This window comes from Gilvimarinus sp. 1_MG-2023, assembly GCF_030548285.1.
Map to the genome: position 1 here is coordinate 1 of NZ_JAUOSC010000009.1, position 57,671 is coordinate 57,671.

Consider the following 57,671-nt stretch of genomic DNA (forward strand, 5'->3'; position numbering starts at 1 on the left):
AGCGTCCAGCGTCCAGCGTCCAGCGTCCAGCGTCCAGCGTCCAGCGTCCAGCGTCCAGCGTCCAGCGTCCAGCGTCCCTAAAGATTTCCCACCACAGGCCGATAGCTATTAACGTCTACAATAAAGTGAGATAGATGGCATCAGGGACTTGATATAGTGAATAGACAAGGGCTAATGGATTAATATAGCAAATTACTTAGTTAAGAAGCGTCATTGAGCTCGATATTCGGGAATGGCGCATTATAATACATATACAGAACCCAAATCGGGTGTTGTGAATCAGTGATCTCTCCCCTATAACTTTTTAGTGGGGCCTGATAAACGCACCAAATAGCTATAAAAGAGGACGCTGTGAATAATTTATCTCTCAAGTGGAAAATCCTACTCAGTGTCACCCTAACCTGCATTGCTGCGGTCATTGTGACGACTTTCGTTACGGTTAATTCTGGTATCACACGGGTGGAAGAAACCATCGTCGAAGACTCGCGCTCTTTGGCCGAGGTGCTCGGTGAGGCCAGTGTTGGCGCCATTATGTTTGAAGACGATATGACTGTTACCGCCTCGCTGGGTGCACTAAAAGCGAGCGAGCGCGTGCTAGGTGCGGTAATTTACAGCGACGGTAAACCCTTCGCTTGGTACTCAGGCACCGGTGGCGACCAAATGCCCACTAGCCTGCCTTCGCGCCCTAATAGCCCGGGTATCGTTGAGCTGGACAACGCAATTATTGTCACCGAAGCCATTAAGTCCGATGGTAGCTCGGTGGGTACTATATCTTTCCATGTTGATTTAGCTGAACTGGATGAGGTTATTTCCGATTCGGTATTTGACGCTACCGTGGTGGTAATTGTTATCAGCATTATTGCGGCAGGTTTAGCGTTTTTACTACAGGCCAGCATTATCAAGCCAGTGAACAATGTTGTTCGTGCGCTGCGGGACATTTCTGAAGGGGAAGGTGATCTAACGCGCCGCTTGCCGGTAGAAGGCTCAGATGAAATCAGTGAGCTGGCGGTTTGCTTTAATAAGTTTGTCGAGCGACTGCACGATATTATCTCCAGCGTGGCAGAAACGGCCGAGGAAGTCGACGAAAGTGCCAATATACTGTCTAACTTGTCGCAAGAGAACGAGCGATCGATTACCTCTCAGCAGGCAGATATTCAGCAAATTGTAACTGCCATTAAAGAAATGGCCGGTGTGGTTGCCGATGTGACCCAACGCGTCGCTGAAACGGCAGAAAACTCTCATCAGGCCGATCAAGTGGCCATGAGTGGTAAGCAAACCGTAGAAAGCACCATGAACCAGATCCAAAGTCTCTCGGCGGATATTAAAACCGCCTCTGAGGTGATTGATCGGTTGCGGCAAGAAACCGTGGCCATTGGTACTGTTCTGGATGTTATTCGCGGCATTGCCGAGCAAACTAACCTGCTGGCACTTAACGCGGCTATTGAGGCGGCGCGCGCCGGTGAACAGGGCCGAGGCTTTGCCGTAGTCGCCGACGAGGTGCGAACCCTAGCTTCCCGTACCCAGAGCTCTACCACTGAAATTCAAGAGATGATCGAGCGTTTGCAAACCGGTTCCGCGGAAGCGGTAGAAATGATGACAGCGGGCACTACCCAGGCGGATGCCTCGGTGACTAAGGCCGGTGAGGCAACCGACGCACTGGAAGAAATTACCAACTACGTGGGTGAAATCCGCGACCGTACTAACCAAATAGCTGCGGCCTCAGAGCAGCAGTCTGCCGCTACACAGCAAATTGAGATGAACATTGACAGTGTATCGGGTGTTGCTCAAAGTACTGCAGAGAGCTCGGGTCGTATTACTTCAAACAGTGTAAACCTCGCCAAAATGGCAAAACAGATGTCAGAAATGGTTGGAAGGTTTAAGATATAAGTATAAACGCGAAAAATAGAGAGCGGAAAATGAAGAAAACACTAACTACTTGTTTACTGACGCTAGTAATGACTGCCCCGGCTGTTTCGTGGGCTTGTAGCGAGCCGGCAAAGCCAGGTGAATTTCCAGACCCGGCCACCGCCGTAACCGCACAAATGGTCAAAGCCAATAATGAGGTAAAGGCTTACGTAAAAGCCATGCAAGAGTATCTAGGCTGTTCGGGTATGTCGCGTAGTCAACAAAAGGCGGCGATCAAAGAGCTTGAAGATTACGCCGAAAGCTTCAATAAGCTAATACGTGAGTTTAAAGCGCGTTAAGCGATTGTGTTAAATCTGGCGAAGGAATGCCAGCGCTCCTATTTCGTGTATCCCTCGCTGCCCCCTGACAATTCAACTTCCCTTAAATCCGAGACATGTACCACCCGGCATGCCAATGTCATCGTCTTGTCATGCATTGCGGTTAAAGTTGAAGATCATGACAAATCCCTTGGGCCATTGGGGGCCACAATTAGCTCGTTTCATCATTACCGGTTCAGTGCTCAGCTGTGCTGATTTAACACTATTCTTTTCGTTAGTCGCGTTGGGTGCCGCTTATGAATGGGCAAACGTTGCCGGTTTGATGTTGGGCTATTCACTGGGTTTTGTTTTGCATCATTGCTTTACTTTTCAATGCAACCGTTCCATCGAGCGTCGCTCGGCCCAGAAATATCTGCTTATTTTTCTGTTCAGTTTGACCTTAGGTACGGGTGTTTTACAACTGGTGTTGGCAGTGTCCGCCATACCTTTACTGGCAAAAGTTGCATCCATGGCCACCGTAGGCTTGAGTAATTTTATCTTGAGCCGTCGATTTGTATTCAGTTCATAGTACCTTATTCAAACCGTCTTCCTTACTCCTGTATATAACGTATTAACCCGAGAAAATTCCCTCTTGTTACTGACCCCTGTTTACCTTTATTCTTAAAATCACTATATCAATAATAAGGTAAAAACATGAGCCACACCTCTACTAGTAATCGTAACAGTACCGGATTCATAGTCTTTATTAGCTGTATCGCCACCATAGGTGGGTTTTTGTTCGGCTACGATAGCGGCGTTATTAATGGCACAGTGAAAGGCTTACAGCTGGCCTTTGACTCAAATTCGGCAGGTACAGGCTTTAGTGTGTCGTCAATGCTGCTCGGTTGTGCGGCAGGCGCTCTGTTTGCTGGCCGCTTGGCGGACAAATACGGTCGCAAAGCTCTACTTATTGTGGCGGCTTTGCTGTTTATCGTCTCGGCTTGGGGCTCCGGCATCGCGACCACAAGCTTTGAATTTGTGATCTATCGAATTTTAGGTGGTATGGCTGTAGGTTCTGCGTCAGTGATGGCGCCGGCCTATATCAGCGAGGTAGCGCCGGCACGCTACCGAGGTATGCTGATATCAATTCAGCAAATTGCCATTATCTCGGGCTTAACGGCGTCCTTCTTCTCCAACTATTTTTTAGCGGAAAATGCCGGCGGTTCCACCGTTGAATTTTGGGGTGGTTATGAAACCTGGCGTTGGATGTTTTGGGTTGAGCTAATTCCAGCGGGAATCTTTTTTATCGCGCTATTGGCTATTCCAGAAAGCCCTCGCTTTTTGGTGGCGAAGGGAAAAGAGCAAAAAGCCAAGGCGGTATTATCACGCCTATACGGTACTACTGAAGGCAGCGCTAAATACACGGAGATAGCCGAATCTCTATCTGCAGATCACAAGCCCAGTTTTTCTGATTTGATTGATAAGGGAAAAGTAAGACCGATAGTTTGGATCGGCATTGGTTTGGCCGTCTTACAGCAATTTGTCGGTATTAATGTGGTGTTTTATTACGGCGCTGTCTTGTGGGAAGCGGCGGGCTTTAGCGAAAGCGAAGCACTACAGACCAATATATTATCCGGTAGCATCAGTATCATCGCCTGTCTGATAACCTTCTTTTTAGTGGATAAAATCGGCCGCAAACCCTTACTTTGGTTTGGTTCTGCAGGGATGGCCATTAGTTTAGCCATTGTCGCGTACGCTTTTTGGGGTGCTCCGGTAGATGTGAATGGCAATTTAGCCTTATCCCAAGAATCTGGTTTATTGGCGCTGTACGGCGCTAACATTTATGTATTCTTGTTTAATATGTCGTGGGGCCCGGTTATGTGGGTTATGTTGGGTGAGATGTTTCCCAATCAAATACGTGGCTCAGGTCTTGCGGTTGCAGGGCTGGCGCAGTGGTTGGCTAACTTCTTAGTGACTTGGAGTTTCCCTATTATGCTGGCGGGTATTGGCTTGTCTGCGGCTTATGGTATTTACGCGTTTTTTGCAGCACTTTCGGTGCTTTTTGTACTGATCATGGTCAAGGAGACCAAGGGGTTAGAGTTGGAGCAGATGCAAGGCTAAATGGCTGAAACTAATGGAATATAGCCACCTTCGGGTGGCTTTTTTTTGCCTGTACCAACAGCGATTTCTAGGCTGCACTGAATAGTAGGCACTGATTCTGCATTAGTTACCGTTCTTACTAAAAAATAGGGGCTTGCCGTGAGTTTTCATCTATTTTTTACATATAGTGATGTAAAAACTGCAAGGGGGCGGATAGGTGACAGAACTAAAAGTACTGACCGTAAATATACACAAAGGGTTTTCCAGTTTTAACCAACGCTTTGTATTGCATGAGTTGCGCGAAGCGGCCCGTGAAGTGTCTGCCGACCTTGTTTTTTTACAAGAGGTTATCGGCCAACACGATAACTGGGCAAAACGACACAGTGGTAAGTGGCCAACTGAAACCCAATATGAATTTTTAGCGGATACGTTGTGGCCTAGTTATGCATACGGTCGCAATGCCGTGTATCAGCAAGGTCATCATGGCAATGCATTGTTGAGTAAATACTCGATTGTACATTGGGAAAACTACGATGCGACGGTAGGTAAGCTCGAAGAAAGAGGCTTGTTACACTGCCATATAGATTTACCGGATAATAAGCGTCTACACGCAATTTGTGTGCATTTAAGTCTGAGAGAAAATGACAGACAGATTCAACTGGCACAAATTAACGAACTGGTGAGTCGTATACCGAAAGAAGAGTCAGTAATTGTGGCTGGTGATTTTAACGATTGGCGTCAGAAATCTCAGAAAATACTGAGTACAGAAGCAGGATTTGAAGAGGTGTATATAAGTGGTTTAGGCGCGCCCCCGAAAACCTTTCCTGCCTTTTTCCCTATGCTTAGGCTGGACCGGATTTACGTACGTTCGGTACAGGAGCACCACCCTATTACAATGCCCAAAGCTCCCTGGAATAAGCTTTCAGATCATACGCCATTACTGGCAAATATTAAAATTTAAGGGGGCAATATGTTTGGTTATTTTAAAAGGCAGGGGGCTTTTGTAGAGGGTAACAGTATTCACCTTATGGAAAATGGTGAAAAGTTTTTCCCACAGCTTATTAGGCGTATAAAACACGCCAAGTGCGAAGTTTTTCTGGAAACGTTTATTTTGGAAAATGATCGTATCGGTCGAGCCATAAAACGTGCCATCTTACTGGCAAGAAAACGAGGTGCATGGGTAAGTTTAACGGTTGATAGTTGGGGTAGTCATTACCTTGATCCTGAATTTATTGAGGAATTAACAGCAGCCGGTGTGGTGTTTCAAATTTATGATCCACAGCCTAGTTGGTATAAAGGTCGGCCTAAATTATTTAGGCGCCTACATCGAAAGTTAGTTTGTGTGGATGGTAAGTATGCAATGATAGGCGGTATTAATTATTGCAACGATCATATGGTGACATCAGGCCCAGGAGCTAAACAAGACTATGCTGTAGAGCTGCAAGGGCCGATAATCGCGTCAATAAGACAGTTGTGTAAAAGCTATGTTCGAGATGCACGCGATGAACGATTGAAAGAAGTAGAAGTTTGGCCACCTGAACGGCAAGATAGAGGGCATAAAATTAGCTTTATCTCACGAGATAATAGACATAATCGTCGTCGTATAGAAAAAGCATATTTAACCGCTATCGCACAAGCAAAAACTCGTATATGGATTGCTAACGCGTATTTTTTTCCAAGCTATCGATTTGTAAGAGCGTTAATAAAAGCTCAACAGCGAGGCGTGGATGTTCGGTTAGTTATTCAGGGTGATCCCGATATACCATTTTCACTTTCAGTCGCACGGGCGTTATATGATTTAATATTGCGCAATAAAATTAAACTCTATGAATTTCGCGAGAGACCTCTGCATGCAAAAATCGCGGTAGTTGATGATCATTGGTCCACAATCGGTTCCAGTAACCTTGATCCACTCAGTTTAGCTTTTAATCTTGAAGCAAACATATTAGTTAAAAGTAAAGAGTTCAATAAAGAATTAGCTAGAAAAATAGATAACCTAGTGTCGAGAAGTGTTCCAATTGAGCAATCTTGGGTTAAGCATAGACGCTGGTACTGGCTGGTTAAAGACTTCTTTACCTTTCATGTTTTGCGTTGGTTTCCCACTATATCGGGTTTGTTTCCGGCACATACACCATTAATAAGAGAGTTAAAACGAGATCACGATACGGGCAATGGTCGATCGAAAGATTCAGAGCTGGATCGAAAATTTCCTGAATCAAAAGGGGCAAAGCGCGTGGTGAATACTACGGAGTATTTAAGTAAAGAGGAAATTGAATTATGAGCATCGAACAACAAGTTACTAAACCTGTTAAAACGATAGCTTCCTCTTCAGGAGTAAAAAAATATTGGCCGATGATTAAAAAAGTCGTTACCTATAGTTTTTTTGTTCTTATAGCCTATTTGATCATTAAACAGGCCATGACGATTGAATGGGAAAAAGTACTTACTGCATTTCGGGAAACCCCCTTACATATATTTGCATTTGCGAGTGTTATCGCAATTGCTTGTTTTAGTGTTTATGCAAGTTATGACTTAATTGGTAGATATTTTACCAAAATTAAATTATCGATCTCTAAGACATGGCTTGTAGCAATATTAAGTTATGCATTTAATCTCAACTTAAGTTCTTTAGTCGGCGGTGTGGCATTTCGATATAGGTTGTACTCTCGTTTTGGTGTGGGCGCCAAAGATGTGACCAAAATAATTGGTATTAGCGTAGCAACTAACTGGTTTGGTTATATTTTTCTTGCTGGATTGTTATTTGTGTCAGGTCAGATTGATGTTCCCCAATCTTGGAAAGTGTCAAATTTAACCTTACAGTGGATTGGTGCAGGTTTTTTATGTGTTGTGGCGGGCTATTTTTTATTATGTGCTTATAAGCAAGGGCAAGAATATAAATTTAAATCTGTTAGTCTCACAATTCCTGGCTTTAAAGTGGCCACTTTTCAGCTGTTACTAGCCTGTTGTCACTGGTGTTTGATGGCCAGCGTTATCTATCTATTCTTTTATGAGCAGGTATCGTTCTTTCTGGTGTTTGCGGTGTTGTTGGTGAGTGCCGTGGCAGGCGCAGTTACTCATATTCCGGGTGGTTTGGGTGTTTTAGAGGCGGTATTTGTGGCGTTGCTGGCTGCAAAAATTGATAAGTCTCAAATTCTAGCAGGATTGTTTGCTTACAGGTGTGTCTTTTACTTATTACCACTTGCGCTGGCCACCCCTGTTTATCTGAGCTTAGAAGCAATGGTAAAAGGTAACGGAAACGAAACAGTAGCAACGGAAAATTAGTTAGTGTCAGTAAGTGTAAACACCCTTTAATCATGATGGTGGCCGGCTGATATCTGTGCCAAAATACCGGCTCTCTATTAAAACAATAATTTATTCAACCGCCTGATAGTGATACCCAAACGGATAAACGATGCCATTGATCATCGAATAATATAAATATTGGGAATAACTATGCTGAAAAAAACTTTTGTTTGGGCTTTAAGCCTTATTTTTATACTCAATGCATCGACTGCAATTGCCGAAAACTCACAATCTAGTTTAATCGGTACATGGCAGTTAGTGGATGGCTGGGTAATAACTGACGATGGCGAGATACAGTACGATCTGCAAGCTATCACCTCACGCAAAATATTAAATCGCAATGATTTTGCGTTTGTATCGCGTAAAAACGGACAGTTTTGGGCCGCGAGCACTGGGCAATACCGTGTTGAGGGCAATCAGTACAGTGAGATTCCGCAACTGCTTTCGTACCCCATAGAAGACGGTACCATCTACGTTTTTACGTTCCGTTTGCAAGGGGATGACTGGTTTACCGAGCGTTATGCCAATGGCAAGCTGGTTGAACGCGAGCACTGGCGCCGTCTGCGTTAACGTCCGTGGTGAGCCTGTGCCAAAAGCTGATCGAGATCGCGCTCTAGCGCTTCGGCTAACTGAGGCAGTTTCTGAAGTCTTGCCAGCTCAGTCACAGTCTCTAACGTACAAAGCCCACCTGCTACCTGATTGCGTCGTAAGGTAAAGCGCGAAGGTGTGTCTGTGTTCAGTGAGTAGGCAGGCAGTGATTGTAAATATGGGCTGTGGTTAACTATCTTGCGCGCTTGTTGCCAGGTGCTATCAATCAATACAAGGTGCTCTGGTAATTCTAGAGCGCTGTGATTGGTAAGCGGTATGGCAGTAGGCGATGGATAGAGTAAGCCACTAGATAGAGCACCGAGGCGTTGCAAAAGCGCAGGGTCTGGTTGTTTTCGTTGCCAGATGACGCGATGGCACTGAGCCTCCGGGAAGTTCGACAGGCGCCGATGGGTAATAACGCCGGTATTGCTGGGTTTGTGTAGTTCGGTGGCGTGAGTAAGCAGGGTGATAATCATAAGAGCCGGTACTCGGCCTAGAGATAAGAGAATAAGGTGACTGCCATTATACACTGGTGGCGCTATACGCGGCTTAGCCTATGGCGCCGGGCAGATTTTTTCCAATTTTTATATACCTATTCGCTAATACTAAAATCGTAATACGACGACGCTTGTACAATGATCGAGGTCACCACCGAGGGGTGGCAGTTGGTATGTTCCTAATATCCATTCCAATTTTTGTTGTGGTCAACCAAAAGGTACTATTTATTGCATAAAATCAAAAGCATTTTAGCGCTTATTGATAGCCATCACCACAGGTAATGGCTATTGTGGTTGAGCGGGTAAGTTATAATCGCCATGCCAAGGTTAAAGCACCAAATTCATCCCGTGACGTATCGGCTTTATCCACCGAGTCGCCGGAGCGAAAAGATAGAGTCAAGCTGATATCCTCCCAACCATAACTGATACCCGCAGTGGCCATTAGCTGTTCATGTTTTAAGTCCCCATCCGGGCTATTTCGATACGTATTACCATCTACCAGGATGTTATTAAAGACATAATCCGCTTCGAATCCAGCGTAAACATACCAGCCTCCGTCAATAGAAGCCGGTGCACTAATTTCACCTCGGTGCAGGGCCGTTGACGGGAAGCTTTTGTCGAGTCGTGTACCTAAGCGCAATAATGCTCCGCCGCCGACGGCACTTTGCATGGTGCCAAGCTCTCCTTGAGCCATTATTACCGTGTCCATATAGTGGGCCAGTTCATAGCGCCATACGGCCGTTCGGCTAAAAGCAAAGATCGGCTCATTTTTTAATTGATAATCCCAGCCCTTGGGTTCGGTAGAGCCGGTAATTTTGTGTACGAACTTTTGTGATTCTTCAGCCATAGAGGCGGGACCAACCATACCTACCGTAACACTGACTAAATCGGCAAAGTTTTCTTCTACAATGGCATGACTTGCTCGGTAAAATAGCAGCCCGGCATAGGGCACGTCGTTGGGGTCGGGAACTTCTTGGCTAATATCCAAAGGCGTTACCATTGCCTGGCCAATGGTTTGTTCGCTAAAGTTGAGTGCATCTGAGTTTTGATCAAGCATCCAGCTTAACGATTTCGTTAGCCACGGCTGACGATAGCCCTCACCTTCAGTGGTTAAGTCGTACCATGATAAAAACAACCCATTGGTGTAGCCACCGCCATCAACATTTACAAATACATCGTTTTGCCATACCACTGATGCCCAGTCAGCCTCTGCTTGTGTGTGTGGAGCTATTATTCCACTTGCGGTTATTAAGGCTGTTACTAATACGTGTTTCATCAATTGTTCCTGTTGCTGCAAATGTTTTGTAAGGTTTGCAAAAATTTAAGACAGATACTTAACGGTTAAGTGAGGTCGTTACTAATACAAAGAAGTGAGTAACGATGCTCGTTAATTGCTTATGGTTGACAGCACGAATAAAGAGTCGGATAATTTGCTTAGGGCTTATTGGGCGCCCACCTCGCAAAAGTGAACTCACCAATTCAACCACACATTCGACAAGCCTAGCTTGTATATCATCTCTGGCCTCAAGCGAGCGGGTCTACTTTGGAGGCGATATGCATATACCATCTCAACTGTCTGACACAAGCGCATCGATTATTGACTCCGTCTTGCGAGACGCTAAAAAGTTGCATCGCACGGCACAGTCAAAATCCTATTCAAGTTCCTTGCCAATACTGCGTCGATTGCTGCATCAAGAAGTTTTTAGGGGACTCAGTCTGCCAGCGCTGCGAAGCCAATCGCATTTGATACAGCGCAAACATATCTTGCAATTATTAGCCCTTGAAGCGAATTACACCAGTTGGGCTCAATATCGTCAGGCGATCATTAACCAGCCCGACCAGATTCGCGGTTTTGAACAGACCTCTTTTGCTCAGCTGGGTTATCCCAATCATTGGTTTTCATCCTTGACAGAAGCACAGGCTTTTGCCAAACAGCATGGTGGCCAGGTGTTCGCTTATGCCAATCAAGGTGTTGTTGTGCCGAGCTAAGATTGCAGTGACGATCAAAATCCAAACATTTAATGTGGCTTACGCGCTATAAAGAAATGAGCGATAGCTTTGGGCGGCAACCAAGAGTACTCAATCGTAAACCCTGCTCGTGTTATAGCGGCTTCTAACTGAGTTGAGGTAAAAAAGTACACGCTGGGCCAAAAACCCAGCCATTTCATTGGTTTGGCAATGAGTTTAAGCCAGTTCATTTTGTTACCGAGACAGGCGGTACTGCTAACCAATACTCCACCGGGTTTAAGTGAGGCATACATAGCGCGTAAGTTTGCTTCTTTGTCTTCAATCAAATGCAACACGCTGTGTGCCATGGCCAGGTCATATTCTTGCTCGGGTAACGCAATCGAATTGGCCTCTCCGCAGTGAAAACTTACGTTGGAAATATGTTGCTGCACTTGTTTGCGCCGGGCTATCTCCAGCATTTTGGGCGAGATATCCCAGGCATCGATGTGATTGGCGTAAGGCGCGTGGTTAAGTGCGGTTGTACCTGTGCCGCAACCGAGCTCTAGAACTTTACTGTGAGGGTTTAAATACTCTCGGGTTTTAACGAGTTTTTGTTCATAAACCTGCTCATTAGGGATTGGGGCCTTGGCATACTTAGCGGCGGAACGATCCCAAAAAGACGCGCTGTTCATAATGCTCTCCATACAACATTCACTAAGGTGGTCTCTGTCTAGGGTGCTTTAGGGCAAAAAGTGATGGGTTAGTATATAGATACAAAAATGAATAGGAATTGCGTATTATTGCCTAACAGATAAACAAATATGCATGGGTTGGTCTAAGTCGCCCACCCGCAAAAGCTCAGAAGCATTGAGGTTACATGGATTGGCGCAGTGTTAATTTTGACTGGAATCATGCTCGGGCGTTTTTAGTCACAGCTCAAGAGGGATCACTATCGGCCGCGGCAAGAGTCTTAGGGGTGGCTCAACCCACATTGGGTCGGCAAGTAGCCGCACTTGAGCGCGAGCTGGAGGTGGCTCTGTTTGAACGCTATGGGCGAGGATTGGAGCTAACCCCTACCGGGTCGAGTTTATTGGCACATGTGCGCAGTATGGCGGATGCCGCCAACCAGTTGTCGCTGCAGGCGGCAGGCCAGAGTGAAGCTGTTGAAGGGCGCGTTTGTGTGTCGGCCACCGACTCAATGGCAGCGTATTCACTGCCTCCTATTCTGTGTGATTTACGCCAGGCTTACCCCAAAATCACGGTAGAGCTGCTGGCCACCAATACACTCAGTGATTTGCGTCGTCGCGAAGCGGACATTGCGCTGCGAGTGGCTGAGCCCACTCAGCCTGATTTAATCGCCCGTCGTTTAAAAGATTTTGAGGCGTATTTATACGCAACACCCGATTATCTACATCAACATTGTGCCGGTAATCGTCTAACCGATTTAGCCAGTTGCGCTTTTATCGGCTTTGAAGATAATACTGAGCTTATTAAAGAGTTCAATTCACGTGGATTAAAAGTCAGTATCGACAACTTTTGTTTGATTACCGCCAATCATATTGTGCACTGGGAACTGGTTAAGGCCGGTATGGGTGTGGGTATTATGATGAGTGATATTGGTGATGCTGAGCCGGGCGTTGTCCGAGCTTGCGACGATTTTCAGCCCTATGTGGGCGCCGTGTGGTTGGTATCGCACCGAGAGTTAAGGCATACGCGCCGGGTTAAGTCGGTGTTTGATTTTTTGGCGGATCGATTTAAGCCTTAAATTTTAATCGTATGAGAAAGATAAAATCTCGCGCTTTCTGCCGGCAAACGTTGTAAACAAGGCGCGGTGGGCGCGATAAGAAAACACATCTGTTCGTTGGCTATAATTCTTTATCCAATCAATAAGCATGGCAAGGTTAGCATTTTGCGCAGCGGGGCTGCTGTATTTGTGAGGCTCCCAAGGGCGTTTTTTAGCATTGGCAATACACGTTTCAGTGCCTGGGTTTAAGAAAATAATATCGTCGGCAGCTTGCATGGCAATATCCAGTAAATCCGAATAACAACCCTCGATCACCCAGTGTGTATAAGAACGGACAAAAGCGTGTATATCCTTGGCGCTCTGGTCAAGATCACGCCTTTGCGGGCTATCAGCATTCGGTTGCCATGCAATGGTATCAAGGTCCAGGTGAGCGTAACTCGATTGCATGGCAATTTTTTGCGCTAGGGTGGATTTACCTGAGCCCGAGTTACCAAAGATAACCGTACGCGGCATTACAACCTCCTATCAGGCCTTTTTAACAAATTTGGCGGTGATAAACATTTCGCCTGCGCCGTCCACCTTACAGTCCAGCTGATGATCTTTTGTATCTCGAATGCGTTTTATACGTGCTTTGGTGCCGATTTTAATCGGCTGTGAACTGCCTTTTACTTTTAAATCTTTTACACACGTCACGCTATCGCCTTCGGTCAGTGCGTTGCCATTGGCATCTTGCACCGTAAAGACATCCAGATCATCAGGTGCCGTTGGGTTCCATTCAAAGCCACATTCTGGGCATATCATCATATGCTGATCTTGATAGCTGAATTGCGATTGACACTGAGGGCAAGCAGGCAGGTTCATAAATATACTGTCATTAAGAGTGAATCCATTCACCGCACTGGGTTAAGTGCAGCGAATAGTAGCGGAGATTTGAAGATCGCGCGAGTCTTGACCAAACAAAACGAAAAGCCCAATGGCAAGTACCATTGGGCTTTGGTCTATCACTGGCAAGTTAAAAGGCCTGCGGTTTTATAAACTGGTTGCCCATTCGGGCAGCCAAATCAGGGCCCAGGTTTCCAGCTGTTTATCTAATCCGGTTAACGTCAACACGCCTAATAAAACCAAAATAGCACCGAGCAAGATCTTGCCAAAGCCTGCACTACTGGCCATACCGCCGGTGATTTTTTTCAGTGCTTTGCCCGATAGCAACCCGGCTATCAGTAATACCAAAGCCGTGCCTACGCCGAAGGCGAGCATAATAATAAAAGCCGACAACATTTGTTGGCCCTGAGAGGCCAGTGCAATCGCCGCCCCCAGCGTTGGCCCTACGCAGGGCAGCCAGACAATACCGAGCAAAAAACCGACCCCAAACTGCCCGCCCCACTGATTATCCGCGAGGCTATTAAAACGGCTGCTGAGCATGGATAAACGCAAGCTCAGCCAATCGTTTAGCGGTTTAATCAATAGTATTAAGCCCACTAACAGCAGTAGCACGGCGGCAAAGTAACGGAACAACTCCGGGTCTAGCCCAAGATTGACCAGCACAAAGCTCAGCAGGGTTCCTGCCAGCGCAAACGAGAGGCTTAGCCCCAAGGCCAAAGCATAGGGGCCAAAGCGATTATTGCTGGCCGCCGACCCCATCACAATTGGTACAAGCGGCCAAACACAGGGCGATAATACACCCAACACACCGGCTAAAAAGGCCAGCGGTAGTGCGGTTAATTCGAGAGTCATTCGGCCGTCTCGGTCACTTTGTTCAAAGCTGCATAGAGTTTTTCTTCGCGCGTCTCAGCCACGCTGAACCAGACTTGTTCGCCATTATTGAATAATACCAAGGTTGATTGGCGCGGCGCTTTAAAGTGTGTGACCCACTGTTTTTGATCATCGAAGTCGACTTCTAAAATCACCAAGTCAGTGTCTGGATTTTGCGTTTGATAGGCCTCTAATAACTTTCGCTGTTTGGCGCAGGTGGGGCACCAGGTCGCGTAGATATCGACCAAAATGGGTGTGCCCTCTGCTTGCAATGAATCAAAGCGCTCTTTGGTAAACGGCTCGGCATCAACCGCCAGAACCCCGGCACTAAACCATAGTAATAAGCTGGCACAGGCTAAACGGGTAAAACTCAACATATACGATCTCCAAAGGTTATTAGTTATTAATAGACTATTGTGAAAGCGCTATGTTACAGGTGGGAGTAAAAGGTTTATGTCGGTTTGTTGGCACAAAAAATAAAGAAATGTAATGCACAGTAAACAGCTGGCCACGACTACTGGAATCGTGCGTTAGTAATAAATAATTTTAGAGCGCTTTAAGGGCGGTATATCTTTTCAAATTTAGAAACACTCCAGCCGCGCATGGTGGTATCCCCAATACGCAGTACGGGCACCCCTTTCCCCTGTAATTTATCGTACTCGCGTTTGGCTTGTTCGGAGGTTTCGATATCGCGTTCAACATAATCGATATTGTTGTCTGCAAAATAGCGCCGCGCTTTTTTGCAGTAGCCGCACCAGCTGGTGGCATACATAACAATTTTTTTCGGCAGGTTTAATTTGATCTCTTGTTGCCCATAGACCGATTCAGGTACGGCTTGATGCTGGTAAGAGTTAACCTTAGGCGTGACGGATTCGGCTTGAATGTGGTCTGGTTTGCTATCGCTGTAATGGGTTTTACCCTGCTCATCCACCCACTTGTAAATTTCACCGTAAGCCGGCAGCGAGAGTAATAAAGCCAGTAGAAATCCGTTGAGTATTTGCATTATTCGATCCTTGAAGTTGCCCGTTAAAAAAATACCAGGTGTTCCGCATTAAGCTAAAACCGGAACACCTGATTATTGCTGTATTACGACATTTCGGCGTTGTGATAAACCCGTTGAACGTCGTCTACATCGTTGAGCATATCCAGAAATTTTTCCATCATTTCGGCTTCGTCACCGCTGATTTCGGTCATGGTTTGTGGCACAAACTGGATTTCATCCACATCGAAATCAACGCCTTCAAAGGCCTCGGTCAGGGCATTGCGCGCCTTGCCGTATTCGGTATTGGGGGCAAAGACGGTGATTTTGCCTTCATCTGCCTCGATATCGGTGACGTCTACATCCGCCATCATCAGCGCTTCCAGTACCTGCTCCTCGTCGTCGCCATCGAACACAAAAATAGCGCTGTGGTCGAACATATGGCTGACGGTGCCTGAGGTACCCAGCTTGCTTTTGGTTTTGTTAAAGCAGGTACGAACATCGCCGATGGTGCGGTTTGGGTTGTCGGTTAAACAGTCGACGATCACCATAACATTGCCAGGGCCGAAGCCTTCGTAACGGGCGGTGGAGAAGTCTTCACCGGCGCCACCATTGGCCTTGTCCAGCGCTTTTTCAATCACATGGCTAGGCACTTGGTCTTTTTTGGCCCGATCCATTAGGCTGCGCAATGTTAGGTTACCCGACGGGTCACTGCCGCCTTGTTTGGCGCACACGTAGATCTCGCGGCCGTACTTGCTGTAGACCTTGGTTTTCGCGGCGGCGGTTTTCGCCATGGATTCTTTACGGTTTTGGAAAGCTCTGCCCATGCCAGTCTCTTATCTGTCGTCAATTTTAGTAAAGGTGTGATTTTACTCTGATTACGCGGCCACGAAAACCCAGTTAAAAAGGCCACCAGATATCAGGTATGCCGGATTTGCGTCCTAGGGCGGCAAAATCCATCGCCAATGCAATGGTTACATGGACCGCAACACCGCCCCATATGGAGCGCGAGCGCAGCGCCAGTACCCCCAAGAACAGGCCAAACAAAATTGCGCCTGTGGCCTCTAACCAAAGCTTGGGAAAGTGGATCATTAAATAGGGTACACACATAACCCAAATAGCGTTGGCCCCCATGGCGGGGCGCAGCGCATTTAGGATAAAACCGCGAAAGAAAAACTCGAGAAATATAAATTGGGCGATATACAAGCACTCCCAAGCGATTAAATCCACCCAGCTGCGCGAGGCTTTATCGTAAAACGGGTAGTGGTGAACGAAGTCTTGCCCCAGGCTCACCATGTAGACAAAAAACAAAATGGGGCTGACCAATAGCACATAACCCAGCCAGTGAGTGTGGGTTTCTCCCCAGCGCCAACCCATATCCAGCGCTCGTTGCTTGAGTACTACACGAATCACCAGAACGGGTATAAGTACATACCCTACGAGGTGTACGGCGCTCCACCAGGCGTAACCGGCCAGCTCAAACCAGCCGCTGGCGCGAAGTGCACCAATATAGTCTTGGTCTAGATTGCCCCCCAGCCAGTGTAGTATGAGCAGTAGATTGCGCGAGTATTTACCGTAGTGAACCAGCAGTAGGCAAACACAGACACAGGCCAATACCGCCATTACCCGGCGCAGCGCTGCCGGACGATCTAGGCTGTGGGAGGGCGGCTCGGCGTCGATACGATCGAGCTGGGTCAGTATATTGACGGGGTTGAGGACTTTAAGCGGGTTCATGTTTAAACGGTAAATGCTCCTTGGCATCGTTATAGTAGCCTTGCACCATAGCAGTTTCCTGCTGCAAGAAATCATCCACCGCCGCCTGAAAACGCTGGTCGCGCAGCCAGTGGTGGGACACGGTCGCTATCGGTTCAAAGCCGCGCGCCAGCTTGTGCTCGCCCTGAGCTCCGCCGTCGAAGCGCTGCAAGCCCCCGGCAATGGCGTAATCGATGCCCTGGTAATAACAGGTTTCAAAGTGCAAAAAATCGAACTCCGCCAGACAGCCCCAGTAGCGGCCGTACAGCGTTTCACTGTCTTTTAACATCAGCGAAGCGGCCACTGGCTTGTCAGCTTGGCTGGCGATAACCATCACGCAATGTTCGGCCATATTGGTTCCGAGTTGGGTGAAAAATGCTTGCCCCAAATAGCCGGCGTGGCCACTGAGTTTTAGATAAGTACGTTGATACAACGGGTAGAAGAATCGCCAGTGCTCTTCGGTCAGGGCCTGTCCGCTTAGCACTTTAAAGGTAAAACCCTGCTCGGCTACCCGGCGGCGTTCTTTTAGAACGTTTTTACGTTTGCGAGAGGTAAACGTGGCGACAAAATCATCGAAAGAGCGGTAATGTCGGTTGTGCCAGTGAAACTGCGTGCCGGTGCGCCGCGCTAAATTCGCCGAATCGAGGGCGGTGCTTTGTTCAGAATCGGGGAAAAGGCAGTGCCAGCCAGATAATTCGCACCGCTCGCATTCGCGCTTCATGGTGGTAATGGCATAGTCCAGCACGTGCTGCTCCTGCCAGCGCCCTAGAATTCTCGGCCCATAACAAGGGGTGAAAGGTACCGCCGAAATAAGCTTGGGATAGTAATCTAAACCCTGATGCTGGTAGGCATCGGCCCAGGCCCAGTCGAAGACATATTCGCCGTAAGAATGCGCCTTAATAAACGAGGGAATTAACAGGGCCGGCGTGCCGCCCTCCTCCACCAACAAATGGTAGGGCTGCCAGCCAGTATTGGCCGTCGTTGCCCCCGAGTGCTCAAGGGCGGTTAGCCATGCGTGTCGATTAAATGGGTAGTCTGTGCCCGCTAGTGCATCCCACAGGTGGGCTGGGCACTGATCGATGGAGGTTAAAAAGTGATGGGTCAATTCAGTCATGATTTAATGGCACTGACTTTTTGTAAGGCGAACAGGTTACTTTAGTATTGGGGTCAAAAGCGGCCAACAAACTCTCGATACTGTCACTCTGGCGCGCGTTGTCGATTAATAGGGTGGCCGCCGAGTCTTCGCGGCTGCGCAACAGGCCTATTTGGGTAAACATAGCGTCGGTTTTATTGGCTCGGGTTTGCATGGTTTGGTTAAACACTTTGATGCCGTCGTGCCAGATAGTGACCCGGCCTAGATTGGGGGCGAGGGAAAAGTGGATATGCATCGCCAGATCGTGCCAAACGCCGGCACTGGCCCCATCGGGTAAATGCCAATAGGCCGAATCGGCGCCACTGGCTTGAAAGCTAAGCGCAGTGCCGTGGATATTGAAGCGCATTTGTTGTTGCCATGAGTCTTGCGCTTCCCAATAGCCGAATTCATGCTTGGCGACTGATAACGGCTGAGGCAAGAAAAAGCTCCAGCCCAGAAACACATCCGCACCCTCGCGAGTATCGGCCGGCTTAAAGTGAAGCTCGCTACGATTGAGGTCGGGGTTGCCGTGCCAGAGAAACGATTCGGCGCCAGTAATGGTGATGTCGGCGGCGTAATTGCCCTCGTAGACACAATCAGACTGGATGCTGATCCCTTGCGGGTGTGTGAGATAGGGCCATTGGGACAAGTCGCCGGTTTCAAAATCACCGCGCCAAAGCTGCCCAGCCATTGTGTTCGAAGCCAATAGAGATAAAAATAATAGTAGCGATTTCACGCTAGCCTCTCTTATCAAATGGGGTTGCATTAGCAGCTTAACGGTGAGTTATAAGCGCATTTTACGCATTTGGAGCTAAGTTAATGCAGTTTTTGCTCACCATTTCATGCAAACAGGGAATAAAAGCTGCAAAAAAACTGTCACAATCGCTGCGTAGCCTAGCCGCCAACGCTGCATCGCTTCGCTTTTACAGGGCGGTTCCAGTACAATCGGTCGGCTCAGGATATATGATGCATGAAATTTGAAGAACCTGAAGAGCTTAGCTCGGCACAACGAAAATCATAAAAATGCAGAACTTTTCCCTACAAGATACTGGCGCCGACAACTCCAAACGCCTCGGCAAGTTCGCTGGCCGCGTTGGTCACGCTTTGGGTAAAATCCCATTAAGGCGCTGGCAAGCCCTCGTTTTGCTGCTGATTGTTGTGTGGCTTGCACACAGTCTCGCCCAATTTTTCTGGGCCCTTGCGCCTCAGCCGGAGATCGCGCCGGCCCAGGTGGGAGCCAATACCGTAACCGCCGCGAGTGCTGGTGATAGTAAAAGTGCTGTTGATATTATCCGGTTGCGCGAGCTCTCGGTGTTTGGCAGCTCTAGCGGCGAAACCGAAGGCATTGAAGAGGACCCCGCGCTCACCAATGAGCCGCTTGAACCGCAAATTGAGGATCAAGCCGTAGACACTAAGCTTTCGCTGGTGCTGCAAGGGGTAATTAATTCCAGTGACAGCCGCGCCGCTCGCGCTATTATTGCCGACGCAAAAACCCAGCAAACCTACGGCCCAGGTGATGAAATTAAGAATATGCGCGGTGTAAAAGTCGCTAAAGTGCTCGATTTGCGCGTTATTCTCGACAACAAAGGTCAATACGAGTCGCTCTGGCTGTATAAAGACCAGCCCGGTGGCCAGACGGTAGCGCGTCGCTACACCCCCCCGGCCGATAGCCCCAGCCGTAGTCGAGCCGACGAGGAAGACAGCACCGCGGAAGACCAGAGCGAACAGGTCTCCGGACCCATGCGCCGGGATACGCCCGCGGCCAAAGACGAAGATACCAGTGTCTCGGTGGATCAATTAGGGCAAAATTTATCCGATGTTGTCGCTTTTAACATTCACCGTGGCAGTGATGGACAAATTCAAGGTTATAAAGTGCGGCCCGGCCGCAACCCCGCTGCATTCGAAGCGGTGGGTTTAGAGAACGGCGATATCGTCACAGCGGTGAATGGAACCACACTGGACAATCCCGGTCGCATTATGGAAATTTACCGCAACTTAGGTCAAACCACATCCGCCAGCCTCGAAGTCGAGCGCAATGGTGACATAGTGATCATTGACGTTGAGCTGGATTAAGTGAGGTTCTTAGTGAGAAGGTGTTATTCCCGCATTCAAGTCGTGTTGTTTACGATTGCTTTGGCCATAGTGCCCATGGCGCAGGCCGACGAGCAAACCTGGATGGTAAATTTTAAAGACTCCGATATTCAGGAAGTCATTAAGTTTATTGCCGAGGCCACCGAAAAAACCATCATTATTGACCCCAAAGTGCGCGGCCAGGTGAAGGTGATCTCGGATAAACCGGTCAATCGGCAAGAACTCTACGGTCTGTTTTTATCCATTCTCGATGTACACGGCTTTACCGCAGTGGAAAACGGCAAGGTAGTGCGTATTGTACCGAACCGCGATGCCCGCTCGCTGCCTATACCCAGTGCCAACAGTGGCAACAGTGGCACTGATAATGACGCCTACATGACACATGTGATTCAGTTGGAAAACATCAGTGCCGCCAAGCTGCTGCCGGTGCTGCGCCCGTTGGTACCCCAACACGGCCATATCTCCGCCTACGACCCAAGCAACGCCATTATTGTCACCGACACCCGGGCCAATATCGACCGCCTAATGGATGTGGTAAAACAAATCGATAAAGCGGCAGTAATCAGCACTGAACTGGTAGAGCTACGCTACGCTCAAGCCGAAGCCATTGTTAAGGTGATTCAGCAGCTGGAAAAACCCGACGCCCAGCGCGGCAACGCCTCCGCGCCGGTGACCGTTGTGGCCGACACCCGCATTAATGGTGTTTTAATCAACGGCGACGATATGCAACGTCAGCGCATCAAGGAGTTAATTCGCCGTCTCGATCGCCCGCAAATTACCAATTCCAATGTGCGCGTGGTTTATCTCAAGTACGCCAAGGCCGAGCAAGTGGCTCAGGTTTTAACTGGCGTTTTGCAGAATATGCAGAAAATAGAATCCGATGGCGCTAAGAGTTCTAACTCGCAAATGAGTGCCAGCGTACAGGCCGATGAAGACACTAACGCCATCCTCATCACCGCCGACGGCGACACACTGCAATCCCTGATGGTGTTGGTCGAAAGCTTAGACATTCGCCGCGCGCAGGTACTGGTGGAAGCGATTATTGTCGAGCTAGAAGACAGCGATGCGGCCGAACTCGGCATCGAATGGATGTACCGTGACGACGATGCAGGCTTTGGCAGTTCCACCAACGGTGGTGATGATGGCATTGGCAATATTGGTAATCTGGGGCAAAACGCCTTTGGTGACGACGACGCCGCGCTGCTGGGTTTAGCGGGAAGTCTGTCGGGCATTGCCGGTCAGGTGTTTGGTTTCGGCCAGTTGGGCGAAAGCACCGATATGCTGGCGGTATTAAAAATGCTAAAAGCCAACGGCAGTACCAATATTCTGTCGACACCGAGCCTGCTTACGACCGACAACCACGAAGCGGAAATCTCCGTGGGTAAAAACGTACCCTTTGTCACTGGTTCTTACACCAGCACCAGCAGTGGCAGCAGCAACCCCACTAACCCGTTCAATACCGTTGAGCGCAAAGATGTGGGTATTTTGCTCAAAGTTACCCCCCATGTGAACGATGGCGATACCGTGGTGATGGATATCTCGCAAGAGATTTCCAGCGTTGACGATACTGCCGCCTCTAACGACGGCCTGGTGACCAATCAGCGCAAGATTGACACGCAAATTATGGCTGCCTCGGGCGAGATTGTGGTACTGGGCGGTTTGATTCAAGACGATATTCGCACCTATGAGCGCAAAGTGCCGCTACTGGGTGATATCCCTATTCTGGGCAATTTATTTAAAAGCCAGACCAGCAATAAAGCCAAAACCAATTTGATGGTGTTTATCCGCGCTAGTGTGGTGCCCGATGACGAAATGCTGATAGGCGCTACGGCGGAGAAATACCGCCACGTTCGCGACCGCTTGATAGAAAATCGCAACAATGCCGGCTTTCTCACCTCCAGAGACGATATGCCGATGCTGCCCGAGTGGGAAGAACAACTGCGCAAGGTACAGCGTCGCTACGAGAGCGAAGAGTCTGACCCAGAGCCCGCGCCTGTGCCAGAAGCCGAGGCAGGAGAGTAAGCCTTGAACAGCGAAATTTCGGAACCGGCCGAACTGCCGGAGGGCTTTGACAGCGGCGACGCTATAGAGGAAGAAGAGCATCTGGCCGCCAGCGCCGGTGAGAGCCCGCGCTTGCCCTTTAGCTTTGCCTCGGACCACGGCGTCATGCTCGACCCGGAACAACCCGGCCGGGTGCTGCACAAGCCCGGCTTAAAGCTGGAGGCCCTAACCGAGCTGGCGCGCTATTTCGCTGGCGATATGACCCTGCAAGAGCTGGATAACGACAGCTTTCAGCAGCGCCTGACCCGCGAGTACCAAAGCAGTGACGGCGCCGCCCAGCGCGCCGCCGAAGACTTGGGCGCCGAGTTCGATCTATCCAGTATGGCCGATGATCTGGCCGATCGCACTGACCTATTGGCCGGCGATGACGATGCGCCGATTATTCGCCTTATCAACGCTATTTTGTCTCAGGCCGTGCGCGAGCAGGCCTCGGATATCCATTTGGAACCCTTTGAAGATCGAGTGTCGGTGCGGTTTCGCACCGATGGTGTACTCAGTGAAGTGCTGTCCCCCAAGCCCGAGTTGGCGCCGGTGCTGGTGTCGCGCTTAAAAGTGATGGCGCGGCTCGACATTGCCGAAAAACGCCTGCCGCAAGACGGCCGCATTACCGTACGCCTGGCCGGCCACGCGGTAGATATTCGCGTTTCTACCATACCCTCGGCCCACGGCGAGCGCATTGTATTGCGTCTGCTCGATCAGGCCGCCGGCCAGCTTAAGCTGGAAGAGCTACAAATGCCGACCCTGGTACAGGAGCGCTTTGGCCACGCCTTAAAACGTCCGCACGGTATTATTCTGGTCACCGGCCCCACCGGCTCGGGTAAAACCACCACGCTCTACGCCGGGCTCAGCCATATCAATGCGCCCAGCCGCAATATTCTCACCATCGAAGACCCGATCGAGTACCTGCTGCCCGGTATCGGCCAGACTCAGGTCAACACCAAGGTGGATATGACCTTTGCCCGCGGCCTGCGCGCCATTTTGCGGCAAGACCCGGACGTAGTCATGATCGGTGAGATTCGCGATTCCGAAACCGCCGACATCGCCATTCAGGCCAGTTTAACCGGCCACTTGGTGCTCTCTACCTTGCACACCAACACCGCCATCGGCGCCATCATGCGCTTAAAAGATATGGGTGTGGAGCCCTTTCTGCTCGCCTCCAGTATCGAGGTGGTCATGGCCCAGCGCTTGGTGCGCAAGCTGTGCAAGGAGTGTAAAGAACCCTATCAGCCGGTGGAATCCGAGCGACAAATGCTGGATTTACCTGAAGGCCAATCGGTGTATCGCGCTAAAGGCTGCGACAAGTGCAATCAAATGGGCTACCGGGGCCGCAAAGGGATATACGAGCTGATCGAAATCAACGAGCAAATGCGCCACCTGATTCACGAAGAAGCCGGCGAGCAAGAGCTGATTGCTGAGGCGCGCAAGCAGTCCGAATCCATCAGCGCGGACGGCCGCCGCCAGGTGGTGGAAGGCGTTACCAGCCTTGAAGAAGTGCTGCGCGTCACCACCGCAACTTAAGGCTGAATTATCATGGGTGCCTATAGCTATCGCGCGCTGAACCAATCCGGTAAAACCGTTAAGGGAATCCTTGAAGGTGATAGCGAGCGCCAGGTGCGCGCCCAACTGCGTGCCAAAAACCTTAAACCATTGGAAGTCTCCGATGCCGGCATGCGCGCTCGGGTCACAACCACCGGGGAGAGCAAAGGCTTCACTTGGTTTAAGACCACCCCCAAACTCAAACCTCGCGACCTGAGTCTGATTACCCGCCAACTGGCCTCGCTGATCAGCTCTGGCCTGCCGTTGGACGAAGCCCTGCAGGCCTCGGCCAAACAGGCGCAAAAGCAGAGCATTAAGCAAGTCGTGCTGCAAATTCGCACCAAAGTGCTGGAAGGTTTTTCCCTCGCTCAGGCGCTGTCGGAGCACCCCAACTCGTTTGATGATATGTACCGCGCCATGGTGCGCGCTGGCGAAAGCTCGGGCTTTCTAGGGCCGGTGCTAGACCGTTTGGCGGAGCACACGCTTAACTCACAACAGCTTAAAGCGCGTCTAAAAACCGCCATGATTTACCCCATCGCCCTGCTGGTGTTAAGTCTGGCCGTGATCATCGGGCTTATGGCCTTTGTGGTGCCGGATTTGGTCAAGCTATTCGCCCACTCCAGCCGCGAGCTGCCGTTTTTAACCCGCGCATTAATCGGTACCAGTGATTTTATCGTCGGCTACGGTATTTGGGTGTTGGCCGCCGGTGCCGGTGCCGTCTACGGTATTAAACGTCTGTTAAAAAACGAGCGGCGGCTGCGCCGCTGGCACCAAATTCAGTTGCGCCTGCCGGTGATTGGCAATGTGGTCAATCAATCCAACTCGGCGCGTTTTGCCTCGACGTTAAGCTTGTTAATGTCCAGCGGCGTGCCCCTGCTACAGGCGCTACGCATTGCCGGACAGGTAATGACTAACCGTGTCTTGCAAGATGCCTGTGAGCAAATAGCCAATCAAGTGCACGAAGGCACCGCGCTTAATCGGGCTATGGAAAAGGCCGACTGTTTTCCGCCTTTGCTGGTACAAATGGTGGCCAGCGGCGAAACCAACGGTACTTTGCCAACGCAACTGGAACACGCTGCGCGCGATCAACAGCGCGAGCTGGAGATGGTATTAGCTGTATCTTTGGGCTTAATGGAACCTGCCACCATTGTTTTTATGGGCGGCGCAGTGTTGGTGATCGTACTGGCAATCCTGCAGCCGATATTTGAAATGAATCAGATGGTGGGATGATAATTCGCTGAACGCTGAACGCTGAACGCTGAACGCTGAACGCTGAACGCTGAACGCTGAACGCTGAACGAATTTTTCCATATCAGTAAGGTCACAAGTCAAATTATTAGGCGTTGCGCGTTATGCATATCGCGTTCTGCCAACATCGACGGAGTAAACACACATGCAACACACAACACGCCAAAGCGGCTTTAGTTTGATTGAAATTATGGTAGTGGTGGTGATTATTGGCCTGTTGGCCAGTATCGTCGCGCCTATGGTGTTGGATCGGGCCGAAGAGGCGCGAATCAATAAGGTCAAAGCCGACTTTAAAAGCATTCAGACCGCACTTAAGCTCTATCAGCTGGATAACTATGTATTTCCCTCCAGCGAACACGGCTTAAAAGCGCTGATGACCGAGCCCACCCTGTCGCCCGTGCCGCGCAATTACCGCGCGGGCGGTTATCTGGATCAGGTGCCAATGGACCCCTGGGGCAGCCCCTATTTGTACATCAGCCCCGGGGAAGCGCGCCCTTATGATATATACACCTTGGGTGCCGACGGAGTTTCCGGTGGCACCGGTCCGGCGGCAGATATCAGTGTCTGGGATCAGGATCTGCCCGAGCAGTAATACCCTATGCGTTCCATTGCCCGCGGCTTTACCCTGATCGAGATGATGGTGGTGGTTCTGATCATCGGCCTGAGCGCGGGTATGGTTACCCTAGCCATTTCCCCCGATCGGGCCGGCGAGTTAGAAAAGGCGGCGGATAAATTATTACTGCAAAGTGAATTTGTCGCCGAGCAAAGCACCCTGACCGGTGAGGTTATTGGGCTCTTTGCGCGCCCCAACTCAACCGCTGAGGGTGAGCAGTGGTGTTATCGCTGGCGCCGTTTTCGCGATAGCAGCTGGACGCCGGTGTCTGAGGCTTTACCTGATCAGTGTCTGCCAGCCGATACCGGTGTGGAGATGATCGTCGAGGGCGAGCCCTACGAGTTCGACCCCAATACCACCAGTGTCGAACCCGTATTGATTTTTTACCCCAGTGGCGAGGCCACCCGTTTTGAGATTGCACTGTTCCCGTTGTTCGACAACGATGAAGAGGTACAGCGCTTGGATGTGGACATGATGGGCCGCGTGCGCTGGCTTAACCGCGACCCCGAACTGGCTGATTGGGAGAATGAGCGGTGAAAAAAATTGGCGGGTTTACCTTAATCGAGGTGATGGTAGCGCTGGCGATTGTTGGCACGGCCCTGCCCGCCCTGATGATGCTGATTACCAGCCAGCTGCAGGGCGCGGGCATCACGCGGGATAAAACACAGGCCTATTGGGTAGCAGAAAACCAACTGACCCGGATAACCATGCGCGACCGGTTGCTAGAGCAGTACACTATTCCCGACAGTGAATCCGGCACTGTCGAGCGCGATGGTGTACGTTGGTACTGGGAGCTCAACAGCCAGGACACCGAAGTAGAGGGTTTTAAGCGCCTCGATATGCGCGTCAGTCTGGAGGCCGAGAAAGACGATAATCTCGCTACCTTAACGGGTTTTATCAATGAATAAGCGCCGTTTCCCGCGACAAAGAGGGTTCACCCTGATCGAGGTCATTATCTCCCTGGCGATTACCGCGGTGATTATGACCTTCAGTTATCAAGCCTTTAGTACCGCCTCGCGCAGCGCCGAGGCCACCAAAGAGGTGATGACCAACATCAACCGGCTGGATCGCACCTGGCAGATACTGGGCAAAGATCTGCGCCACCTACTGGCCCCGATTGACGCCAGCGACGACCCCACCATCACCACCGGTGTGCGCCGCCCCTTCCGCGGCGCCAGTCTGTACGACGACACCAGTGGCGATCAGCTTCTGTTGCAAATGACCCGCAGCGGTTGGCTTAACCCCATGAATCGCGCCCGCAGCGATATTCAACAAATTATCTACCGTGTGTCGGACGGCGTGCTCTGGCGCGACTACCGCCCCGAACGCAACTTTGTAATTGAAGACTGGCTGTTTGCCGAAGACTTAATTAAGCAGGAAATGCTGACAGATATACACAGCATTGAGCTGAAATTCTTATCCGCCGCGCGCGCCGGGCAGCAGGGCACAGGGGTGCTGGACGGCGATGATTTTGTCCGCGATTGGGATGAACTCTGGCCCGCTACTGATTCGGCCGGCATTGACACCAGCCTGCCTATTGCCGTGTTGATCCGCATTGAACTCGAAGACGGTCTGATCAGTGAGAGGTTGTATGACCTCTCCAGCTAAAGCGCCGCGTCATCTAGAGCGCCAGCGCGGCACTGTGCTTATCTTGGCCATTTTGATCGTCGCTTTGGTGGCAGGGTTTGCCATTAAGGCTTCGCGCGATTATCAGTTCAGTATTGCTCGGGCCGAGGCGCGCTGGCACGGCGCTCAGGCCGAGGCCTATTTGTCCGGCGCCGAGCGTCTGGCCATTTACTTTTTAGAGCTGGATGAAAACCCCGAAGTCGACAGTCTGCTCGAGCCCTGGGCGATGGAACTGCCGCCCTTTCCCATTGAAGGCGGGATGATTTTGGCGCAAATTGAAGATGCCAGCGCGCGCTTTAACCTCAACACGATTGGCACCAGTCTAAACAACACCGAAGACAATAATCCCAACAGTCCGGCGCGCTTTAACACGGCGCAAAAACATTTTCTGCGTTTACTGCAAAGCTTTCCCGAGATTTATCCAGTGTCGCCGGAAGAGGCCATCGCCATACTGGAGGCGCTGGTAGACTGGACCGATAGCGACCATAACATCACCGGTTTTATGGGGGCCGAACGGGATTATTATCTAGCCCTTGATCCGGCCTACCAACCGGCTAACACGCCCTTGACCAGCGTCGATGAGCTGCGTTTGGTGCGTTATATGACCCCGGAGCTCATGCAATTGCTGCGGCCCTTTATTACCGTAATTCCAGCCGGAGAAGATGCGGGGGGCGGTTTTAACGTCAACACAATACCTTCTCAGTTACTGCGAACTTTTAACTCGGACGATATACTCACACCTCTCACGGTAGAAGAGGCCAGCACTATTGTCTCCGAGAACGGAGAATATGCCACCGTTGAGGAATTTACCGAAAATACCGCTTGGGACAGTATCATCAGCAGTGATAAAGGTATCGATGCCGGTTTGGTCCAAGTGAACACTCAGCACTTTTTAGTCACCACCAGGGTGCAGCTGGGAGAGCAGCGTCGCAGTCGCCAGAGCCTGCTGCAACGCAGTGACGAGTCTTTTGACGTTGTGCACCGGCGCGACGTATACGATTACATACTCAGTCTGGAGCAGGCGCCTGCGCCCTCTGGCCAACAGGAAGCACTAACAAACCCATGAGCGATTCTCTGACGCTGTACATAAGCCATTACGGCAGCGACTTTACTTGGTTGTTTCGCCGCAAAGACCTGCCGGATGAGTTGGGTCACGGCGATACGGAAGCCCTGTCCAACACCCTGGGGGATGGTAACCACCAAGCTAAATTGATTGTCGGTGGCCCGCAAACAGTGGTGCGCAGGCTTAGCTATGCTGAGGCAGAAAAACGCCATCTGCGCAAATTAATGCCCTTCCAGCTGGAAGAAGAAGTGGTGGGCGATATCGACCAATTTCACTTTGCCTTCGGCACCCCCGCCAACGGTGAAATTAATCTGGTCTACACCGAGCGGGCACCGTTGCAAGCACTGTTCAGCGCTCTGACGGATATCAATGTCGAGGTAGTGCAAGCGTTGCCGGCGGCTCTATTGCCTAGCTGTCCCACGGAAACCGACGCCCAAGAGCCCGCCGACATCTGGGCGATTCACTGGCAAGATCAACTAGTCAGTGTTCGCTTTGGTGAAAGCGCAGGTTTTACAATTAATGCCAATAACTTTAATGTGGCCATCGAGTTACTGCTGACCTCGCAAAACCGAGTGACTCCGCCACAGTTAAAATTAAGCGCACCGGATGAAAGCCAGCTGGAACAGCTGCAACAACAACTGCCCGCTAGCCTGAGCATTGCCCAGGGTGACACTCGAATTTGCTCCCTGTGGGATTTTGAAGCCGACGCCGGCACGATTGATCTATGTCAGCGCGAATTCTCTCAGCGTTTGCCTATTGAGCGCTGGTGGGGCAACTGGCGTAAAGTCGCCTATGTCGGCGTCGCCGCGTTGGTGGTTTATCTTGCCACCTTGTTGTTTTCCATCAATCAATTGCAAAACGATAATCTGGAAATACGCCGCAATATCGAGCAAGTGTTTCGCACCGTGGTGCCCAACGGGCCGGCCATCGACCCCGAGCGGCGGCTGCGTATTATGGCGCGCGATCTAGAGCCGAGTACCGGTGGCTCCGCGGTCATGGTGTTGTTGGATCGAGTATTGCCTGCGGTGGCCGAAGGGGGTGTAACCCTCAAGGGTGTGTATTACTCCAGCGACAACGCGGAGCTTAGCCTCAATCTACAAGCGGAAACGTTTAACGCCATCGAGTCGTTGCGCGGGTCGCTGGAAGGTCAGGGCCTAACAGCGGAGCTGCTCTCTGCCAGTGCCCAAGGCAATACCCATGCCGCCCGTATACGAGTTAAACAGGAGCTGCAATGAACAAGGTTTTCGCTACACTGGCCCAGTACAACCGGCGCGAACAAACTATTTTATTGGTTGGCGCCCTCGCGGTTGTGCTCTATATATTGTGGATGGCGGTTCTGTCCCCACTGCAAGATAAACGCACGCAACAGATTGCCACCAATGCCAACACCAGCGCATCGCTGGAGCGGGTAAAACTAATGACCGCGCAAATTAAGCAGGCGCAGTCACTTGAGCGCAGTGCTAATAACTCGTCCGGCACAAATATCAGCCAGCTGATTGACTCCACCTTGCAGTCCAATGGTCTGCGCATGAGCGGTTTTCAGCCCGGCACTCGCGGTGAAGTACGAGTGCGGCTGGACAATGTTAATTACACCGCCATTATGCAGTGGCTGTACGATCTGGAGTATCGCCACGAAGTCACGGTAAAGGATTTATCCATGGCCGCGACCAGCACCGCGGGTAAAGTTACGGCCAATATTCGACTCAGTAAAGACTAAGCCCATGTGCCGGATGCGCCGCTTTATCGCGCTCTTATTGTGCTCGGTGGCCCTGCCGGCTGTCGGTCAGTCACCCATCAGTGCGGCGCCGGATTTACTCGATTTTAACCAGCCTGCCACACTCGGTTTAAACCTGGCACCCGGCACCGAAACCGCTCGCGTTTTTACCGCTGGCGACAATCGCTATCAGTACAGTCGCGGGGCGGTTCCGGTGGCCTTTAACGGCAAACTTTTTGTTCAGTGGCAGGCCGCCCCAGATGCCGAACAAACGGTACGGTCGCAAGTGCACTACGCCATGAGTGTGGATGGCCGCCAGTGGAGTGATGCCATTGTGCTGGCAAAATCGAGCCCCGGGGTTAACGTCAGTGCCGGCGGCTGGTGGGTATTTGGTGACACACTGGTGGCTTATATCAATATTTGGCCCCAAAGTGAGACGCCTGAAAACGGAACGGTAGAGTACCGCACCAGCCGCGATGGTATACGCTGGACGGCGGCTCAGCCAGTGCTCGACAGCAGCGGCGAGCCTCTGGCCGGGGCCATTGAGCCGGGTATAGGTGCCCTGCGCGACGGCCGCTTGCTAACGGCGCTGCACCAGCCGCCGGGCTTGGTGGCAAAACCGTATTTTACCGACGATGCCACAGGCCGGACTGGCTGGCAGGCAGGAGAGATGTTAAACGCCCCCTCGCGCGACAACTTAAGTCGCGAGTTGGAGCCCAGCTGGTTTAGCCGGGGCAATGAACAGGTTATGGTGTTTCGCGATCGGGATTCGAGCTATAGAATACTGGCCGCGGTCAGTGATGATCGGGGCGAAACCTGGAGCTTGCCGACGCTAAGCAATATTCCCGACTCACGGGCTAAAGCAAACGCCGGCAACTTAACCGCCGATAGTGCCTATATCGTTAATAACCCCAGCGGTAATCGAGCCCGTTTTCCACTGGTCGTGTTTACCAGCGCCGATGGGTACACATTTGATCGGGCTTGGCTGTTGCGCCGCGGCGCACATTCAATACCGGCGCCAAACGACCTAAGGCGCAAGCTGTACCCCGCGTACAGCGCCCCTAAAACAGAGGTGTTTGAAGGTTATTTGTATGTCACCTACACCACCGAAAACGCAAATATAGACATCACTCGAGTGCCGCTGAACGCTATTGAGAGCGGCGCAGAGTAATGTATGTTTCCACTAGAGCTTGATATATGATTCGTTGGATTGTACTCGGTTTACTTTTTTGGCTGGCCTTTGTGATTAGCCAGATTCCCGCCGCTTGGGGGGGCTACCTAATGACGCGCGACACGCCTTTAGCACTGTCGGGCATTAGCGGCACCCTGTGGCAGGGCAGCGCGGGTATGGCCTCGGTGAGTATTGATGGCAAGCACTACGCACTGGGGCAATTAAGCTGGCGGATCAAGCCCATGAGTCTGCTGGGGCTTGCCCCGTGCGCAGAGATTAAAACCGACCTTGAGCGCCAGCAGGTAGCTGGCACAGCCTGTGTGGGTATGGGCGGCTCGTTGCGCTTAACCGACACCAGTCTTAATTTGCCGGCCAGTTTAATTCAGGGCCTGCCAGAGCCGACTAAAATTACCGGCCAAATTAGCGCCCAAATTCAATCGCTGAGACTTAAGGGCCAAACCCTGAAAAACCTTGAGGGGAAACTTAGCTGGACCCAGGCTCGTTTGCACAACGGCCAAAGTTGGTTGCAGCTGGGCGCCTTTGCTGCCGATTTATCCGAGACCCAAGAAGGTGAGATCCGCGCCGATGTTTTCTCCTTAGAAGGCCCTATCGATTTGGCCGGTAATGTGGTGATGCCACTGACCGGCGGTATTCATATCGACGGGGAATTTGCCTTTACCGATACATTTGCCCGTGAGGTTCAGGCCGAGCAATGGTTACCACTGATGGCCGAGCCTTTGGATAACGGTAAACACCGGTTGCGATTGTCGCTCTAGGCGCTGGTTTATAAACACGCTCATTCCCCCAGGCTGCATTGGATATATTGGATATATAGAGTAACCTCTCAGGGCCAATGCAGATTAAGCCTGCGGGCCAGTTTGTAAGGTTGCAAGCATCAGTAAAGTCCGCTTCGCAGCCAGTACTCACCTGACAGCACCCTTATTTACTGCTTAACTTAAGTCATATTCTTTATTTAGGCTATTGGGACGTGTCCGACGTACAATCAAAGTATACCTATTCACTCAAAGTGGCCGGGCTGGTCTCAGGCTTAGTGTCGCTTATATTGATAGCCACATTCGCTATAGTGGCCGTTATTCATTTACAGGGCGCTGTAACTGGGTATCTTAGTGGGCTCGCGGTTTGGAGTCGCTATCAAGTCAACAGCGTTTATCATTTGTCACGCTATGCCGAGACCGGTGAGCCCAACGAGCTCAAGCTGGGGCGCCAGTATCTAGAAGTACCCTTGGCAGACAGACGTGCACGTCTCTCGATGGAGGCGAATGAGCCTATCCATATAATCACTGGCCACTTAATGGCCGGCCGTAACCACCCAGATGATGCCGACCGAATGATTTTATTGTTCGAATATTTTGGTCAATTGGGTAAATTACAACACGCGTTTGATGTGTGGCGGCAGGCTGATAATAGCTTGCTAAATACGGCCGCACTAGCCGATCAACTAGAGTTATTGTGGCGTGACTCCTTGCCCGATCCACAGGCTTTACAGGCCAACAAACAACAGCTGTATCTTATTAATCAAGATCTAGAACGATTATCCACAAAATTTCGCTATATGATGACCGACACCGCTCGGTGGCTAACTCATGTATTGGCCTGGTGCAGTATTGTCTTCATTTTATTATTGGTCTCTATCGCATTTTGGTTAGTGTTGCGATTAAATCGATTACTCATAGGTTCACAACATAAGTACCACGATATCTTTGAGCAAGCGGCGGTGGGTATCGTGCACCTTGGGTACGATGATGTTGTCAGAGATGCTAACCCAGCTATTTGCAATATTCTCGATTGTGAAAAATCCAGTATCACTGGCCACTGCTTTAAAGATTTTATTCACTCGGAGGATTGGTCGCTGGATGAACAATCCAAACAGCAGCTGCTCAATGGGGTTATCGATCACTATTCAGTGGAGCAGCGATTAGCAAAAAATACAGGTTATATTTGGGCACGATTAACGTATTCCAGATCCAATACTCATGACTCAGCTCGTCATTTAACACTTATTCTTGAAGATATTTCTGAATCTCGCAGGCTTTCAAACGAATTAAACTTTCAAGCCACACACGATATATTGACCGGATTATTCAATCGGCGGGCATTTGAGCGCCGATTGTTTGATTCATTAAATAGAGCCCGCAGCGAACATGTAAAACACGCTTTATGTTTTATTGATTTAGATCAGTTTAAAATCGTCAATGATACTTCCGGCCACCCCGCCGGAGATCGATTATTGCAACAAGTGACGAATTTATTTGCGAGCATCTTGCGCGAAGGCGATATGTTAGCTCGATTGGGTGGCGACGAATTCGCCATGATTCTAGAAAATTGCGCAATCGATGCCGCGGGATCAATTGCTGAAAAGCTACGCAGAGCTCTGGAAATATTTGAATTTAATTGGGAGGGGCATCGCTATGACATTACCGCCAGTATCGGCGTGGTGCCTATATCTGAAGATGATTTAGATACTGAATCTATCATGCGTGCGGCGGATATTGCCTGCTATTTAGCAAAAGAAAAAGGTAGGAATTTTGTTTATGTGGCTCGTGAAGACGATGCTCATCGGCAAGAGCGTGCCGGTGAGATGCAGTGGGTAACCAAAATAAGTAATGCCATTATTAAAAATAAGCTATTGCTGGAGGCACAATTAATTGCCCCCTTGCAACAGCAAACCAACGGCTTGGTTTACGAAATTCTTATTCGTCTGGAGGACGGTGGCAAAGTGTACTCGCCCTCTGCTTTTTTACCTGCCGCCGAGCGTTTTGGCAGTGCCCCACAAATTGATCGGTGGGTGGTTGAGAACACGTTAAAAATACTGGCTCAGAATCCCAAACACCTGACGCAATTACATAAATGCCATATCAATATTTCAGGGTTGTCACTGGACAAGCATGATTTTTATCAATTCGTATTGCAGGCTTTTGAAAAATATTCCGTAGCCCCGGAAAAAATCTGTTTTGAAGTGACTGAAACCGCGGCGGTAAACAATCTATTGGATGCGGTTCACTTTATGGAGGCGTTGGGGGATTCTGGATGCAGTTTTGCTTTGGATGATTTTGGTACGGGTTTGGCTTCGTTTAATTATTTAAAACGGCTCCCCATTGATACGCTTAAAATCGATGGTAGTTTTATTCGTGAAATCGTTAAAGATAAAACCGATTTGGCAATGGTGAAGGCGATTAATGAGGTGGGACAGACTCTGTCGATAGAAACGGTGGCTGAGTTTGTAGAGAACACAGAGGTTCGGGTTGTTCTGGAAGAAATTGGGGTTGATTATGCACAGGGTTACGGTATTCATAAGCCACAAAAATTTACCGATTTTATTGCTCAGCAGGCGTTGAAAGGTGAGTGAGTCTGCATCTGAATCGTTGAGCTCGCTATTGGTCGGTTGTCTGTTTTAATTTTTGCGCCAAGTTGGCTATAGACATTGGCTTGCCAAAATAATAACCCTGAACATACCGAATGCCCATTCTTTTTAGCTCGGTCGATTGAGCCAAATTCTCGACCCCTTCGGCGATTACCCGCAAATTGGATTTCTCGGCAATACTGACTATATTGGGGATAATTGAAGAGCGAATAGAGCCCTCTTCTACATCCATAATAAAAGTCCGGTCAATTTTTAAATAACGACAGTGTAATTGATCAATGTATTTAAGATTAGAGTAGCCTGTACCAAAATCATCTATCGAGATGTTAATACCGTATTGTTTTAACTGAGATAAATTTTTGTGCGCCTGAGTTTCTTCAAGTTCTTCGCTTTCGGTGAGCTCAATGGTTAGCTCGCCGCGCCATTGTGCTACTGACTCTAAGTCTAATAAAGTCAGTATGTTGCCGTTGGTGACGTCACGAGGCATCACATTAAATGCTATCGAAATCTCATCTTCCAGGCCGTGTTTTTTTAGGCTGGCGAGTGTTGCCTCAATGATTAAAACCGTAAAAGGCCAAGACACATCTTGCTTGGCAATTATGGGGATAAACGCGTCTGGGTACAGTGGGCCTGCTTTATCTTCAAATCGTGCCAGCACTTCGCAACTGACTATTTTTTGTGTCGTTAAATCGATAATGGGTTGCACCACCGGATAGAAATTACTATTGGCCAGGCCCCGTTGTACACGGTATTCAATCGAGTAGAGGTGGCTAATGTAGCGGCGAATATATACATAGGACAACCAGCCGCTCAAATACCCGAGCACTATAATCAGAATCGAAACCGCAGGATTGCGCGATAGATACGATAAGCTATCACTTAATATTGAGGTGCAGTAATTGTAATTGTTGCAGGTTTTAACACGAAACGGCTTAAAGTAATGGTGATCTTTTGAGCCAATATCGACAACCCCTTTTTCTCCGGCAGCATGATAATCTTGATTGTTTATACGGTATATCAACTCCCACGAATAAAATAAATCGATAAAATTTTCCAGACTGGTTGGGTCTATTACCATGGCAAAATTGTTGCGGTTGGCGATGGCGACATTATAATTTTTATTTAATACACTCCAGTCAGTATCTATCCAGATAGTAGCCCCACCTTTGGTTTGATAAGTGGACTCGGGCAGGGAAAAGGGATTCTTCAGTTTGCCCGCCATAACACTGCAAAGCACTGTGTCGCCTTGCATGTAAGCAATATCTTTAATGTGCCAGGTCAAAAAAAGCTCGGCCCGCATTGCAGATAAATGCGGTTCGCTACAGGCTGCATGAGTGTTGTTAGATAGCTTTTGCCAACTTACCTGAACATCCCGGTTCAGATGATCGAGTAATTTTATAACGGACTGTGACTGGTGAACCATCTCCTTATGCATAAGGTGAGTGCTTAGTGCATAGAGGGTCAGCGTGACCGCCAGCGCAATAAGCGTACTCAGTAATAAAGAATAAGCGTGGCGTGGCTTCATGGATGGTTTACCGTGGTAAGGCGAGATTAACCCTACGCTCACCCTTGAGGTGGTTTTTGATGGCGTAGGTTGTGGGCTCGCTTATGCGTTGGCGAGTAATGCGTCCGAAAGCGTTAAACCGGTCGGGGGAGTTTAGCGAAACAGCAGTGGCCAAGAGCGCTCTTCACAATTGTCGTTACACAATTCCAGTATTAGATACGCTTCCTGCGGATACTGCTCGATTAAGGGGGTTAAATCCGTGCGTTTTAAAATGTCACCACCTTCTCGACAGCTAAAGCGGTTGCTGGAGTCGTAGTGACAGGAGAAATAGATATCTTCATCGGCGGTACAGTGGTCATCGCTCTCAACTCCACACTCTTCATCGATAACCACTAAGTCATCCTGCGAGATGCGCTCATCTTGGCTGACGTAGAGGCGGGCATCAAAATACAACGCGCCTTCGGCCTGCCATTCAATCCATACCGACTCGCCGGGATAGATATCGGTACGATCCACATAGAAGTCTTCAAATTCAATATCCAGCGGGTCGTTAATGACGTTCAGCAGCGGGTCATCATTGCCGCCGCACCCGGCCAGTATGAGTGCCAAAGCCACAATTGTTAAACAACGCATGTTCCAATCCCTTTATTTACGACCCCAGTTGTCACCTAATTTTAGCCCAAAACCAATAAAAGGCGACCTGCTTTGTGTTTTCATTATGACCCAACACAGAATAATATTAAATGTGTTACAAAACGATTTTCCCTAACCGGCCCGGAACACTGCTATGTGGTATCGCTCACGTTTCTTCATCGCCCTATTATGCGCTTTGTTAACAGCACCTGCTCAGGCGCTCTGGCTCAGCGAGCAGGCCGATATTATGGGAACTCGTATCAGCGTGACCTTGCAGCACACCGATGAGAAAACCGGCCAACAGCTTTTACAGCAAGCGCTGGACGAAATGCATCGTATTGATGCCACCTACAGCCCTTATAAGCCCAGCAGTGAACTGTCACTTATGAACGAACAAGCTGGCCAAAAGGGGGCGGCAGCGGTGACGGTGTCCTCCGAAATGTTAAAGCTGCTCGATAAATCTCTTTATTATGGCCGCTTAACTCAGGGGGCTTTTGATATTACCTTCGCCTCACTGGCGCGATACTACGATTACCGTGCGCAGCAGCAACCCAGTGCAGACCAACGCCAGGCTTTAATGTCGGCCATTGATTATCGCCATGTACTTCTTAACCGCGCCGAGAGTAGCGTGCACTATCAACACCCGGCGGTGACTGTTGATTTGGGTGGCATCGCCAAGGGATACGCGGTGGATCGGGTTATTAACTTGCTGCGGGCCGCTGGAATAGAGCACGCTAGTGTCAGCGCCGGGGGCGACAGTCGTGTACTCGGCAATCGGGACGGTCGTCCCTGGCTGGTGGGCATTAAGCAGCCGCGCGGCGACGCCGGCATTGCCATCACCCTGCCCTTAACCGACACGGCTATTTCTACCTCGGGCGATTACGAGCGCTACTATATCGATGATAACGGCGAGCGCATTCACCATATTATCAATCCCCAAACCGGCAAAAGTACCGACGAGTTGGCCAGTGTCACCGTGCTCGGCCCCGATGCCTTCGACACCGATGCGCTCTCTACCAGTATTTTTGTTCTGGGGCGCGAGCGGGGCTTGGCATTGATCGAAACTTTGCCTGAGTTCGATGCTGTGCTCATCGATCGGGCCGGTAAGGTTTACTACAGCGCAGGACTGTCTCCACCGGCCCAGGGGCAGTCGCGCTGAGCGAAAATTGCAGGTAGGTCATTTATCATCCACACAAGGGTGATAGCTTTCACATCTCGCGATGCAAAAGCCCCTCGCGCGATACGAAGCGCTGCACGATGGGCCGCAATTGATTAAACTGCCAAAGGCTTTGCCACCGTGGCCAATGCTGCCAATAAACCAACAGGATGCAACTATGACGCGCTTGCTAACGGCGACCCGATTACTGCTGGCTCTTAGCCTGTACGCGCTGGCGGCTATGGTGTGGGCCCAGGGCTCAGCCACCGAGGCTGAGGCTGAGAATTTGGCGCTAAGGGCCGAATCATTAAAACAGCAGTCGCTGCAATTGAATCGCGATTTGTTAATCCTGGAAGAAGAACTCTTGTTTCCGGCCAACAGCCAAATAGCGCTCTACCTATCGCTGGATGTCGGTCACTACTTTGCGCTGGATTCGGTTAAAGTCAAAGTGGACGATGACTTTATCAGCAGCGAACTCTACACGGACAAGCAGCTAACCACCTTGCGCCGCGGCGGTATTCAGAAGTTATATCTGGGCAATTTGCGTCAGGGCGAGCATGAAATCAGCGCGTTTTTTACCGGCACCGGCCCCAATGGGCAAAGCTATAAACGCGCGGCCAGCCTCACGGTAGAAAAAACCACGGCCCCCCTGGTGTTGGAGCTGAAAATCGTCGACTCCGGGCAAAAACTGCAACCGGTGTTTGATATCAAGCAATGGGAGTTGTAAACCTGTTACGTCCCGCATTACTGGCACTGGCGGCTATCACCGCCAGTGCGCAGACACAGCTACACCCAGCCGCACAAGATTTATCCTATGGTGAAAGCCTGTACCACTACTATCAGGGGGATTTGCCCCAGGCGCTAATCGCTCTCGATCTCGCCCAAAGTCGCGGCGGCATTAAGGGGCACCAACACTACCCAGAGCTTATGCGCGGTGGTATGTTGCTGGCCTACGGCATGACCGAACAGGCCCAGCAAGCGTTTAACACTCACTTAAACCAAGGTGAGCCTGGGCGCCTGCGCGATACCGCTCATCTCTATTTGGCCCGTCTGCACTATCAGGCAGGGCGGCTCGATCAGGCCCAGCTCAACCTCGACGCCTTGCAGGGTTCACTCAGCCCCGACCTGGCCGAAGAGGCCGCCAATTTGCGAGTCAGCTTACTGATTGCCGGGCGCGGCGCCCCCAGCCTTACCAACGCAGAGTCCATACTCGAGCCTTTGGCCGAGCATTCGCATCTAGCGCTGCTTAACTTAGGCAACAGCGCCGCGCGTCAAAACGACCCGATCCGCGCACAAAGCTATTATCAGGCGCTTTTGGCGGCCGCCCCGCCTACGGAGCCCGAGCGCGGCGACGAATACCTCGCCCTGCGCGACAAAGCCCTGACCGCGTTAGGCTACAGTTACTTGCAACAAAAAGACTTTGCCTCGGCCAAGGCGGCGTTCCGCCGGGTAAGGCTCGAGACGGCCTTTGCCAACCGCGCCCTGCTCGGCTATGGCTGGAGTGCCGCCAGCTATCACGACTATGTGCTCGCCCTAAAACCTTGGCAGGCGCTGCGCCAGCGCTCACTGCTCGACCCGGCCGTGCAGGAGTCACTGCTCGCTGTGCCCTGGGCCTATGAGCAAATGGGCTCCACCGGGGCCGCGCTAATCGCCTACGGCGAATCGGAAACACTGCTGACCGAGATGCTGGCCGATATCGACACTCACCTGGCTCAGTTAAACGCCCAGGCTCTGCTCGATTACCTGACCGGAGAGCGTCGGCCGCAAGCCTTGCACCCGAGCCAGGCGAAAAGTGGCCAAAACTGGTTGAGCCTGCCCGATTCCAGTGTGATCACCAGCCCGCTCACCTATCTCGATACTCTGCTGCGCGACGACGCCCAGCAACAGCAAGCGCAATTACTGCGCGACTTAGTGGATCTGCAGCACCGCCACCGTCAGTGGCAGCAAAAGCTCGATGTGTACCGCGAGCTGGTGCAACAAAAGCGCTTGCGCCGCGCCGAGCGGGCCGATCAATTATCCCGCTCCGGTCTGCTGCAGCAAAGTGATGAATTACAAACGGTAAGCGACCGGCTGAGCGAACAGTTGCGTCAAATAGAGGTTCAGCACAACGCCATGGCACTGGCTGATACACAAACCCGCGCCTTACACGCACGCCAGCAAAGTGCCCAGCGCGCGCTTCAAGCGCTGGAGGGCAAACAGCCGCTGCCCTATCAGGCACAAGCCAAGCTCAATTTTTTTGCCGGGGTGTTGCAGTGGCGCGCCGCCCAGCAACTACCCGCCAAACGCTGGGAGGTGCAAAAGCGCCTTAATCAAATCAATGCGTCATTGGCCAGCAGCCTGGCGGCCAGTGAGCGCATCGAGCAGCTTCTGGCCCAAGAGCAAGACTTACAAGCCCAATTACAGCGCCTTAATCGTGCCCGTGAACGCAACCAACAGTTATTGGCGGCGCAGGCACAAGCCATTAACGAACAAGCCGCTGCCCTCAGTGCAGCTCTGCGCGGCCATCTGGGTGAACATCGCGCCCGGCTCAATGATTACTTGGCGCAAACGCGCTTAAGCATCGCACGTTTAATGGACGATGCTTACCGCAACCGGCCGCCACTGAGTGCGTCGCCAGTGTCCGATATAACGCCTGAACCTGAGTCGATGTCTGAACTCGAGCGAGTACCCGAGGAAGCGCCGCAATGATTCGCTTTACTCGCCACCTGCCGCTGGCCGTAGTAACGGCTATTACACTGGGCGCCTGTAGTCACCAGCCTTTACATCAGGTGGGAAATACCCTAGCCGACCTGCCTGAAGCGCAACTGCCCCCCTCTGACCTCGCGGTCAGCGCGCAGGACCTGGCTCAAATCGAGGCTCAGTACCGCTCGGCACTGAGTGTGGCGACGCACCCTCAAGTGCGCCACCAAATACAGGTGCGTCTGGCCGATCTGGAAATGGCCCGCAGCGAACAAGCGCAGCAAGAGGCGCGCAGCCTGACCCAGTTTTTTGCCGAGCCAATCGCTCACTACCAGCAGTTGGTCGAGGCATACGCCACTGACCCGCAGGCATCGGTCGCCACCGCGCCCGATGCGCTCTACTACAAACTGGCCAAGGCTTTGGCGCTGGAGGGGCGCGACGCAGATGCCGCCGCCGTCTTGGATGAGTTGGCCGCGCGCTTTCCGCAGTCGGCCTATTTGCACGAGGCGCAATTTCGCCGCGCCGAGCGTGCCTTTGCCGGTGGTGACTACCAACAAGCGCAAGCGCTCTACCGTGAAGTGGCGACCAGCGGTACCTCCAGCTTTGCCGATAACGCGCTCTATATGCAGGGTTGGTCTGCCTACAAGCTCAGCCAGTACGACGCCGCCATGGGCAACTTTACCCAGCTACTCGATCAGGGCTTTGTCGGTGTACAACTGCCGGGGCAGGTAGGCAAAGCCTTGCGAAAGATGGGGGCCAATCAGCGCAATTTAATAGACGACACCTTGCGGGTGCTCAGCTTTACCTACGCCAACCTCGACGGCGCGCAGAGCATTGCCGAACAGCAACAGGCGATCGGCACCCGAGCTTATCAGCACTTGCTTTACCGCGAGTTGGGTAAGCTCTACGAGACCCAAGAGCGCCATCTGGACAGCGCCGACACCTACGCTCGCTTCGTCAATCACAACCCGGATGCAGATCTGGCACCGGATTTCTCGATTATGGAAATTGAGACCTACCAGCGCGGCGGTTTCCCCTCACTAGTGCTGCCCGCCAAGCGCGCGTTTGTCGATCGGTACGGGGTTTACAGCAGCTACTGGCAAGCGCGGGCGGGCCTGCCGCAAACCACCAGCGCCCTGCAGGCCAGGCAAGAGATACGCAGTAAAAAGCCGCGCAATATGAGCACCGACGCGCTGGCTAAGCTGAAGCTTTACTTGCACGAACTGGCGCGCCACCACCACGCCGAAGCTCAGCGCTTGCAGGCCGGACTGGCTGAGGGCGGCGATCTGGCACCGAGCCGGGCCGATGTTAACCGCGCCTACCTTGAGGCGGCCGACCTGTATCAGCAATTTATTGTCACCTTCCCGGCCGACTCCCGAGCCGGAGAGATGAACTTCCTTATGGCCGAGGCCTACAGCGAAAGTGGGCGCACACTTTCAGCGCTGACCGCTTACGAAACCGTGGCCTTTACCCGGCGCGACCCTACCTACGGCAGCGATGCCGGTTACAGCAGTATTTTGTTGGCGCAACAACTGGTAGAAGCTTCGCAAACGAGCACCGGCCCGGAGGCCGACCCCTCGGCGCCCCAAGCCCAGGAGCCGGTGACGAGCGAAGTGTGGCAGTGGCAGCAGCGCAAAATAGACAACGCGCTAAAATTTGCCGAGTTATATCCCCATGACGAGCGCGCCGTGCAAGTGCTGGCCAGCACCGCACCGGAGCTGATGTTCCAGGGCGATTTAACCCGCGCCGCCGAGGTGGCGCGTCAGGTGATTACCTGGCAGCCGGTCCCAGCCGGGCCACTGCTCTACAGCGCCTGGCTGACTCTCGGCCACGCCGAGTTTGACCAAGCGCTCTACGCCGAGGCCGAAGCCGCTTACTGGCAGGCGCTGCGGCTGCACCCCGAGTGGGGCAGCCAGCCGGGCTCGCCTTCGGCCGCCGAGTTGCGCGAGCGCATCGCCGCCAGTCTTTACCAGCAGGCGCAACAAGCGCTAGCCGCCGATAATACCGATGCCGGCATTGCCTTGCTGCTGCGCATCGAGCGCGAACTGCCCAACACTGATATTGCCAGTACCGCTCTATTTGACGCCGGCCACGCCGCGCAAATGGCGGGCGACTGGCCGCTGGCCGAATCGCTGCTATCGCGCTTTGCCAACCTTTACCCCAACCACACACTGGCGACCAATATTCCCGCCAAGCTGATTGTGATTTACGAGGCCTTGCAGGCTTGGGAAAAAGCCGCCGCCCTGCTCAGCCAGCAAGCGCTTGCCAGCGCCGATAACCCCGAACGGGCACGCCAGTCACTGCTTACCGCCGCCGAATACTACGACAAAGCGGGCAACTGGGAGCAGGCGCGCAACCACTATCGCGACTACGCCCACGCTTACCCCGAGCCTTTTAACGACCGGCTGGAAGTCGAACAGCGCTTGACGCAAATGTACGAACAAGCGGGGGATGAACTCAGCCGCAATTTCTGGCTCAACCGACTGATTACCAGTGGCCAACAAAACCCCACCGAGCGCAGCCGCTATTTGGGCGCGCAGGCAGCCACCACTTTAGCCCAGGGGCCATACCAGCGTTTTCGTTCTATTGCCCTGACACTGCCCATTAAATCCAGCTTGACGCGCAAACGCGCCGCGCTGGACGACGCCCTCGCGGCTCAGCGCCAGGTGTTGGACTTTAATGTGGCCCAATTCACCACCCGGGCCAATTTTTATATCGGTGAAATTTACACTCTGCTGGCGCGGGATTTAATGGCCTCCGAGCGGCCCAAAGAACTCAACGCTCTGGAGCTTGAGCAATACGATATTTTGCTGGAAGAACAGGCCTATCCGTTTGAAGAAAAAGCCATTGAGTTGCACGAGGCCAACGCCCAGCGCAGTTTCGACCAACTCTACGACGACTGGGTGGCCGCCAGCATCGAGTCGCTGGGCAAAATTCTGCCCGCCCGCTACGGCAAACACGAAAGTACAGTGGAGGCCCAGCGTGAACTGCGTTAAAACCCGCACGTCGTTATTCGGGCGCGGGCTAACCGCCGTTGCCATCAGCCTTTTATTGGTCGGTTGCGCCACCGCGCCCGAGCCGGAATCCACATCAGCCGAACAGTCGCCAGAGGCTTTTAACGCGGTGCTGCCCGCCGGGCCAGTCACCCAAAACCCCTACAGCCAAGGCGCGCCGCCCTCGGTAAGCCGAACCATTAGCCGCGATTTTCAGGCCGCGTTAACGGCGATGGATAAACAGCGCTGGAGTCAGGCGAGGCCCATACTGCAGGCGATTGTGGCCCAGGCGCCGGAGTTGACCGCCCCCTGGCTGAACTTGGGTATTGTCTGGACTCAGCTGGACGAGCCGGGGCAGGCCCAAGCCGCTTTTGAGCGGGCGTTGGCGGCCAACCCGCTCAATGTCGATGCCTACAATCACCTGGCCGCCCTGCAGCGGCGCCAGGGCGAATTTGCCGCTGCCGAGCAGCTCTACCAAGACGCCCTGGCGGTATGGCCACACTCGGTGGCCAGCCATAAAAATCTCGGTATTTTGTACGACTTGTACACTGGCCGCTGGCCGCGGGCGCTACTGCACTATCAGGCGGCGCAATATATTATCGAGCAGACCCAAGGCCAGCCCGACCCAACACTGGCGGGTTGGATTATTGATTTACAGCGCCGCATCGCCGCCGGAGGCCCACTGTGACATCTAGCATCGCCCGTGCACTCCTCTTGACCCTGTCTTTAGCAGGGCTGTCGCTGATCGCGCACGCGCAGGAAGACGCACTGGAAACGACCATTACCGGTAATCAGGAGCAGCCGCAGGTGCTGTATATTGTGCCCTGGCAAACCCCCGACAGCCCCACGCTTAAGTACGATGTGGTGCAGAGTCAATCGGCCCGGGTGTACGAACATCTGGAGCGCTCGGAGCTTAAACGCGAGCTGGCCTGGCAAAAGCCGCTGGAGGCGCCAGAAAACTCGGACGGTTCACAACCCAACGCCGATGAATGAGGCATAATGCGTCGATACGACGATTACACTGGGCTCCGCCCCGCACCCATTACCACAAGGCCAGAGTTAAGGTAGACAAATTATGGATTTTTTGACGACGATCGTGCGATTTTTCCAACATGGTGGGCCTTTTATGTACCCGATTGCGCTGGTACTGGTCATTGGTTTGGTCATCGCCATCGAGCGCTATTTGGTACTGGCTAGCGCTAAGCGCGCCAATGCTCAGGCGTTTAACCGCGTGATGCCGCTTCTGAAAAAGCGCGACTATCAGGGCGTAGTCAATATGGGCCGCTCAAGTGAGGCGCCCATCGCCCGTATTGTTGCCGCCGGTGTGCAGCGTATGGGGCAAGCGGGCGGTCGCGATGATATTGAACTGGCCATGGAAGAGGGTGTACTAGAAGCCATGCCGCGGTTGGAAAAGCGCACTCCATATCTAGCCACTTTGGCTAATATAGCAACACTTTTGGGGCTTTTGGGTACCATTATTGGCCTAATCGCCGCCTTTACCGCCGTGGCTGAGGCCGACCCGGCGGAAAAAGCATCGCTGCTATCCAGCAGTATTTCGGTGGCTATGAACACCACCGCCTTCGGTTTGATTTCCGCTATTCCACTGCTTTTGTTCCACGCTATGCTGCAAACCAAAACCACGGAGCTGGTAGACTCGCTGGAAATGACCGGGGTCAAATGTCTGAATTTGCTGACCGCCTCCAGCGCCAAACCTACCGCTAAAGCCAGCGCGTAAGCCGGAGCTTTCAATGCGGTTTAGACGACGTCGGCACAACGAAGAGGCCGAGCTCAACATCACCTCCTTTATGAACCTGATGATTGTTCTGGTTCCGGTGTTGCTGTTGAGCATGGTGTTCTCGCGCATCACCGTGCTTGAACTCAACCTGCCCGACAGCGCAGCGGGCGGTGGCGAGAGCGAAGCCGAGGATATGGACTTTCTGGAAGTGGTGATTTACCCCGAATACCTGGGCATTAATCACCCGGCGGGCAATCGCGCCTATTCTATATGCCCCCACGCCGAGGGCGAGCAGGCCGGCGAGCACAATTTTACCGAGCTTACCTACGCCCTCCAGCAAATTAAAATCCGCTTGGAAGACTCTTACGGGCTGGAGAAAAACGACATAGTGTTGCTGGCCGAACCGGACACCGACTACCAAACCATCATCAGCACGATGGACGCCGTGCGCTCATTTAAAGCGGTGGTAGTCGCCAGCGTGGTAGACGCCGCGCTGTTTCCGCAAATCTCCCTTGGAGATGCGCCAAAGTCGGACCCACTTAAAAATGCCGATCAAAGCATCTGTACAGCGGCCAGCAACAGCGCCGGAGGTGCCCCGTGAAGCAATCACTGCGCGCCAAGCGTATGGCCAAGCACCATCGTCGCAATAAAAATGTGCCCAAACTTAATTTGGTCTCGTTGATGGATATCTTCACCATTTTGGTGTTCTTTTTGTTGGTCAACTCATCCGATGTGGAAGTGTTGAGCAACGACAAATCCATTGAGTTGCCAGCCTCCATTGCCAACACCGTGCCCGATACCACCCTGATAGTAATGGTCAACGATAGCCGTATTTTGGTTAGCGGGCGGCCGGTGGTTGAGCTGGCTGATATAAGCGAGGCCAATGAAATTGAACCCCTGCTAAAAGAGCTTAGCTACCGCGCCGAGCGCCGCACCCTAACCGCGGAGCAAGAGGTGAGCGGCCTGCCTATCACCATAATGGGCGATAAAGACATTCCCTATACCCTGCTTAAACAGGTGATGAACACCTGCGCCCAGGCCGGTTACCGCGATATCTCCCTGGCCGTTAATCAACAGGCTGACAAACGCGAGCAAGCGGGGGCGACTGACTGATATGGCCGGTGGCGATTACCAATCCGTGCAATCTCCCTTTGATCGCAGTGCGACCGACGACGCGCGCTTTGGCAAGTTGGTATTGGTGGCGGTTGTGCTGTGCTCGGTGCTGGCTCTGGTGCTGTCGTTGATTACCCTGCCCGAGATTGAGCGCGAAGAAAAACAAAAATTGCCGCCACAACTGGCCCGTGTTCTGTTAGAAAAAGAAGAGATAGAGCCCCCGCCGCCACTGCCCGAGCCCGAGCAAGCAGAGCCCGAACCGGAAAAACCCGAGCCCGTAGAAGAGCCAGAGCCAGTTGAACAACCCGAACCTGTGCAAGAGCCAGAATCTGTGCCAGAGCCCGAGCCAACAGAAGTGGAAAAGGCTCGCGAAGTGGCTAAGGTATCCGGCGTTTTGCAGTTTCAGGATGCCCTGGCGGATATGCGCAATGAAATCGACACCGCCGAGCTAACCCGCAATGAAGTAACGCACGGTGCGGCCGAGGCGCAAGTCACCGAGCGCGATCTTATTACCAGTGGCGCCGAGTCCGACAGCGGTGGCATTAACACCGCAGCGCTTTCCACCGACACGGCCAACACCGCACTCGCAGGGCGCGAAACCACCCAAGTGGAAAGCCCCTTGGCTGGCGCCGATAGCGGCGTCGGCACCGAGACGGCAGAACCCGCGCGCCGGGCCGGTGAGCGCAGCGATGAAGAAATTCGCCAAGTGATGAGCCAGCACGCCAGTGCGCTGGACCGCTACTACCGTCGCGCCTTGCGTTCTAATCCAGCGCTGCAGGGGAAAATTGTGCTTAAACTGGTGATTAACCCCGACGGCTCTTTGGCCGATGTGGTGATTGTCAGCTCGGGGCTGAACGATCCCGAGTTGGAGGCCAAGGTGTTGGCGCGGGTTAAGTTGATTAGCTTCCCGGCGAGGGAGGATGTTGTGGTGACGAGTAAGCAGTATACGTTTAATTTTTTGCCGCAGCTTTGATTTAACTTGCCCGGGTCGCCGGGCGTTGCAAGGTACTTTCGGTCTTGGCCAAAAGTACCCAAATGCCGCGCCCCAACATCTGGCCCTTTGGGTTCCCTCATTCCAATCGATTTTAACGGGCCGTATCGACAAGCTCGTTCATGCGATGGCGATACTTGCGCAAACGTCCTGTTTGCTTACCCCCTAAAATCGATTTCCATTCGGCCTAGAGGTAAATGGGGCAAAAAGCGGCACTTCGTAGCAGGTGAAGATTTTTATATAAGTATATTGTGTCGCCTCTGCACACAGCGCACGCATTCACCCGAAAGCGTGCTCGCTTTATTTTCCCTCCCCTAAGACCAAAATCGGCTTAAACCTTAATTCATTACATCTTTTGCAGGGCGTTCGAAATTATTTTTCAAGAAATGATTACGCGCATGCGCGATATACACTTGTTAAGTGAAAAGGAATAATATGGATAGATGATAAATCTTAATAGATACGTTGAAAAGTAAAGTTGGAATGGGAGTAATTGTTCGCTCTTATATTATTGCACACAATATTAGAGAAAAAACTTAAGAGGCAAGATGCCGACGGCAGATAAAGCTCATGATTATGAAAAAAGAAATTTTAAAAAATACTCAATAATAAAAGATCAAGCAAGGTCATGGTTAGTTTTTTCAAGTGCCATAATATAAAGACATACGTTACAATATTGCTCAGTGTGGCGCCCTTAAAATAACAGTAGATTAGGGTGTTATGAGTATTAAGCAATGGTTCGCACAGAAAAATTTTGCAAGTATTTCTATTCAAGTTGGTAACTTTATTCTAGAATGCCAAAAATTTCGAATAAATCAGTCTGCCAATATAGATTTATATAAAAATATTCACTAAAAAGTGAGATGCGGGAGTTTTCAGAGATAAGATTATTGTCTAAATATCAAGACCCTCTCTGTTTAGGTATCTCACTATAATTTAGAAGGGATAAGCTAGAAAAATAATACGCTGATTATCCTCGCATGAAATCCTATAATGCTCCTAACTAGAACCCTTGGTAAAAATCAAGCTTATATTAACGCATTGTTTAAGGTGTTTACGTTTATTGCTGCATTTATTTGGGGGCGACACATAGTATTTAATATTGGTTCGTGAAGGGGTAGGTTTGAAGTGTGAGCAATCAGGATGTTCATAGATTTGAATTACATGTCAGCTAAAGGAATACTCGTTATTTCTAACTTGATTGATTTTCAAAATTTTGAGTCGATTTTGAATAAATAATCGGTGCTGATTATGCGATTGTTAATCCCCGGTAGTGCTGGCCGGCCGACTGTGTCGAATATTTTAGCTTGAGAAATATATCTTTGCTCTTACCCCTGTACTTGTCGTACCCTACCAACTCCCATCGTAAACAATTACAATAATAAGATAAATATAATCAAAATGGAGTATTCCATCATGAAAATTAAACAGCTAAGCATAATTCTTCTCGCAATGTGCGCGACGACTTTGGTTGCCTGTGGCGGGGGTGGTGATTCAGACACTACCTCGGACCCAATCCCGACGCCAACGCCGGATCCAGATCCGGACCCTACTCCAGACCCGGACCCTACTCCAGATCCTGACCCTGCGCCGAGTGAGACGACAACGGTTCATCCGATTAGTAGCGTATCTGCCACCCATGAACAGGCGGAAAACCCTGCGACGAATGTACTTGATGGCGACAGCAGCAATGATTCGCGCTGGTCGGGTGACAGCGATGAGGGTACGGTTTATCTGGATCTAGATTTGGGTGAAGTGAAAACCGTTAACACCCTGCAGATTGAGTTTTCTAAGCCTACGGAGCGCAATACTTGCTTTAGCTTGCACACCAGTGTGGACGGCGAAAGTTGGACAACGCAGCGTGAAAACCTAGCGTCTTATGGCGCCATATATTTCTCTATACCAGAGACTGAGGCGCGCTATGTGCGCTATGAGGGTTTTGGTAATTCGGACAGTAGTTGGAACTCGATTACTGAAATCGCGGTACTGGATATTCCGCTCACCGGGGATGAAGACACCTCCGATGGTGTGCCCGGCCCCTGTGATACCGATATATCGGCCAACGAAGATAATTTTGACACCGACAGTGCCAGGCTAGAGTTAAGTAATAGCCCGCTGACCTCAGGTACGGGCGCTACCTTTAACGCTGGGCGCAGTTTGAGCACCAGTAACGAACCGGATGAAAACTACGATTTAAGCCTGTGGAAAATCACCTACCCTGATGCGTCTGAGGTTCAACCACCGGTTGCGGTCGCCGATCAGTTTTTTACCGATCCAGAAACGGGCGCTATGGTATTTCAGTGCCCGAACGAGGGTGAAACCACCAGTTCAAGCACTAAATACTCGCGCACCGAATTGCGAGAAATGCTCGATAGCTCGGCCGGTACCAAAGAGCTTGGTAACAACTGGGTAATCTCCACTGCATCAGCGGGAGATCAAGCCGAGGCAGGTGGTGTGGATGGCAATATGAAGGCGACGGTGTCGGTTGATCAGGTGTCTACCAGCACGGACGCGGGCAGTGAGTATATGGTGGGCCGGGTTATCGTCGGCCAAATTCACGCGTCGGAGGACGAGCCATTTAAAATTTACTACCGCTTATTGCCGGGGCATACTAAAGGTTTTGTCTATTTCGCTTATGAAGATAGCAGCAAAGAAATCTTCTATCCGATGTTTGGCGATTCCAGCTTCACTATATACGGTTCAGACGTATCGGCCGACGAACCTGTGAATGGCATCGAGCTTGGTGAGAAATGGTCTTACGAGGTCGATGTGGAAGGCCGTGATATGACTGTTACCGTCACTAAAGAAGACGGCAGCTGGGTGTCCAGAACCGTTACCTGGTCGGGCGAGTACGACTCTGATTGGTTTTACTTTAAAGCCGGCTCCTACAACCAGAACAACGGTGGCGAGCCAGGACAATTGGCACGCGTATCGTTTTATGACTTTGAGGTCACACATTAAATGCGTTAGTTGATTGCAGTAAAAAAGGGGCTCGGGTAACCGAGTCCCTTTTTTACATACACTGCTGCATAAAGAGTAGTTTGTGAGTTTGTAGCAGAAATCTACGTTAATAGCAGTACGGTAAAGAGAGAGTTGTATTGGGGGCAGCTTTAACGATAGGCAGCCGCATTGCCCTAGAATTTGCGAGGTACTGCCATCGCCAGCACCCCGTGCTCTGTAACCCAAACATATATCTCCTACCAGTTGCACTTTAGGGTAACTGGCTCTATTGTGACTGACTTGTTCCCATAAGGCTTTGAAAAGGCAGAATGAAAGTTCCCAAGCGTTTACAGCCGCTGGTCGATGATGGCTTGATCAGTGAAGTTTTATCACGGTTAATGAGTGGCAAAGAGGCGGATATCTTTATTGTGCGCTGCGGCGATACGATTCGCTGTGCCAAGGTCTATAAAGACGCCGCTAAGCGCAGCTTTAAGAAGGCTGCCGAATACCAAGAGGGCCGTTCGGTACGCAGTGGCCGCCGGGCGCGGGCAATGTCTAAGCGCTCTTCCTATGGTCGCCAGCAGCAAGAGGAAGTTTGGCAGAATGCCGAGGTGTCTGCCCTCGCCCGTTTGGCCAAGGCAGGGGTGCGCGTACCGGAAACATACGGTTGTGTGGATGGCGTTCTGTTGATGGAGTTAGTTACCGATGATGAGGGCGATGTGGCGCCTCGTCTAGATGATGTGGTGCTCACCGAAGAGCAGGCTCTGGAAGACCACGAGCTGATGATGCATTACATTAAGCTGATGCTGTGTGAGGGACTGGTACATGGTGATTTATCCGAGTTTAATGTACTGCTCGATGCCTACGGCCCGGTTGTGATCGACTTGCCTCAAGCGGTAGATGCCGCTGCTAATAATAACGCTCAGGCCATGTTCACTCGCGATGTGGAAAAAATCACCGAATACTACGCCGAGTTCGCCCCTCAATTGAGTAATACCGATTACGCCCGAGAAATGTGGGCGCTGTTTGCCGAGGGCGAATTAACCCCCGAGACACCCATTACCGGTATCTACCACGTTGAAGAAGAAGACCCAGATGTAGACGCGGTACTGGAAGAAATTAAAGCCGTTATTGCTGAAAACGAAGAAGAGCAAGCCCGCATTCGCCGTGTTACCGGCGAAGACGAAGAAAGAGGCATTTAGTTCTGGTTTTGTGGGTGATGTTTAGGCGTGAAATGACTTCTGCCATACGGTTTCAGTAAAGGAACCATGCGGACTGCCTGCCGTATATACCCCGTGAAGAAGATGAGTCGAATAGGTCGTTTAGACAATATTCGAGTTATGTTCTCTATCAAAAAATGACACGTTTACTGACGAAGCGCCTGCCGTTGGCGGTGCTTGCGTTACGGCGACGCCGTTGCTCGCTAATCAGAGAGTTAAAGTCTTGCATCGTACTAATAAATAAAGGATTGTTAGAGATTATTTCGGTTTCTTCGTTTATATCTCCGATGTGCCGTATCATTGCATGCTCAGCTTTTTGTGGGTCTCTATCTAAAATGGCTTGAACAATATCTGTATGCTCATCAATGATACTGCGCTGTCGATTAATCCCCATCATGTTTTTTAAGTGTCTAACGCGGTCAATTTCAGCCTTGGCACTGTTTAGAAGAAGCCAAGCGCCAGAGAAGTCTGCATAGCCAAACAATGTGCGGTGAAACTCTTCATTGGCTTCAAAGTGTGGCGAATCGGCTTTTAACTCAAATGCGTCACTGTCTTGTTCGGACAGTTGTTCTTGCTTTCTAATAATAGATTGAATTTGTATTTTTTCGGCTAAGCCGATACCTCGTTCTGCCAATCTTTTCACGCAGCCTCCCTCAAGACTGACTCGTATAAAACAAGCTTCAATATACCTCTCAAGGCTAATCGGCGTAACGTAGCTACCGCTTTTGGGTACAATTGAGACCAAACGGTCATTTTCTAAGCGTATTAATGCTTCGCGAACAGGTGTTTTACTGATCTCGACAATGGAGGCAATTTCTTTTTCCACTAACGGCATTTCCGGTGGTAAAGAGAGATTAATAATATTTGCGCGCAAGGTTTTATAAATTTGATCGACTAAGCTGCCTTCCTTTTTAATCCAGGAATTGCGAAGAACTTTTTCAATACTTTTAATTTCAAATTCAATTTTATTCATATAGTAGCTATTAATTTCAATCGCAATGGCAACGAGTAATTCCTATTTCTTAAAGCATAAAACTACATTGTGTGTACTTAAGTACACAGGGTTTGTTAATGATTATCACGAGCGCTGCATTGAAGTCCAGTTAATTAGTTAATTCAAAGTAAAAAACTTTTTCTCACCAAGGCATGCTGTTTGTTCTGCGCCAGATTCGCACTTACTGTGTCGTGTTTGCGTGCTTAAGTGAACTCAGCATTTGCAATGACTAGAACGATTTAGGTCATGCTTTATGCCATCACATACCCAAATTTCAGGACTTTACGGGTCTTAATACCGGCGTCATTAACTTTTAATGCGCCCTGTTTCAAAGCTGAGTTAACGGTATTTGAGCTCTTTGCCAGCTCTGTTTATCGTTTTTGGGCGTAGCTGTAAAAGCATTATAAGGCTGAATTGGCCGGTATCAATTCCTATAACTTTCCCGGCCAAAATTGGCTGGGTTGCTTTTATCCCACTTAAAACAGCCGAGTTAGTCCAAAAAGATGTATACCAGATCAAATTTCATCCAAAAAATACTAAGAAAACTATTGCACTAATAAATATAATCAGATATAAGTTATTTCTAATATATCACATTGCATATTAATATATCATAAGTTCAGGCTAGCAATGAGATGTATCGGACGAGCTTGATAGTTAGATTGTATTAACACCCAATAAATATATAAGGGGTATAAAATAATGAAATTGAACAAAATCTATTCAGGGCTGCTGAAGTCTAAAAGCGGTCGTAAGAATGTGATGATGGTCGGCGCTGCTTTAACCATTTCATTGCACTTACCCGCGCTTGCTCAAGAAGGGCCATCGGAATATGAACTGCTAGAGCAGGTTGTGGTAACTGGTATTGCTGGCAGTTTGGCGGAATCGGCGCGTATTAAGCAGGCCGATTCACGAATTGTAGATGCGATTGTTGCTGAGGATATCGGCAAGCTGCCAGACAACAATATTGCAGAGGCGCTGCAGCGCATCACCGGTGTGTCGATTAGTACTGACTTTGGTGTGGGTGAATCTGTGACGATTCGCGGCATCTCGCAAAACCGTATTGAATTAAACGGACGCTCCATATCGGGCAGCGGACGTGGTGGTATCAGCTTAGACGATTTCCCGTCGAGCTTCTTAAAAACCGTTGAAGTTGTAAAATCGCCCACGCCAGAAATGATTGAAGGCGCGCTCGGCGGCACCATCAGCATGGAAACCGTGCGCCCCCTGGATCTATCAGAGCCTTTAGTTGCCTTTTCGCTCGACGGTGAATACGCCGACAACACAGAGAATTGGGCGCCAATGTTTAATCTGTCGGTAGGCAACAATTGGGACCTAGGTGATGCCGGTGTTGTTGGAGCATCCGTACGTTTAGCGTATCAAGATCGTGAATTACGCCGCGATGAGTTTATTAACCTAGTAACCCCGACCGAGCTAGATTTGGATGGCGATGGCATTAGCGATCAGGCAAATACTGCCAGTGGTAAGTATCTGGTACGAAGCCAAAATACGGTCGAGCAAAAAACCGAGGAGCGTGAGCGTACCGCTCTTGGTGTCTCTTTGCAGTGGGAACCGAAAGGAGTTGATGGCTTTGTCTATCTGGATCTTAGCTCAACTGAATTGGATGGTGGGCAAGAGGCTTATTCAGTACTCAATGACAGTAAGGACTACAGCGATCTAGATCTAACCAACGCTTATAGTGATCAGTATGGCCAATTGCAAAACTTTGGTTCTGGCAGTGTGTTTGTTCAGCCTAAAACCTGGTCGGATTTTGAAACTAACGAATCGACCTCTAATGCCTTGGGTGGTGAATTTCAATTAACCGATAAGCTGAGAATTTCCGGTGAAATCTCGCAATCAAAATCAGAGGCCGAAAGACGTAATTCAGAATTTAATTTGCGTCCAATCTCACGCGAGATGTATGAAGCGGATGGCACCATTACAGAACACTTGTTCACAATTACGATGACTCAAGATGGTTTGAGCGTGCCTGGTCTTGAATTTTCAGATCCTGACGCTTTATTGGATCCGGATAATCTGGCGATTCGTCAGTTCACTCATCAGCGATTCGCCACCGAGAATGAAGAAACTGCAATCCGTTTTGACGCGGAATACGAAAATCCATTCTCTGGGTTAGATTTCTTATCATCCATTAAAGTTGGTGTTCGGGCGACCGATCGCGATTATGAACTTGATCGGCACGATTTGCGCAATAATGGCGATGAGCTTAAAAATCTGCAAACTAGCGTATCCTACGATGGTGTCGTAACACCTACTTGGGCCGGCGATTTCAATGATCTATATGGTGGATTTAAAGAGATCAATCACGATAACTCGTTTGCACAAAGCGGAATCTCTGGTTCTAATGCGCTTACTCATTACTGGGTGTATGACGGTTCTTTACTGGCCTATGATATTGAAGGAACCTATGATCGAGTGAAGCAAATGTTAGCGGGTAGCAGTCACGAGCTAACCGGTAGTATTGAAGATAACATGGTACGTAATACGGGATCTTACGCCCAAATCAGTGAAGAGACTCAAGCCATATATGCACAGTTCCACCTTGACTTTGACAAGGTATCAGCGGTAGTCGGTGCACGCTATGTGACGACCGACCTTGAGTCCAATACTTATGATCAAAGTGGTGAAAATAACTACTCCGACTTTTTGCCAAGTTTGAACGTATCTTATAATGTTACTGATGACACAGTGTTGCGTTTTGCAGCTGCAAAGGTAATGCGTCGTCCAGACTTTGGAGAACTTAGCCCCGCGGTTAGTGTCGATAACTCATTAGTTTCAGGTACGCAGGGTTCTTATCAGTTGAATCCATATCGGGTTACACAGTTTGATCTCTCAGCCGAACATTATTTCTCAGATGGTGGTTTAGTCTCAGCGGCGATTTTCTATAAAGATGTAAATTCATTTACTGTTTCCGATAGCTCTTGCGTGGCAGATCCTGAAACAGTGGAAGGTCAAAATGTTACCGAATATGTCAATGTTTGTTTGCTTGATAGTGCTGGTGTAAGTCAGAGTGATGTTAATTATGTCACCGGCAGTCAAGACTTAGCCTACGTTGAAGCTCAGCGAGACGCAGGTCTAACCGGTATTGTTATCAATACCGATGTCAATGGCGGCAGTGGTGAAGTTGTCGGCTTAGAGCTAGCGTATCAGCAACAGTTTGACTTCCTGCCAGGGCCTTGGTCTGGTTTGGGGGCCGGCGTCAACTATACATACGCTGACAGCGAGCAGCCGAATGGTAACCCTCTGTTAAATATCTCTAATAATACCTTTAATGCACAGGTATATTGGGAATACGAAGGTTTCCAAACGCGATTGGCATATAACTGGCGCGATGAGTATCTCTACAGTCAGGATGAGAAACGTGTACGCCCTGTCGGCGAGCTTGTAACGGGTATCTACAATCGCACGAATCCAGATGATGACTATTTCGATCCTACGTTGGGTAATAATTGTCGCGATGCCCGCGGCCAGCTCGATTGGTCAGCAAGCTATGATATCAATGACAATGTTACTGTTGTGGCCAACGTAGTAAATTTAACTAATGAGCCAATCTTACAGCTGACAGAAATTGGTAGCCCTTGGTTATACAGCGATTCTGATCGCCGTATTACGCTTGGCGTTAGAGCAAATTTCTAAAGAAAAAATGGGTGCTTTTCTCTCCACCTTAGCTTGATTGGTTTATTGCAATAAATCGCCGCCCGCTTATGTTGGGTGGCGATATTTTTCTTTTAATAAAAAGGCATAGTCAGTTAGCTTTAGGATGACAGCTGATATAAACGTTAATGGCGATGGTGAGTGTATCTATGCCCTAGGCATAGTAGATGGTATCAGTAACATAAAAATTCATTTAATAAGATCGTTAAAGTTAGCCAGATAAAATCGAGGTAAATGTAATGCCGATAAGAACATATAACAAACTCTTCTCTCTTCTCGCGATGATTGCGCTAACATTCTTCTCGAATATTAGCACGGCAAAAATTGTTGAGAATATAGAGCAGTTTAACAATGCAATTTCCTCGTTAAAGCCTGGTGATGAATTGGTAATGGCTGACGGCGTTTGGGAAAATGTTGAATTAGTGTTCAAGGCGAAAGGTCTGCCGAAAAAATTAATTACTTTGAAAGCGCAAACGCCGGGTAAGGTAATTATTAGTGGTCAGTCCAACTTAAGTCTTTCGGGCGAGTATCTCGTGGTTTCGGGCTTAGTCTTTAAAGATGGTTTTACTCCAACGGGCGAGGTTATCTCTTTTCGTACCTCCAATACAGAGTTGGCAAATTACTCCCGTGTGACTAATACGGTAATCGATGATTTTAGTCACCCTAATAGAAATCTGGCAGATTTGTGGGTTGCCATGTACGGCAAGCACAATCGGTTCGATCATAATTCGTTGTTAAATAAGAGAAATCGCGGTGTGACAATGGCGGTTAGACTTAATACTGAGAAAAGCGAAGATAACCACCACATAATTGAGTACAACTACTTTGGGCCACGACAGATTTTAGGCGCAAATGGTGGCGAAACTCTTAGGGTGGGAACCAGTCATTTTTCGACAAAATACTCGAACACTCTAGTTCAGAAAAATTTCTTTGATCGCGTGGATGGCGAGCACGAAATTATATCCAGTAAAAGTAGTGGTAATGTCTACAAAAATAACGTGATTTTTGAAAGTCAGGGTACTCTAACCATGCGTCACGGTCATCACACGACGGTGACAGGTAACTATATTATTGGTAACCGCAAGCCCAATACGGGTGGTATTCGAATTATTAATGAATATCAAACTGTTAATAACAATTATTTGTCAGGCTTGACCGGGAAAAGATTCCGTGCGGCATTGGTTATTATGAATGGTGTTCCTAATAGCCCGCCTAATCGATATAACCAGGCGATCAATGCTGTTATGGAAAACAATGTGGTTGTGGATAGTGACAACATTAACTTTGGTGCTGGCAGTGATCAGGAAAGAACGGCAACACCGATTGATTCATTCTTTCGCCACAACCTCATTATGAATGAAGACAATTCCACCACTATTACGCTTTATGATGATGTGTCTGGTATCACCTACGATAAAAATATTGTCAATGATTCGGTAGTGATACCCAATACGATCTCTACGGGATTTACAGAAGAGAAGTCGGCGCTAGCTGTTACCGCAAATGGATTAAAAGCACCCTCTAAAGACTTGCTCAATAAAATTAATTTTGGCGATGTTAAATTGCCGGTTAATAAA

The 57,671-nt window shown here is 50.3% G+C and carries 53 protein-coding genes (1 of these 53 running past the window's edge); 38 read left to right on the top strand and 15 right to left on the bottom strand.

The features are described from left to right. Positions 1-351 precede the first annotated feature (351 nt). From Q4563_RS10955 to Q4563_RS10990, 8 genes are all read left to right on the top strand, one after another. Positions 352-1,887 (top strand): methyl-accepting chemotaxis protein, encoded by a 1,536-nt coding sequence (locus Q4563_RS10955; RefSeq protein ID WP_215976612.1) that lies wholly within the window; start codon positions 352-354, stop codon positions 1,885-1,887. A gap of 29 nt (positions 1,888-1,916) precedes the next feature. Then, the gene (locus tag Q4563_RS10960) at positions 1,917-2,204 is read left to right on the top strand and encodes a hypothetical protein (RefSeq protein WP_215976611.1); all 288 of its coding nucleotides are present in this window, start codon (positions 1,917-1,919) and stop codon (positions 2,202-2,204) included. A 157-nt stretch (positions 2,205-2,361) separates the two neighbouring features. Continuing rightward, positions 2,362-2,751, top strand: a complete 390-nt coding sequence (locus Q4563_RS10965) for a GtrA family protein (protein WP_215976610.1) — start codon at positions 2,362-2,364, stop codon at positions 2,749-2,751. Between the two features lie 125 nt (positions 2,752-2,876). Next, positions 2,877-4,283: a sugar porter family MFS transporter gene (locus Q4563_RS10970; RefSeq protein WP_303604526.1), complete on the top strand. Its 1,407-nt coding sequence runs from the start codon at positions 2,877-2,879 to the stop codon at positions 4,281-4,283. 196 nt (positions 4,284-4,479) lie between these two features. Then, a complete protein-coding gene (locus Q4563_RS10975; protein ID WP_215976608.1) occupies positions 4,480-5,223 on the top strand; it encodes an endonuclease/exonuclease/phosphatase family protein in 744 nt (247 codons plus the stop codon). 9 nt (positions 5,224-5,232) lie between these two features. Then, the gene (clsB, locus tag Q4563_RS10980; protein WP_215976607.1) at positions 5,233-6,543 is read left to right on the top strand and encodes a cardiolipin synthase ClsB; all 1,311 of its coding nucleotides are present in this window, start codon (positions 5,233-5,235) and stop codon (positions 6,541-6,543) included. Continuing rightward, a complete protein-coding gene (locus Q4563_RS10985; protein ID WP_215976606.1) occupies positions 6,540-7,544 on the top strand; it encodes a lysylphosphatidylglycerol synthase domain-containing protein in 1,005 nt (334 codons plus the stop codon). Before clsB ends, Q4563_RS10985 begins: the two co-directional genes overlap by 4 nt. 171 nt (positions 7,545-7,715) lie before the next feature. Further along, positions 7,716-8,135, top strand: a complete 420-nt coding sequence (locus Q4563_RS10990) for a hypothetical protein (RefSeq protein WP_215976605.1) — start codon at positions 7,716-7,718, stop codon at positions 8,133-8,135. Here Q4563_RS10990 and Q4563_RS10995 read toward each other — a convergent pair. Next, positions 8,132-8,629: a tRNA-uridine aminocarboxypropyltransferase gene (locus Q4563_RS10995; RefSeq protein WP_303604527.1), complete on the bottom strand. Its 498-nt coding sequence runs from the start codon at positions 8,627-8,629 to the stop codon at positions 8,132-8,134. The two genes, Q4563_RS10990 and Q4563_RS10995, sit on opposite strands and share 4 nt — an antisense overlap. A gap of 328 nt (positions 8,630-8,957) precedes the next feature. Further along, the gene (locus Q4563_RS11000) at positions 8,958-9,926 is read right to left on the bottom strand and encodes a lipid A deacylase LpxR family protein (RefSeq protein ID WP_215976603.1); all 969 of its coding nucleotides are present in this window, start codon (positions 9,924-9,926) and stop codon (positions 8,958-8,960) included. A gap of 278 nt (positions 9,927-10,204) precedes the next feature. Between Q4563_RS11000 and Q4563_RS11005 the strand changes: the two genes are divergently transcribed. Then, a complete protein-coding gene (locus Q4563_RS11005) occupies positions 10,205-10,639 on the top strand; it encodes a hypothetical protein (RefSeq protein ID WP_303604528.1) in 435 nt (144 codons plus the stop codon). Positions 10,640-10,668: 29 nt separating this feature from the next. Here the strand turns inward: Q4563_RS11005 and Q4563_RS11010 are convergent, their stop codons facing one another. Next, a complete protein-coding gene (locus Q4563_RS11010) occupies positions 10,669-11,289 on the bottom strand; it encodes a class I SAM-dependent DNA methyltransferase (protein ID WP_215976601.1) in 621 nt (206 codons plus the stop codon). A gap of 185 nt (positions 11,290-11,474) precedes the next feature. Here Q4563_RS11010 and Q4563_RS11015 point away from each other — a divergent pair, with 185 nt between their 5' ends. Then, the gene (locus Q4563_RS11015) at positions 11,475-12,362 is read left to right on the top strand and encodes a LysR family transcriptional regulator (protein WP_303604529.1); all 888 of its coding nucleotides are present in this window, start codon (positions 11,475-11,477) and stop codon (positions 12,360-12,362) included. 3 nt (positions 12,363-12,365) lie between these two features. On the opposite strand, the gene Q4563_RS11020 is transcribed toward Q4563_RS11015, so the two are convergent. The 9 genes from Q4563_RS11020 to Q4563_RS11060 form a co-directional block, all read right to left on the bottom strand. Next, positions 12,366-12,854 (bottom strand): AAA family ATPase, encoded by a 489-nt coding sequence (locus Q4563_RS11020; RefSeq protein WP_303604530.1) that lies wholly within the window; start codon positions 12,852-12,854, stop codon positions 12,366-12,368. 12 nt (positions 12,855-12,866) lie between these two features. Continuing rightward, the gene (locus Q4563_RS11025; protein ID WP_215976598.1) at positions 12,867-13,202 is read right to left on the bottom strand and encodes a zinc ribbon domain-containing protein YjdM; all 336 of its coding nucleotides are present in this window, start codon (positions 13,200-13,202) and stop codon (positions 12,867-12,869) included. 168 nt (positions 13,203-13,370) lie between these two features. Next, positions 13,371-14,075, bottom strand: coding sequence for a cytochrome c biogenesis CcdA family protein (locus tag Q4563_RS11030; protein ID WP_303604531.1), 705 nt, complete (start codon positions 14,073-14,075; stop codon positions 13,371-13,373). Next, on the bottom strand, positions 14,072-14,470 hold the full coding sequence (locus Q4563_RS11035; protein WP_215976596.1) for a thioredoxin family protein: 399 nt from the start codon (positions 14,468-14,470) through the stop codon (positions 14,072-14,074). Before Q4563_RS11035 ends, Q4563_RS11030 begins: the two co-directional genes overlap by 4 nt. 179 nt (positions 14,471-14,649) lie before the next feature. Then, positions 14,650-15,096, bottom strand: coding sequence for a glutaredoxin family protein (locus tag Q4563_RS11040; protein ID WP_215976595.1), 447 nt, complete (start codon positions 15,094-15,096; stop codon positions 14,650-14,652). 83 nt (positions 15,097-15,179) lie between these two features. Continuing rightward, positions 15,180-15,899: a YebC/PmpR family DNA-binding transcriptional regulator gene (locus tag Q4563_RS11045; RefSeq protein ID WP_215976594.1), complete on the bottom strand. Its 720-nt coding sequence runs from the start codon at positions 15,897-15,899 to the stop codon at positions 15,180-15,182. A gap of 73 nt (positions 15,900-15,972) precedes the next feature. Continuing rightward, complete coding sequence (locus Q4563_RS11050) at positions 15,973-16,806, bottom strand: CPBP family intramembrane glutamic endopeptidase (RefSeq protein WP_303604532.1); 834 nt, start codon at positions 16,804-16,806, stop codon at positions 15,973-15,975. After that, positions 16,793-17,938, bottom strand: a complete 1,146-nt coding sequence (locus tag Q4563_RS11055) for a GNAT family N-acetyltransferase (RefSeq protein WP_215976593.1) — start codon at positions 17,936-17,938, stop codon at positions 16,793-16,795. The genes Q4563_RS11050 and Q4563_RS11055 overlap by 14 nt, the downstream gene beginning before the upstream one ends. After that, a complete protein-coding gene (locus Q4563_RS11060) occupies positions 17,931-18,692 on the bottom strand; it encodes a polysaccharide lyase (RefSeq protein WP_303604533.1) in 762 nt (253 codons plus the stop codon). Before Q4563_RS11060 ends, Q4563_RS11055 begins: the two co-directional genes overlap by 8 nt. A gap of 287 nt (positions 18,693-18,979) precedes the next feature. Between Q4563_RS11060 and gspC the strand changes: the two genes are divergently transcribed. The 14 genes from gspC to Q4563_RS11130 all read left to right on the top strand — a co-directional run bounded on the left by gspC (position 18,980) and on the right by Q4563_RS11130 (position 34,446). Beyond that, positions 18,980-20,029 (top strand): type II secretion system protein GspC, encoded by a 1,050-nt coding sequence (gene gspC / locus Q4563_RS11065; RefSeq protein ID WP_215976592.1) that lies wholly within the window; start codon positions 18,980-18,982, stop codon positions 20,027-20,029. A gap of 42 nt (positions 20,030-20,071) precedes the next feature. Continuing rightward, positions 20,072-22,069: a type II secretion system secretin GspD gene (gene gspD / locus Q4563_RS11070; RefSeq protein WP_303604534.1), complete on the top strand. Its 1,998-nt coding sequence runs from the start codon at positions 20,072-20,074 to the stop codon at positions 22,067-22,069. A gap of 3 nt (positions 22,070-22,072) precedes the next feature. Continuing rightward, positions 22,073-23,626 (top strand): type II secretion system ATPase GspE, encoded by a 1,554-nt coding sequence (gspE, locus tag Q4563_RS11075; RefSeq protein ID WP_442903755.1) that lies wholly within the window; start codon positions 22,073-22,075, stop codon positions 23,624-23,626. A gap of 12 nt (positions 23,627-23,638) precedes the next feature. Next, on the top strand, positions 23,639-24,874 hold the full coding sequence (gspF, locus tag Q4563_RS11080; RefSeq protein WP_215976590.1) for a type II secretion system inner membrane protein GspF: 1,236 nt from the start codon (positions 23,639-23,641) through the stop codon (positions 24,872-24,874). A gap of 163 nt (positions 24,875-25,037) precedes the next feature. Further along, on the top strand, positions 25,038-25,484 hold the full coding sequence (gene gspG / locus Q4563_RS11085) for a type II secretion system major pseudopilin GspG (RefSeq protein WP_215976589.1): 447 nt from the start codon (positions 25,038-25,040) through the stop codon (positions 25,482-25,484). 6 nt (positions 25,485-25,490) lie between these two features. After that, on the top strand, positions 25,491-26,042 hold the full coding sequence (locus Q4563_RS11090) for a prepilin-type N-terminal cleavage/methylation domain-containing protein (RefSeq protein WP_303604535.1): 552 nt from the start codon (positions 25,491-25,493) through the stop codon (positions 26,040-26,042). Further along, positions 26,039-26,413 carry a type II secretion system minor pseudopilin GspI gene (gspI, locus tag Q4563_RS11095; RefSeq protein WP_215976587.1) on the top strand — a complete coding sequence of 125 codons (375 nt, stop codon included), beginning with the start codon at positions 26,039-26,041 and terminating at the stop codon, positions 26,411-26,413. The genes Q4563_RS11090 and gspI overlap by 4 nt, the downstream gene beginning before the upstream one ends. After that, positions 26,406-27,113: a type II secretion system minor pseudopilin GspJ gene (gene gspJ, locus Q4563_RS11100; RefSeq protein ID WP_303604536.1), complete on the top strand. Its 708-nt coding sequence runs from the start codon at positions 26,406-26,408 to the stop codon at positions 27,111-27,113. The genes gspI and gspJ overlap by 8 nt, the downstream gene beginning before the upstream one ends. Continuing rightward, entirely contained in the window at positions 27,097-28,197 is a 1,101-nt protein-coding gene (gene gspK / locus Q4563_RS11105) for a type II secretion system minor pseudopilin GspK (RefSeq protein ID WP_215976585.1), read from the top strand. Before gspJ ends, gspK begins: the two co-directional genes overlap by 17 nt. Beyond that, positions 28,194-29,429, top strand: coding sequence for a type II secretion system protein GspL (gspL, locus tag Q4563_RS11110; RefSeq protein WP_215976584.1), 1,236 nt, complete (start codon positions 28,194-28,196; stop codon positions 29,427-29,429). Before gspK ends, gspL begins: the two co-directional genes overlap by 4 nt. Beyond that, positions 29,426-29,911, top strand: coding sequence for a type II secretion system protein GspM (gene gspM / locus Q4563_RS11115; RefSeq protein ID WP_215976583.1), 486 nt, complete (start codon positions 29,426-29,428; stop codon positions 29,909-29,911). Before gspL ends, gspM begins: the two co-directional genes overlap by 4 nt. A gap of 4 nt (positions 29,912-29,915) precedes the next feature. Then, entirely contained in the window at positions 29,916-31,079 is a 1,164-nt protein-coding gene (locus tag Q4563_RS11120) for an exo-alpha-sialidase (protein ID WP_303604537.1), read from the top strand. Positions 31,080-31,105: 26 nt separating this feature from the next. Then, the gene (locus Q4563_RS11125) at positions 31,106-31,855 is read left to right on the top strand and encodes a type II secretion system protein N (RefSeq protein WP_215976581.1); all 750 of its coding nucleotides are present in this window, start codon (positions 31,106-31,108) and stop codon (positions 31,853-31,855) included. A gap of 212 nt (positions 31,856-32,067) precedes the next feature. Further along, positions 32,068-34,446: a putative bifunctional diguanylate cyclase/phosphodiesterase gene (locus Q4563_RS11130; protein WP_303604538.1), complete on the top strand. Its 2,379-nt coding sequence runs from the start codon at positions 32,068-32,070 to the stop codon at positions 34,444-34,446. Positions 34,447-34,471: 25 nt separating this feature from the next. Here the strand turns inward: Q4563_RS11130 and Q4563_RS11135 are convergent, their stop codons facing one another. Next, positions 34,472-35,986 (bottom strand): EAL domain-containing protein, encoded by a 1,515-nt coding sequence (locus Q4563_RS11135; protein ID WP_215976579.1) that lies wholly within the window; start codon positions 35,984-35,986, stop codon positions 34,472-34,474. Between the two features lie 132 nt (positions 35,987-36,118). Then, the gene (locus Q4563_RS11140) at positions 36,119-36,598 is read right to left on the bottom strand and encodes a hypothetical protein (protein ID WP_215976578.1); all 480 of its coding nucleotides are present in this window, start codon (positions 36,596-36,598) and stop codon (positions 36,119-36,121) included. 154 nt (positions 36,599-36,752) lie between these two features. On the opposite strand from Q4563_RS11140, the gene Q4563_RS11145 reads away from it, so the two are divergent. The 12 genes from Q4563_RS11145 to Q4563_RS11200 all read left to right on the top strand — a co-directional run bounded on the left by Q4563_RS11145 (position 36,753) and on the right by Q4563_RS11200 (position 51,407). Continuing rightward, on the top strand, positions 36,753-37,757 hold the full coding sequence (locus tag Q4563_RS11145; protein WP_303604539.1) for an FAD:protein FMN transferase: 1,005 nt from the start codon (positions 36,753-36,755) through the stop codon (positions 37,755-37,757). A 175-nt stretch (positions 37,758-37,932) separates the two neighbouring features. Continuing rightward, complete coding sequence (locus tag Q4563_RS11150) at positions 37,933-38,481, top strand: AraC family transcriptional regulator (protein WP_303604540.1); 549 nt, start codon at positions 37,933-37,935, stop codon at positions 38,479-38,481. Beyond that, positions 38,469-40,442 (top strand): hypothetical protein, encoded by a 1,974-nt coding sequence (locus Q4563_RS11155; RefSeq protein ID WP_303604541.1) that lies wholly within the window; start codon positions 38,469-38,471, stop codon positions 40,440-40,442. The genes Q4563_RS11150 and Q4563_RS11155 overlap by 13 nt, the downstream gene beginning before the upstream one ends. Further along, a complete protein-coding gene (locus tag Q4563_RS11160) occupies positions 40,439-43,429 on the top strand; it encodes a tetratricopeptide repeat protein (protein ID WP_303604542.1) in 2,991 nt (996 codons plus the stop codon). The genes Q4563_RS11155 and Q4563_RS11160 overlap by 4 nt, the downstream gene beginning before the upstream one ends. Next, positions 43,416-44,114 carry a tetratricopeptide repeat protein gene (locus Q4563_RS11165; RefSeq protein ID WP_215976573.1) on the top strand — a complete coding sequence of 233 codons (699 nt, stop codon included), beginning with the start codon at positions 43,416-43,418 and terminating at the stop codon, positions 44,112-44,114. Before Q4563_RS11160 ends, Q4563_RS11165 begins: the two co-directional genes overlap by 14 nt. Next, on the top strand, positions 44,111-44,419 hold the full coding sequence (locus Q4563_RS11170; RefSeq protein WP_303604543.1) for a hypothetical protein: 309 nt from the start codon (positions 44,111-44,113) through the stop codon (positions 44,417-44,419). The genes Q4563_RS11165 and Q4563_RS11170 overlap by 4 nt, the downstream gene beginning before the upstream one ends. Before the next feature lie 82 nt (positions 44,420-44,501). Next, positions 44,502-45,161, top strand: a complete 660-nt coding sequence (locus tag Q4563_RS11175; RefSeq protein ID WP_215976572.1) for a MotA/TolQ/ExbB proton channel family protein — start codon at positions 44,502-44,504, stop codon at positions 45,159-45,161. Positions 45,162-45,174: 13 nt separating this feature from the next. Then, on the top strand, positions 45,175-45,762 hold the full coding sequence (locus tag Q4563_RS11180; protein ID WP_303604544.1) for an ExbD/TolR family protein: 588 nt from the start codon (positions 45,175-45,177) through the stop codon (positions 45,760-45,762). Beyond that, positions 45,759-46,274 (top strand): ExbD/TolR family protein, encoded by a 516-nt coding sequence (locus tag Q4563_RS11185; protein ID WP_303604545.1) that lies wholly within the window; start codon positions 45,759-45,761, stop codon positions 46,272-46,274. The genes Q4563_RS11180 and Q4563_RS11185 overlap by 4 nt, the downstream gene beginning before the upstream one ends. Before the next feature lies 1 nt (position 46,275). Then, positions 46,276-47,247, top strand: a complete 972-nt coding sequence (locus tag Q4563_RS11190; RefSeq protein ID WP_303604546.1) for an AgmX/PglI C-terminal domain-containing protein — start codon at positions 46,276-46,278, stop codon at positions 47,245-47,247. Between the two features lie 1,434 nt (positions 47,248-48,681). Then, on the top strand, positions 48,682-50,226 hold the full coding sequence (locus Q4563_RS11195) for a polysaccharide lyase family 7 protein (RefSeq protein ID WP_303604547.1): 1,545 nt from the start codon (positions 48,682-48,684) through the stop codon (positions 50,224-50,226). Between the two features lie 308 nt (positions 50,227-50,534). Beyond that, positions 50,535-51,407, top strand: a complete 873-nt coding sequence (locus Q4563_RS11200) for a PA4780 family RIO1-like protein kinase (RefSeq protein ID WP_215976567.1) — start codon at positions 50,535-50,537, stop codon at positions 51,405-51,407. A 148-nt stretch (positions 51,408-51,555) separates the two neighbouring features. On the opposite strand, the gene Q4563_RS11205 is transcribed toward Q4563_RS11200, so the two are convergent. Then, on the bottom strand, positions 51,556-52,398 hold the full coding sequence (locus Q4563_RS11205; protein ID WP_215976566.1) for a GntR family transcriptional regulator: 843 nt from the start codon (positions 52,396-52,398) through the stop codon (positions 51,556-51,558). A 723-nt stretch (positions 52,399-53,121) separates the two neighbouring features. On the opposite strand from Q4563_RS11205, the gene Q4563_RS11210 reads away from it, so the two are divergent. Beyond that, on the top strand, positions 53,122-56,076 hold the full coding sequence (locus Q4563_RS11210) for a TonB-dependent receptor (RefSeq protein WP_303604548.1): 2,955 nt from the start codon (positions 53,122-53,124) through the stop codon (positions 56,074-56,076). A gap of 257 nt (positions 56,077-56,333) precedes the next feature. Continuing rightward, a protein-coding gene (locus Q4563_RS11215) for a chondroitinase-B domain-containing protein (RefSeq protein WP_303604549.1) crosses the window boundary here: on the top strand, positions 56,334-57,671 show its 5' portion. Its footprint extends 912 nt past the window's final position; only the first 1,338 of its 2,250 coding nucleotides appear in the window; its start codon is at positions 56,334-56,336; its stop codon lies beyond the right edge, outside the window.

Coding starts and splice junctions, on each gene's coding strand:
- Q4563_RS10960 (WP_215976611.1), top strand. CDS start 1,917: ATGAAGAAAACACTAACTACTTGTTTACTGACGCTAGTAATGACTGCC.
- Q4563_RS10965 (WP_215976610.1), top strand. CDS start 2,362: ATGACAAATCCCTTGGGCCATTGGGGGCCACAATTAGCTCGTTTCATC.
- Q4563_RS10970 (WP_303604526.1), top strand. CDS start 2,877: ATGAGCCACACCTCTACTAGTAATCGTAACAGTACCGGATTCATAGTC.
- clsB (WP_215976607.1), top strand. CDS start 5,233: ATGTTTGGTTATTTTAAAAGGCAGGGGGCTTTTGTAGAGGGTAACAGT.
- Q4563_RS10985 (WP_215976606.1), top strand. CDS start 6,540: ATGAGCATCGAACAACAAGTTACTAAACCTGTTAAAACGATAGCTTCC.
- Q4563_RS10990 (WP_215976605.1), top strand. CDS start 7,716: ATGCTGAAAAAAACTTTTGTTTGGGCTTTAAGCCTTATTTTTATACTC.
- Q4563_RS10995 (WP_303604527.1), bottom strand. CDS start 8,629: ATGATTATCACCCTGCTTACTCACGCCACCGAACTACACAAACCCAGC.
- Q4563_RS11000 (WP_215976603.1), bottom strand. CDS start 9,926: ATGAAACACGTATTAGTAACAGCCTTAATAACCGCAAGTGGAATAATA.
- Q4563_RS11005 (WP_303604528.1), top strand. CDS start 10,205: ATGCATATACCATCTCAACTGTCTGACACAAGCGCATCGATTATTGAC.
- Q4563_RS11010 (WP_215976601.1), bottom strand. CDS start 11,289: ATGAACAGCGCGTCTTTTTGGGATCGTTCCGCCGCTAAGTATGCCAAG.
- Q4563_RS11015 (WP_303604529.1), top strand. CDS start 11,475: ATGGATTGGCGCAGTGTTAATTTTGACTGGAATCATGCTCGGGCGTTT.
- Q4563_RS11020 (WP_303604530.1), bottom strand. CDS start 12,854: ATGCCGCGTACGGTTATCTTTGGTAACTCGGGCTCAGGTAAATCCACC.
- Q4563_RS11025 (WP_215976598.1), bottom strand. CDS start 13,202: ATGAACCTGCCTGCTTGCCCTCAGTGTCAATCGCAATTCAGCTATCAA.
- Q4563_RS11030 (WP_303604531.1), bottom strand. CDS start 14,075: ATGACTCTCGAATTAACCGCACTACCGCTGGCCTTTTTAGCCGGTGTG.
- Q4563_RS11035 (WP_215976596.1), bottom strand. CDS start 14,470: ATGTTGAGTTTTACCCGTTTAGCCTGTGCCAGCTTATTACTATGGTTT.
- Q4563_RS11040 (WP_215976595.1), bottom strand. CDS start 15,096: ATGCAAATACTCAACGGATTTCTACTGGCTTTATTACTCTCGCTGCCG.
- Q4563_RS11045 (WP_215976594.1), bottom strand. CDS start 15,899: ATGGGCAGAGCTTTCCAAAACCGTAAAGAATCCATGGCGAAAACCGCC.
- Q4563_RS11050 (WP_303604532.1), bottom strand. CDS start 16,806: ATGAACCCGCTTAAAGTCCTCAACCCCGTCAATATACTGACCCAGCTC.
- Q4563_RS11055 (WP_215976593.1), bottom strand. CDS start 17,938: ATGACTGAATTGACCCATCACTTTTTAACCTCCATCGATCAGTGCCCA.
- gspC (WP_215976592.1), top strand. CDS start 18,980: ATGCAGAACTTTTCCCTACAAGATACTGGCGCCGACAACTCCAAACGC.
- gspF (WP_215976590.1), top strand. CDS start 23,639: ATGGGTGCCTATAGCTATCGCGCGCTGAACCAATCCGGTAAAACCGTT.
- gspG (WP_215976589.1), top strand. CDS start 25,038: ATGCAACACACAACACGCCAAAGCGGCTTTAGTTTGATTGAAATTATG.
- Q4563_RS11090 (WP_303604535.1), top strand. CDS start 25,491: ATGCGTTCCATTGCCCGCGGCTTTACCCTGATCGAGATGATGGTGGTG.
- gspJ (WP_303604536.1), top strand. CDS start 26,406: ATGAATAAGCGCCGTTTCCCGCGACAAAGAGGGTTCACCCTGATCGAG.
- gspK (WP_215976585.1), top strand. CDS start 27,097: ATGACCTCTCCAGCTAAAGCGCCGCGTCATCTAGAGCGCCAGCGCGGC.
- gspL (WP_215976584.1), top strand. CDS start 28,194: ATGAGCGATTCTCTGACGCTGTACATAAGCCATTACGGCAGCGACTTT.
- gspM (WP_215976583.1), top strand. CDS start 29,426: ATGAACAAGGTTTTCGCTACACTGGCCCAGTACAACCGGCGCGAACAA.
- Q4563_RS11120 (WP_303604537.1), top strand. CDS start 29,916: ATGTGCCGGATGCGCCGCTTTATCGCGCTCTTATTGTGCTCGGTGGCC.
- Q4563_RS11125 (WP_215976581.1), top strand. CDS start 31,106: ATGATTCGTTGGATTGTACTCGGTTTACTTTTTTGGCTGGCCTTTGTG.
- Q4563_RS11135 (WP_215976579.1), bottom strand. CDS start 35,986: ATGAAGCCACGCCACGCTTATTCTTTATTACTGAGTACGCTTATTGCG.
- Q4563_RS11140 (WP_215976578.1), bottom strand. CDS start 36,598: ATGCGTTGTTTAACAATTGTGGCTTTGGCACTCATACTGGCCGGGTGC.
- Q4563_RS11145 (WP_303604539.1), top strand. CDS start 36,753: ATGTGGTATCGCTCACGTTTCTTCATCGCCCTATTATGCGCTTTGTTA.
- Q4563_RS11150 (WP_303604540.1), top strand. CDS start 37,933: ATGACGCGCTTGCTAACGGCGACCCGATTACTGCTGGCTCTTAGCCTG.
- Q4563_RS11155 (WP_303604541.1), top strand. CDS start 38,469: ATGGGAGTTGTAAACCTGTTACGTCCCGCATTACTGGCACTGGCGGCT.
- Q4563_RS11160 (WP_303604542.1), top strand. CDS start 40,439: ATGATTCGCTTTACTCGCCACCTGCCGCTGGCCGTAGTAACGGCTATT.
- Q4563_RS11175 (WP_215976572.1), top strand. CDS start 44,502: ATGGATTTTTTGACGACGATCGTGCGATTTTTCCAACATGGTGGGCCT.
- Q4563_RS11180 (WP_303604544.1), top strand. CDS start 45,175: ATGCGGTTTAGACGACGTCGGCACAACGAAGAGGCCGAGCTCAACATC.
- Q4563_RS11190 (WP_303604546.1), top strand. CDS start 46,276: ATGGCCGGTGGCGATTACCAATCCGTGCAATCTCCCTTTGATCGCAGT.
- Q4563_RS11195 (WP_303604547.1), top strand. CDS start 48,682: ATGAAAATTAAACAGCTAAGCATAATTCTTCTCGCAATGTGCGCGACG.
- Q4563_RS11200 (WP_215976567.1), top strand. CDS start 50,535: ATGAAAGTTCCCAAGCGTTTACAGCCGCTGGTCGATGATGGCTTGATC.
- Q4563_RS11205 (WP_215976566.1), bottom strand. CDS start 52,398: ATGAATAAAATTGAATTTGAAATTAAAAGTATTGAAAAAGTTCTTCGC.
- Q4563_RS11210 (WP_303604548.1), top strand. CDS start 53,122: ATGAAATTGAACAAAATCTATTCAGGGCTGCTGAAGTCTAAAAGCGGT.